A 42,632-nucleotide genomic window follows, 5' to 3' on the forward strand; every position below is an offset into this window, starting at 1 on the left:
GTTGGCTTGTAATTCTTTTTCGTCTAACCGATAGAATTGCATCATGGAAATCATCGCGGCTAATAAAATAATCGGCATCCAAATAAAAGCGAGATTAATAAATGTAATGGTTCGTCCGGACTGTACAGCTGCCTTGGCATTGAATTGTCCCCATGCGAGAAATTGACCGGCTAGAAAACCGCCAATTCCCATTCCTAATTTGGCGCCAATCATTGGTACGGCAGATAAGAATCCGGTTTCATTTAGGCCCAGTACTTTCGTTGAGTAGTCAACGGTATCTGATAGCATCGCGAAGACAATCGTGAACGTGATCCCCATCGCAATCAAGAAAATGACGGAGCCAGCAATTAGTAGGCCCACACTACGCATCTTTTCAGCGATTGGCAGCAGTAGTTGGCCGATAACGCCCAGTACGAGTGAAAACTGCAAAACGTTACGGTTCTTAAAGCGTTGTGATAGGAATGGTACGGACAGGTTCCCGATGACGGAAACAAAGCCAATCCCCAGGAAAATTGGCGCTAATTCAGGCCGACCGTAGACGTATTTGATAAAGAAGATCGCTGAATTTCCCCGTAGCATCCAGAAGGTTTGTAGCAGAATGAATGAGCAGGCTAATAATAGCCATGGTTTGTTGCTAGCCGCACCCTTCAAGCTTTGCCAGATTGAGAGTGATTCGGCTGACTCAGTGGTACCGTCTGGATTTTGTGCACCGTTAGTTTCCTTGAGATTGAGAAAAGCAAAGATGAAGAGTCCCATGATAACGAGGCCTAAGATAATAGCCCAGAGGGTGAAACCTTTCGACTGATTGCCTTTGCCGAGTAATTTAACCATTGGCAAAGTGATGGCAGCCACTGCACTGGTCCCGATGGTTGTCATGACCATCCGAGCACTCGCTAACTTGGTCCGCTCAACGCTATCATCAGTCAAGCTTGGTAAAATCGAAGTAATGGGCGTGTTGGCACCAGAATAAATCAGGCTAAAGAAAGTGTAAGTGATTGAAATGTAGACGAGTCGCATTGTGGTATTGCCGCCAAATGATGGAATCATGAATAGCGACATGGCCAGCAACCCTAACGGAATGCCAAACCACACAAAGTAGGGGCGCGATTGTCCATACTTCGTGTGTGTATGATCAATCAAATAACCATAAATCAATGCATCAAACGCATCAATGAAGCGCACGACGAAGAACAGCATTCCTGCAAAAGCAGCTGAGATGCCCGCGACCGTTGTGTAATAGAACAGTAAGTAAGTGCTGACCATTTGCCAAATAATATTACCGGCCATGTCAGTGGAACCGTATGCAATTCGGCGTTTCCAAGTTTGAAAAATTGACATTATAAATCCCCCCAAACGAATTAAACTTAAACTAACAATGATAATTAACCCCTTTTATCAACATAATTATATTTCCAAATTAGGTGAATTATCAAAGATAGGCGATAGTTTGGCTGGTTAATAATCGAAAGGTGGGTGCATCTTTTGTACAAACACGACTGATGCCTGTTTTGTAGCGCTGGTTGGGAGAAAGCCAAACAAGCAAAAAACACCCCCAGCAACGGCCAATCAAATTAGCTGTTGCTGGGGGTGTTAATGGTTAAAGACGCGTGTCGCGGATGTCACCAATTGTTAACAGAAATAGAATTGAAAATAGCCTTGTCGGTCAGTTCTGTTTTGACCATTAATCAATGGTTGGTTTCAGAGCTAGTGCTTTAGCGGCTTCTTCACTGTCATCAAAGTGATGCTTAGTCCGGCCGATGATTTGATAATCTTCGTGGCCTTTACCAGCGATTAAAACAACGTCGCCGGGTTGTGCTGCTTCAATGGCCTTGGCGATGGCAACGTGGCGGTCTTCGTAGACGGGCACGTCGGCGTTTGGCACGCCGGCAACCATGTCATTTAGAATCATGGTTGGGTCTTCCGTCCGAGGATTGTCAGAAGTAAAGATTGGCTTAGTACTGTGTTCGACAGCAATTTTAGCCATCTTTGGCCGTTTCGTCTTGTCGCGATCACCACCACAGCCGACGACGCAATAAATATCCTTAGTCGCGAAATCTTGAATCGTTTCTAGGGCATTCAATAAGCCGTCCGGAGTGTGTGAGTAGTCAACGATGACACTGACACCCGTGTGGGAAGGAACGGATTGGAAGCGGCCCTTAACGCCGGTAACCTTCTCCAGTGACTTAATGATTTGGTCTTCGGGGATGCCACTAGCGTAAGCTGCGGCGAAGGCCGCCAGCATGTTGTACACGTTGAACTGGCCAATCAGTTGCATCGTCACGTGGGTTACGTGGCCGAAGACGGAGAGGTCAAATTCAGTCCCGTGGCTCTTGATTTCAACATTTTGTGCGTTGATCATGGCATCTGGTTTGAGTCCAAATGTTAGTACGTGCGCTGCCGTGTACTGTTCAAATTCACGGCCAACGGGATCATCGGTGTTCAGAACAGCGACCTTATTAGTTCCGTCGGCGCTGTACTTATTGCCCAGTTGTGCAAAGAGCATGGCCTTGGCTTCCGTGTACTTAGCCATTGTTTTGTGGAAATCCAAATGGTCTTGCGTCAAGTTCGTGAAAACGGCGATGTCGTAATCAATCCCCCAGACCCGTCCGAGTACGAGGGCAATTGAAGAAACTTCCATGGCGACAGTTTCAACACCGGCATCCCGCATGGCCGCTAGAGTCCGTTGCGTTGTGATGGCGTCGGGGGTGGTGTTGGCAGTTGGCAGTTTTTCATCCTTGATTTTGCGATACATGGTCCCAATCAGGCCGGTGGCTTGCTGCTGATCACGATAGATTTGTTCGATCAGGTGGGTGACAGTGGTCTTACCATTGGTACCCGTCACCCCAATCATCCGCATCTTTTGACTAGGCGCACCGTAGAAAACGTCGGCAAGAATTGCCATAGCGCGTTCGGTGTTTTCAACGTAGATGACCGGTACGTTGACGTCTAAAGGTTTTGACGCCACGATGATCTTGGCCCCTTTTCCGATGGCCTGATCAACGAGGTCGTGACCGTCGACGTGATAACCAACGACGGCAATAAACATGGCGCCGGGCTGAACTTCGCGGGTATCCTGCGTCAGCATGGTGACATCAAAGTCCGTGGTCAAGGCGGGCTGAACCTGCTTGAATTTTAAACTATTAATTAATTGACTTGCTTGCATAATATTAGCGTCCTTTTCAATAAAGTTACTGTTTCTAGAATACATGCAAACCGGATAATTGTCACCCCAAATGAGAATTGAAATTATGCTTGTAATCGCTCGGTACATGGTGTGCTGCTGGTTGAACGTGCCATCTCCAGGCCAATCTAGGTCAACAAAAAAGCCCGGCAATTAAGCCGGACTTGCAGGGATGGTTATTCGATTCCTAAGAACTCATCATGTAAGGCGTTCATGGCCGCTTTTAAATCGGCTTCCTTAACGAGCACCCAGATGGTCGTATAACTATCGGTCGATTGTAAAATATCGATATGTTGTGCAGCTAATGCCGAGACGATCCGAGCAGTGACGCCGGGTGTCCCAGTGATACCAGCACCGACAACGGAAACTTTAGCACAGTTCGCAATTGACTGACAATGGACGTGCGCGTCAGTCAGTAGCTGCTTGGCAACGTCCGCGTCACCATCAACCAGGTTGAAGACAACTTGGTGTGGTGTAATGTTAATAAAGTCAACACTCAAACCGTGCTGTGCCATCAATTGGAAAATGGCACTTGAACTTAACGTATCGGTAGGAACAGTAAATTGCGTCAAATCAGTTTGGTGTGCAATCCCTGTCACGGTACGATAATGTTCGATTTGGGTCGTGGTCCGGTCAGTGACTAAAGTCCCTAATTCGTCGGGTTCCTGATAAGTTGACCGAATCCGCATCGGCACGTGAGCTTGTTCTGCAATTTCAACAGCACGCGGATGAATGACCTTAGCACCTTCATGGGCCATGTTAGCGAGTTCTTCGTAGCTGATGGCCTTAATGAAGCGGGCGTGGGTGACGAGTCGTGGATCGGCAGTCATCATGCCGTTGACATCAGTAAAAATATCAACACGTTTTGCTTTTAAAGCGGCACCGAGGATGGCTGCTGATGTATCGGAACCACCACGGCCAATCGTAGTAATGTGGCCGCTCTCAGTAGCACCTTGAAAACCAGTTACGACTACCACGTCGGCGTCAATAAAGGCGTCCGTGATTGGTTTCGGATCAACGCGGAGAATCTTCGCATTTTGAAAATCGTCGTTAGTCACGATGCCAGCATCATGACCAGTCATGGCCGTGACGTTTAGGCCTTGCTTACGCGCTAACTCGGTAAAGACAGCGGTCGAGATGGTTTCCCCAACTGAGACCAACATGTCGAGTTCTCGATTGGTTAAGCGGGAGTGCTCGGCCCCAACTAATCCGAGTAATGAGTCGGTGGCGTAAGGGGCACCTTTCCGGCCAATTGCTGAGACAACGACAATGACTTTATCGCCCTGATCGACGGCGTATTGAACGTGCTTTAAAGCTTGAATACGGGCGGCTTCGTCCTTGACTGACGTGCCGCCGAACTTTTGAACAATAATTTCCATTGATCTAAAACTCCTCGACTTTTTCCGCAACGGCGTTAGCTTCGGGGCTATCCATCAAGTGGTCAGATTCGACATAGAGTCGGTGCCACATCATGAAGGTGAGGACCGTCCAGAGTTTCCGAGAATTATCCCGAACGCCGGCCTTGTGGTCATCTAAGAGTTTCAAGAAGTAGTCCTTATTGAAGTATTGGTCAGTTTGCGAATCGTTAATGATCTGCTTAGCCCAGTCGTACATTTCATCTTTGAGCCAGAACCGAATTGGTACTGGGAAACCAAGCTTTTTACGGTGAAGGACGTGCGCTGGCACGATGTCTTCGACCGCTTTACGAAGAATGTACTTTGTTGTGCCGTGACTAATTCGAAGATCAGCTGGAATTTCGGCTGCTAAGTTATACACTTCACGGTCAACAAACGGGGTCCGCAGTTCCAAACTGTGCGCCATCGTTGTCCGGTCGGCGTTATGCAACAAGTCACCGTTTAACCACGTGTGCATATCGATGAATTGCATCCGACTGATTGGATCATAGTCGACGGATTCATCATAGAGCGGTTGCGTGATGGACTGGAACGGATGGTTCTGATTGTAATTCTTGAAGAAGGCTTGTTTTTCTTGTTCACCAAAGATAAAGGCGTTCCCAACATAGCGATTTTCTAATGGGGTGGTCCCTCGTAGTAAGAATGACCGACCACGCATTCCCTCTGGCATCATGAGTGCGATACGCTTCAAGGCACCATTAATCGGTTTCGTGTAGCGGAACGGTTTCAATGATTCTGGTTCATGATAGATGGTGTAGCCACCGAAGAGTTCGTCAGCGCCTTCACCAGTCAAACAAACCTTAACGTGTTTGACCGCTTCTTTGGCTAAGAAATACTGCGGCACAGCGGCCGGGTCAGCCAACGGATCATCCATGCTCCACACAAAGTGCGGGAAGGCCTTCATGAAGGCTTCAGGCGTAATCGTCATGCTGTAATTCTTAACACCAAGCTTTTCAGCGGTCTCTTGAGCAACGTCAAGTTCACTATACCCTTCACGTTCGAAACCAACGGAGATCGTTTCAAGGTTTGGGTTGAAGTTTTTTGCAATCGCGACGATGATTGATGAGTCGATCCCGCCTGAAAGGAAAGAACCAACTGGTACATCGGAACGCATGTGAATCTTAACGGAGTCAATTAAGGCATCTTTGATTTTTTTGGCATACTCGTCTTCAGAACGTTGGACCGGATGGAATTCACGGTGATAATACCGATCGATCCGTGGCGCAGACCCCAACTTTTTCGTCAAGGAGCAACCAGGGGCGAGCATTTTGATTTCTTTTGTGAGTGTTTCTGGTTCAGGAACAAATTGGAACGTCATGTAATCTTGTAAGGCATTTTTATCGAAGGTTTTATCCTTTAAAATCTTGTAAATGGCCTTGCTTTCAGAAGCATAATAGAAGTCATCACCACTGATAGCGTAATAGAACGGCTTGATCCCGAACTGATCGCGCGCGGCAAATAACGTTTTTTCTTGTTTATCCCAGATGACGAAAGCAAACATTCCCCGTAAGTACTTCGTTGCGTCAGCGTGGTACTTGGCGTACATCGCAAGAATTACTTCAGAATCGGAGCTTGTTTTGAATTCGTAGCCTTCTTGTTTGAGTTGTTCACGTAATTCAACGTAGTTATAAATTTCCCCGTTAAATGTCATCCAGTAACGTTCATTATCATAAGATAGTGGTTGGTGACCACCGGCTAAGTCAATGATACTTAAGCGCCGAAAACCCATGGTAATGTTGTCATCAGCAAAATAACCGTCATCATCGGGTCCCCGATGGACAATCATTTTAGTCATTTCGTGGATGGTCTGATCGTAAGCTGCGTTATCCGCTTTAGTCCGATCAGTTAAGCAACCAGCAAAACCGCACATGTCTGTTCATCTCTCAATCTTTAAAGTTTAGACAGTTCTTATCTACTATATGTGTACAGATGGTTCGTTGTTAATTTACCCGTTTCATTCACGGATGTAAAGCACTCTGAACAATTATAACGGTTTCTTACCAATGTCTGTCATAATTATGCTTGACAATCCGCGACGTACACTTTGACTATTATACTTGCTTTAATTCATAAGATAAAGCGGAGCGCGCAGATGGAACGCTTTCATTGATAAAAATTTCATATTGCGCGAAACGTCCAATCAGTTAGATGCCGGTTCCTTGGCGGAGCGGATTTCTACTGACTATTTGGTTAGTTCGAATTGACCGTTATTGACATGACACATTTAGGTGCTGATTGCTGGCCTTATGGCTGAAAAAGTCACAGAAAAATCCCGCAAACTCATGCACAAATTTGCGGGACGTTTAAGTGGAAATATTAAATTAGATGTGCCCTTGCGCTCTAAGCCCAGCCAACTAGGCGCAATACGGCCATGGCAACGATGCCTGTTATAACGACGGCTAGTAAACTTTTGGTGAGCACTCCTGCAAGAATGGCAGGAATTGAGGCATAAATATTTGGGAGATTAAATTCTGGCCAGTGTCCCGCATGGTAGGTGAGCAGACTTTCAACAAAAATAGCGGTCATAATGGCAATTGGCACAAATGATAAAAAGCTGATTAGCCATTGGGGGACTGACAGATTTTTAATGATGGCAAACGGGACAATGCGTGATAGCCAAGTCACGAGGCCGCAGAGTAAGATGGTCACAAAAATGTAAGTACTCATTTATGGTCCACCACCATTCCAAAACCGCAACCGAGTAGCGTCGCAAAGATCAAAGCCAAGTTGCCCGGAACCCAACGCATGAGAAAATACATGGCGAGGGCCACAAATAGTACGACCCACAACTGGGTCGGCAATGATTTACTGCGATCCGTGATGATCTGCAAGTAAAGTAAACCAATGAACATACCAACAACGGCGAAATCCAAGCCGAACTGGTTAGGGTCAGTAATCAAGTTACCTAAAAGGCACCCCACCACTGTCGCGGCTGCCCAAACCAAGTAAGCCACAATGTTAGCAGCGTGTAACCAACTCGTTTTTAATTGTTGATTGGTCTGATTGAGCTTGTTCATGCTGAGCGCGAAGGTCTCATCAGTTAGTAACGATCCCAGTCCGATATTTTGCAATAACGACTCTTTTTTGAAATATTGAGCGACTGACATGCTCATTAAAATCATGCGTGAATTAATCAAAAAAGTGGATAAGACGATTGCCGAAATCGGACTACCTGCTAGGAGCATACTGACGATAATAAATTGTGCGGAACCAGCATAGACGATTAGTGACATGAGTAGAACGGCCCAAACTGATAGGTGACTCGTGTTGGCGACAATGCCCATTGCTAGGCCAACGCCAATGTATCCAAAGACGGTGGGAATGACATCTTTGATGCCCGCGCGAAAGGTTAAACTAGAATCCATAAATGTACGACCTCCGATTCAATAAGTATGCGTTAACCAACACTAAATGGGATTATCTGACAATTAGTGTGGTTCATGAAACAGGATAACTATGTAGGTTAAGTTTGAGTGCGTGTTATGATGAAAAAGCACGCTTGATATCCGCCAATAGTAAGGTGACGAATGAGGCAAAGGCGGGTTAAGAATTAGTTTACTACTTTCGGTGAAAATAATGAAGAAAATTATCATTGACTTTTAATCGTGACGTTACGAAATTGTTGCTTGCATTTCAAAAGCTGGGGGCGTAACATAATCACATTGATTTTTTGAAAGGACAAATGGTGAGAGAAAATGACTCTGGAACAATTAGCAGCCCATAGCGGGGTCGCTGCTGATAAAATCGTCGCCTATACCAATGCCGGGTTATTACCTTGCAAGGATGTCAACGCGCATTTTAGCGCCGATGATGAATATTGGCTAGATATGGTCAATTGCTTCTTAGAAAATGGCTCATCCGTCGAGGATTTGAAAGATTTAATGCCACTTTGTGAACAGTGTGCAGCTCAATAAATAAGTAAGTTAAGACAATCGCACCGATTCTACTAGAATTGGTGCGATTGTTTTTTTATTACTCATCGTTATTAAACAATCATGATTAAAACGTGCCGATTCTTAAGTTCAAAAGCAGCCAGCTTAGACCCGCTGGGAAAAGTTCAAGTTAGCGTAAATATGCTTAGATTGGTTCGTCCTACATCGACCTCCAGGCATTTCTGCCAATTGCCGGAACGTGGTGGGCACAGATTTGAGCCGAAAAACCACGTCTCAAATACTGGCCTTTCACCACTGGGCATTGTCAAAAACGCCTTCCAGTCGGGATAGTATTCGAATGGCAGACGGTGAGGTACCCAACTTTTGATGAATTGGTCGTTGCTTTTCATAAACGGTAATTTTGTCAATCAACTGTCAGACTAAAAATAATATTGAGATGGCTCACTAATCCTGAATCGGTGTAGTAGGATTTAATCTCTTGACAGAGTGCTTAATGCACCTAGCGCTTTGTTTAAACTTCCAGCATCAAAATAGTCAGCGACTAATTGTACCAAATTAGGTGGTCGTTCATCAGCCATTCGAGCGGTTTCCCGACCGGAGGGGCTGGGTGACAATGCTCAGTAGCCAAATTATTCTTAGTCGGAAGTGGGTTGCTTCCGGCTTAGAATAAGACTCGTATTTGAGATGACGCGGGTTATGCGTTAGCTCAAATCGACGTCGGCTTACGTTCCAGCAATTGTCACCCAGCCCCGGAGGTCGACATAGGACGTGCACCGGCTGACGAACAGGAATCCACCTAATCGGCACGGTTTAATCATAATTAGTCCTGATTGGTGTTTTGGAGCGGACACTATTTTTTAAATGTTCAATCGGAATATAAATTAATTTATATGGGCTAGCAGGATTGAGGGACTAACGGTATACTTATTGAAGCATAAATACCAACCAAAAAGGATAGTGAAGCAGGGATGAAATCGGGGAAGCACCGGGTATCATTATTGATACTGTTATGTTTGATGGTGGTCGGTTTAGCTGGCTGCCATAACAAGGCGTATTCGCAGTCAATCGAGAAGGGGTTAAATGCGGTTGCTGAGAATAAATACCAAAAAGCGCTGACGTATTTTGATAACGCGCTAGCGCAGAAGCCCAAGGATGAAAAGGCACAGGCGTACCGGGATCAAACGCAGGCCTACTTGACGACCACATCGGAGTTGAAGGCCGGAAAAGTTAAAACGGCGCTGACGACGGTTGATAAGGGTGTCAAGATTACGAACGGGGCAACAAGTTTGACGAATAAGCTGAAACAGTTGAAAGTCACCGTAACCAGTGATTATCAGGAATATCAGCAATTGTCAGATGATGTTAAAGCACAGTTAAAGGTGAAGAACGGCAACTATTCAGCGGACGTGCTCAAACGTTGCGCAGCCATCAACTGGGATAAAAAGCCATATTTGAAACCGTTGAAGGCTAAGGTAAAACAGTTATTGACTGCGGCAAAAAAGGCCAAGACGAATATGAAAGTTAGTGCGGCTGAAGCGAAACGAGCAGCGGCGTTACGTCGGAAGATTGCTGCCGCTAAAAACAAGTGGAACATGGCCGCATTAGACGATGTGCCCGATTGGTTCATTTTGGCACTTTTTGCCGACGATAGTGATGTGGATGATGCTGCTGAAGAATTAGATGACGAATATGCCGATCAGGCCGACGATAATGACGATTATTCGGATCGGGATGAGCAAACGACTGATTCGAATGATGACACGAACGACACCGACGCGGATTCGGCTGATGACGATTGGAGTGATCAAGATACGGATTCGAATGACGATACCGACGATGATTCCGATACTAATAGCGATGCTGACAGCGATTCGGATTACTCAGAAGATGATGACGATGAAGATTCGAATCGTGATGACGCCGATGACAGCGAAACCCAATCCGATGACGATTACGATGATGATACTGATAGTGAGTCTGATGACGACGATTATGATACTGATGATCAATATGACGATGATGATGACTACGATGACGCCGAGAGCCTACTCAACCCGGCACCTGTTCAACCGTCAGTGGCCGACCGGCTGTTTGCGTCGGCTAGTTGTTAGTCGTTCAGCGGTAAAATCACCAAAGATCGTCTGACAGTTTTAATAATGCAGTTATGGGCGATATAAAAACAAGCGTCCGCGTTGATTAGATCAACGCGGACGCTTGTTTTCTTACGTGGAGTTTGTTGCCGAACATGTCTGAGTACCAGTTGCTCACGGGCAAGCCTTTATCTTAGCGTTGATTAAGGCTGATGTTTAAAGCGAGCGTAAATCGAGCTCATTGTTGAAAATCCGATGACTATTAAGACCATGATTTGTAATACGCCAGTGGGTTGCTGAATTTGCCTGACGATAATGTAAGTCAGAATAGCCAAGTTGATCAGCCAACCAAATCGTCTTATTTGCTTAATTATAAAATTTTTAGGGTCTGTTTTACTAAGCATATAAAGTAAAAGGGCGATGATGATCCAAAACAATCCTGATGTTGAGTGATAGTACACGTAATCATTCCTTTAGACGTCTGACTTTCTAATGACATCGTAACAATCAACTTGGTACGTGATAATCGTATCATTTGCTCGAAAGCATCAAAATCATGTTTTAGTAAAGATAGTGTACATTTTCAGAAAAGAAACGTGAATTTTTTGTAAACCACCGGCATAATTAACCGGCGCATCGATTTTGAATAAGTGTGGTCTTGACGCTGGGGCGCCGGCGCTAGTTTTGGCAAGACGTTAGTGAAAGGGGGGGACAAGCCATGATGATCTTTAGACAACAAAGACCCCGGCATGCCGGGGTCTTGTCAGCTATTTTTAATTGTTAGTTCAAGTTATTTGCTAGCTTTAACGGTTTTAAGCATGCTCTGAATGGCATTGGCTTGATATTGAGCAGCCGCTGCTTTTTGAACTTTTGCGAGTTGCGCTTTGCTCATTGTCGGGTTCTTGACCATTGCGGCCTTGACCTGATTAGTCACGTAGACTTTAGCACGCGCTTTTAATGTCGCTTGCTGTTGCTTCATCAATTTACTGAATTGTTTAGCTTGGGTTGTGCTAAGTACGACCCAGTTCTTATTGATATAGAAGTAGTTGGTTCGCTTGATCAACTGTTTGTCATTGTTGGCTAAGCCAAACCAGAACTTCATGGCGTTACTCTTATAAGTCCACCGTGTCGTCTTAGTAACTAACTTAGGTGTCGCGGTCGTCGTCTTAACTTGGTTAGCAGTCTTGACGCTGGCTGTCGTATGGCTAACTTTTTTCTGATTAGTGGTCTTTTTATAAATATAGACCCGGTGCTTGTCAGCGGTACCCACACTTTGATAGAGCAATAAATCAAGTTGCTTGCTACTACCAGCAGACTTTAATGATTGCGTGGTGGTCGTCGTTGTTTTGACCATCCCGTAATGTTGACCATCATTCTTGGAGACGAAGACGATCGAGGTCACTAAGAGTGCCGCAAAGATAACGGATAGGCTGATTCGTAATGTGTTTTGGTGAACGTAGATAAATGATAAGAAGAGCGCGATTGCGCTAACAACGAGTAGTACGAGAATCATTAGTCGTTCACCTCCTTAGTGTTCATTACTGGCTTAACGGAATGCTGCTTGCCTTTCATGAAGAACGCGACGACGAGCCCGACAACTGAGAAGCCCACGGCAACCCAGAAAGCCGCGTGGTAACCATTTAAGGTTGCGTTGAAATAGCTGTTCTGATAACCAAGTGGATTGCTCTTAATCAAGCTATGAGCTGGTTTTGTGGCGTCCGTAACGTTTGATAAGACGGAAGTCAAGATGGCAGTCCCAATGGAACTAGCGATTTGACGCGTCGTGTTGTTAACGGCAGTCCCATGACCCATTAGTTCAACGGGAAGGGCGTTCATCCCAGCGGTAGTTGCCGGCATCATGACCATGGCAATCCCAAACATCCGAACGGCATAGAGAACCACGATGTAAACCGTTGCGGTATTACGAGTAATGAAGGCAAATGGAATGGTCCCGATTGTCAGTAAAAACATCCCTAAAATTGCCAAGCGTTTGGCACCAAAACGGTCAAAGGCCCGGCCGGTAATTGGACTCATAACCCCCATCATTAGGGCACCAGCTAATAGTGATAGCCCAGATTCAAAGGCGGAGAAACCATGAATAATTTGCAGGTAAAGTGGAATAACCATTTCGGCCCCTACCATGGCCATGTTAGCAACTGAGCTCAAAATAGCTGCAATTGTGAACTCGGCATGCTTGAAGACCCGTAATTGGAGGAATGGATTTTCCATCGTCAATTGACGCCAAATAAAACCAATGATGAAGATAACACCAATAATTAAAGTTGAGAGAACCACGGTTGACGTCCAGCCATTGTCACCAACGGATGAAAAGCCGTATAGTAAGCTCCCAAAACCAATGGTAGAAAGTACCAAGGATGCAAAGTCTAATTTTGGCTTAGACGTTTCCAAGACGTTGGCCATGAAGAAGAAGCCAGCGATTAGAACGATTGCGACGATTGGAACGATCAAACCAAATAAATCACGCCATGATAAGTTGTCGATAACCCACCCAGATAAGGTTGGACCGATGGCTGGGGCCAAACCGATAACAATTCCGGCAGTCCCCATGGCAGCCCCACGCTTATCAGCAGGGAAGATAGATAGCATAATCGTTTGAAGTAATGGCATGGTGACCCCGACCCCAACGGCTTGGATCAAACGCCCAGCCAATAAGAAGCCAAAGTTTGGTGCTGTCCAACAGATAATAGTACCCACTTCGAAAATGGCCATTGCGGAAAGATATAACCATTTAGTGGAAATCCGTGAACTTAACCACGCACTAACGGGAATCATAATCCCGTTGACTAACATAAACCCGGTTGTTAACCATTGCACGGTCGACGTTGTGATGTCGAAATCTTTCATCAACGTTGGGAAGGCAGTGGTTAAAATCGTTTGATTAAGAACGGTACAAAAAGTACCAACTAATAAAACTGCAATGAGCAAGCCACGGTTATAAGGCTTCCCATGCGTATCAACAGGAGTTGACAAGTAAATCCCTTCTCTCTAAAAAAGTACGTTGTCTAATATAATCGGATTTATCGACTTTGTCAACAAACTTGACATTAATATTAAAAATAATATACTGAGTATTGAAAATGTTAGAAAAGAGGTTGACCCGTGGATAAGCAAGAAGACGGTGTATTTTTTAAGAAATTTAAAGAACAGCTGGGTAAGCATCAATTCACAATCGGAATTAGCGATTTGGCGAAGATGACCGGCGTCTCTCAGACACAGCTACGTTACTGGGAACAGAAAAATTATATTCATAGTCTTAAAGTGAGTGAGAAGAATACCACGCATCGTTATTCGTATGGTATGCTGATGCGTGTTCATTTTATCAAGATGATGTTAGACGAGGGTTTTACACTGGCAGCGGCTGTCGAGCGGGCCGATGGGTATAATAACCAAATGGAAATGATGCGCATCTTTATGATGACGGCTTTTCAAGGAATCGAAGAACGGGATGGTCACCACATGGTCAAGTTGGGATATTTTGACGAAGCGAAGACACAACAGCTTTATTGTTATATTCAAGATGAGACGCCACATTATCGACTTTATCCCGTTAAGTCAGAGCGCTAGCAACCTTCAGCTTGTGTAACCGATTAATTAATGTTAAATTTAAGTTGGTAAATGTCGGTAAGTCACTTGGGCATTTAAGTTTCCCGTTCGTCAACCGATCTTATGGCTGGGTTGACCGTTGTCATGTTGGTCGTGTTTTGAAGTTTAACTTTGCAAAAGGATTTACAACGGAGCGCGAATAAGCGCTGAGAGATGCCTAGCTAGAACTAGGTAGTAATCGTGCATAAAACAACGTGTAATTGAAACTAGTAGTAGTCTTCAATCGCCCGGTGATGATATTTACCAGAGGTCCCAAGTGCTGCGGGAAAGCTTGGGGCTTTTTTGTACTTTCGTACGTTAAAACGTAATCTATCAGTGTGGTTATCAACAAAAAAGAGACCGAGTATCAACTCAATCTCTTTAAATAATCTATAAGTACGCGTGGTGCTTGTCTTTCATTTAGTATTAATTCTACTTCTATATGAAATAATCACGAGTAGCGCGCGTTAATTAAGTAGGAATTGTTAAGATGTCGCAGTTTGAGCAAACTTGGCGGCTAACCATTCATTCCATGGTAGTGCTGGATTACCACTAGTAAAGTATTGTTGATCGAGTCGATCAATCAAGTTGACGTAGGCGGTAAATGAAAAACTAACGGTGTCACTCAAGCGCTGAGCCTTGGTCATGTAGCGGCCGTAAGTAAGGTGTTCATTGATGTCTGTCATATAGCTGGCAACATCATAGTTGGACATCATTTCAAGGTTGTTAGCGTCAAAAAGTGGTAAGTAGAATGCGGCAAAGTCTTCAACTGCCTTGTGCTGCAAAGAACTATCCAATTGCGTAATTGATAATTGAGCATCATCATTCACGATGCGGTTCCTCCTTAGTTGAACAAGCACGTTTCTAAATTAGTAACCAAATTGGTTATTTTGCGCTACAATTAATTATGTCACGATTAGGCAATTATTTCAAAGCTTTGTCGTTATTAGAGACTAGAACTGGTGTCTCAATTGTAGTAAGATGTTAGAATTATATTAGAGAGAATCAGAAGTAACTATTTAGTTGAGGTGAAGAATATTCATGACCCCCATGAAGGAAGATTACTTAAAAATTATTTTCGAGCTTGGTGGTACGAAAAAAAAGGTGTCGAATAAGCAAATTGCCTTAAGTTTAGACATCGCGGCCGGCTCTGTAACGGAGATGGTCGGTAAATTAGTTCAGGAAGGCTTGGCTAAGCATACCCCGTATGCTGGGATTTCGTTAACAAAGAAAGGCATTCGCTACGCTGAAACGTTAGTTCGCAAGCACCGAATCTGGGAAGATTTCTTAGTTGATAAATTGGATTATGATTTGCCAGACGTGCATACGGAAGCGGAAGTGCTGGAGCATGTGACCAGTGAACGACTAGTGGATTCTTTGGAAGCCTTTTTAGGCAATCCGACGCATTGCCCGCATGGTGGCGCGATTCCCGATAAGGATGGTCATTATCAGGAAGACAGTCATGTGAGTTTAGCAGATACGCAGGATGGCACAACGGTTACGATTGAGCGATTTATTGATAATCATGATTTATTAGTTTATTTGCATGATACACCGCTCAAGATTGGACAGCAGGTCACGGTTTTAAAGCACGATCCATTTGAAGGTCCTGTTACCGTTTCCATTCAGAAAACGGGCGAGGAAATCCCAGTTAGCTATAAAGCGGCGCACAATGTCTTTGTAAAGTAAGCATGCGGCACCTATTTCCGAACAAACCTGTTAATTGTTAGTTAGTTATTCTGTTTCATTTATCATCACATAAACATTTCATGGAAATCATGGTGTTTGGCTACCCTTTTTAGAAACAATATGCTACAATTGTTCTTGTAGCTTGGTTAGGTAATTTTGGTCAGATCGTTTCAATAAACTATCCCCATTTGTACCGAATCATGATTTACATTATTTTATACGTGCAAAATGCACTAGGAGGATTTTTTATTATGGAACACGGAACAGTTAAATGGTTCAACGCTGATAAGGGTTTTGGTTTTATCACTCGCGAAAACGGTAGCGATGTATTCGTACATTTCTCAGCTATCCAAGAAGACGGCTTCAAGAGTCTTGATGAAGGCCAAGCTGTAAACTTCGACGTTGAAGAAAGCGATCGTGGCCCACAAGCAGTTAACGTTACAAAAGCATAATTAACAGCTTAAATGGCTTAAACCGGTGATGAGAATTAATTCTCATCACCGGTTTTTTGTCGTTTTGCAGCGGATGCTTAATTATCATAAATAAAGCTTTACTAACAGCCAGACATTGGCTAAAGTAAGAATTATTAGAGAATGTAATTCTGATTATTAAAGGGTGGGATGACAGTGACAACCGATGAGATGATTATTGCGACTTGCTTGAAGGCTGGTAAAATCATGGTCGAGAATGGTTCGGAGATTTCGCGAGTAGATGATACGATGATGCGGATTGCTCAGAATGCGGGGGTTGTTGCTGCCAATACCTACGTGACGATTACGGGTGTCATGATGTCGATTCAAGGACGTAATGCAACGCAGATTGCCGCGGTTAACCAGCGAACGATCGATCTTGAAAAAGTGGCACAGGTCAATCAGTTATCCCGTGAATTTGCGGCTACGACCATTGATTTACCAACTTTATATCAACGGCTTAATCAGTTAGATGCAGCTTCGCGCTCATTTCCGTTGTGGTTGCAGTTGGTCGGTGCAGCCTTAGTCAGTGGCCCCTTGATGATTATGTTTCGTCAGGAAATTGTTAATACGTGGCCAACTGTTATTATTGGAACATTAGGTTACTTGGTCTTTTATCTGCTTAACCGGTATCTTAAAATTAAATTTTTGAGCGAGTTAACGGCGGCACTTCTAATTGGGTTTGGCGCGGAATGGGTGTGTCAGATTGGGTGGGGAACCAATGTCAATGATATTATTATCGGGTCGTTGATGCCACTAGTGCCCGGAGTGCCATTAACAAACGCCGTACGAGATACTCTGGCTGGTAATTTCGTCAGTGGGCCTGCACGTGGCGTGGAAGCGATGCTGAGTGCGGCAGCACTAGGCTTTGGGATCGCCGTTGTCATTACATTATTTTAAGTACGGGCACTAGCCTGGGTATTCGGAGGGATCATGATGGGCACAATTGGACAATTAGTGCTGGCTTACATTGCGGTACTGGGGTTTGGCCTGATTATTAATATTCCGCATCAAGCGTTAAACGTTGCGGGCTGGATTGGTACCCTAACGTGGGGTGGCTATTTGATTGTTCAGGCTTTTGATGGTGGGGTCGTCTTAGGAAGCTTAATTGGCTCGGTCGGTATTGGCGTCCTCAGCAGCTTAGCAGCTCGCTACAAGAAGATGCCCGCTATTATCTTCAATATTCCGAGTTTAGTTTCATTCGTGCCCGGCAGTCAGGCTTATCAGATGGTGCGTAACTTTGCGCTGGGTAATTATCGTGAGGCGGTTTCATTCACGTTGCAAGTGATTATGATTACTGGTGCGATTGCATTGGGATTCTTATTAGCTGAATTACTCAACCGGCTTATCGCATTTTGTATTCGCCAGTGGCGGTTGCACCGATTGGAGTCGTAACCTAACTGTTGGCTGATTAGTTGTGAATCGTGAACAAAGTTTGCGGACGCTAAGACTAAGCACCATAAATAAATTCCGCCAAAAGTGGTGGGTTAGTGCGACTAATTTGCCGTGTGCCAGCGTTCTGAATAGTTACGCGCTTAGATTAGTTATTACGACTCGCATTCAATACAGAAAAAGCGCCAACTGAACTGCTCTACTAAGCAGTTCAGTTGGCGCTTTTTAATTAGTTAGCTGAGACATCGCAACAAGTAGTCACGACTCTTATCATCAAATCAGATGGTTAGTTTTGGTTAGCAAATTTTTCGCCGGTTGTCGCAGCCTTTAAATTAAGGGACTTACGTAAGACGTTCGTGACCCGTTGCTTTTCAGATTGCGAAACAACTTCGAAAGACTGACCATCAGTCATCTTACCAGTACCCTGGGCGTGATCAGAGACGATATTCTTGGTTGCGCTACGGTAATTAGTGACGATACTAGTTAAATTACCAAATGTTAAGTCAGTCCGTGTTTGTTTAGCAAGTGAATTTAAGAAATCTTGTTTAAGCAAGTTGGAAGCACTGGCGCTTTCTCCGATAATGGCGGTAATTAATTGCCGTTGCCGCTGTTGCCGACCATAGTCGCCGAGTGGATCATCATAACGCATCCGGGAGTAAGCCAAGGCTTTGGCACCATTCATATGTTCTTTTTGGCCCTTAGTAAAGGTGTAGCCTTCGTAGGTAAATGTCCGAATTGGAGTAATGTCAACGCCACCGATTTCATCCACAACTTTTTTCATGCCACCCATGTTGATCAGGGCGTAATAGTCGATTGGAACGTTCAACCATTTTTGAACGGTCTTGATGGTCGTTCCGGCACTACCATAAGCGTAGGCAGCGTTTAACTTAGTCGGGAAGTCCTGTTCGAAGCCGGAGACAGCTACTTCAGAATCACGTGGTAAACTCATCAGGGTCGTTGTCTTAGTCTTGGGGTTGATCGTTGCTAAGATGATCGTATCGGTCCGGCCTTTATAGTTCCGCCCGAGGGCCCCGGTATCAGTTCCGAGTAATAGGATCGAGACGGGTTTCTTGCCATTCAATACGGCGCTCGTATTCCGACTCTTTTTAATACCACTACTCTTGAAGACGGTGTCGGCCGCATTCTTGGCGTTAAAATAAGTTCGCGCGGCAAAGGCCCCGGTCCCAACTAATAACACGGCAATAATGATTAAAACGGTATTGCGAACGGGGTGCTTCTTCTTGGGCCCGTTGCCGTTCCCCTGTGAATTGTTTCCTTGTGATTTCTCACGATGCATTTCTGAGCGACTTGGCATGTCTTCCATGAACTCTTCCTCCAATGGTAATAGTTATTCATAGTTTAGCATTTTTTCGGGTCAGCGGGAACTGAATCCACGTAAGATTTAGCTTGATTACCGATGACTGTCAGATAAATCATAACCTTTTTGTTAATAAAACGTGATTAAAATGGGAATTCTTTGTTTTTTTTAAGGTTCCCTGAGAGATATTAATGATTCGTTCAGTCGATTAATAGACTATGGTATAATTTTGTTAATTTTAATATTAAATGGGGGTTCTTGTTTTGATGATCGATAAGTCGCGTAGTCGGCCGATCAAGTTTGTCATTGGGGTAATTTTATTTGCCTACTTAAGCTATTTTATTAGTGACGGCGCGGTTGGTATTGATTTACTAGATGTGGCCTTAACGTCGCTGGTCCAAATTAGTAATAGCGGTATTTGGACGGTATTTTATAAGGTGATTGCTTGGTTGGCGTCACCCGGAATGGACATTTTGTGGATCGTCATCCTGGCGTTTCTAATGTACGGATTTAAATATAAGATTCAAGCGTTCTGGACGCTAGCATATATGGTTGGTGCAATGGCGTTAGGCTTTATTGTCAAGCACATCATCGGCCGAGCGCGACCAATTGGTCATTTAGCGCAGGATACCGGATATAGTTATCCCAGTGGTCACGTTTTAGGAACCTTCGTGTTGGTCAGCGTGATTATCATGTTGATTGTTCCTGAGTTGCCAAGTTATCGAATGGCAATGATCGTCAAGTGGGTGAGTGTCGTATGGTTAGTATTGGTCATTTTCTCACGTATTTACTTGAATGCACATTATCCAACTGATACGATTGGGGCCGTGCTATTGGCATGGTCTTGGAGTCAAATCATGCAATGGTTCTACGTTTTCTGGGCACCAGGATTATTGAAATGGCCGTTGTTTTATCGCTCATATTTATAAAGACAATTAACAAACTTAAACTAATCTATTATTTAGCAGGCAACCGTGTCACTAAATAATGAACTCAAAATAAAAAATCGTTTGCTTTAATCGACACTACTCGGCTGATTGCGAGAAATTGATCGAAGCAAACGATTTTTTGTTTACAGCTATAAAATATTAACTAGCAACGACTGGTAATGAACTAACGATTATCAGCTAGCCATTCAAGTGCTAACGTTAACCAGTGGGCGACGTGCGGCTGATTGGCGTCTGGTTTCCATGCTGTTTGTGCATTCGCAAGGGCTAGTCCGTGTGGGCCATGTTTAAAGACATGTAGTTCATAAGGAATCTTAGCAGTTGCTAACGCAGTCGCGTAGGCAAGCGTATTGGTTGCTGGAACAATTGGGTCGTCAGCCGTTGTCCAGATAAAAGTCGGCTGATTATCTGAATTGACGTGTTGGTCAGCGGCCAGTTCGTTCGGCGTTGGTGTCCAGGTAGCCAAGGTCGCGTCATCCTTGGGAAAACCTAGCAATGGACTGATGACTGGATAGCCGAGTACCACGTTATTCGGCTTTAACATGGCGGGCGTTACGTTTAATTCAGTTGCCACGCGGGTCGCCCAGTAATCGTTATACAGTGCCACAATGTGACCACCCACGCTAAAACCAGCAGGCGTGATCTGTTGCGGATCAATATGCCATTCGGCCGCGTGTTGACGAAGCAAGTTGACTGCTCGTCCTAAATCTAATACGGGTGCTAATCCGAGTGGTTGTTGATCAGTGAGTAGCGTATATTCCAAGTAAAAGGCCTGGTAACCGTGCCCAGCGAAAGCCATGGCGAGACTCTCTGCTTGCGCCACTGGAATATGCGTGTATGAGCCGCCCGGAACGATAATAATGGCGGGTAAGTTCGTTTGGTGTGCGTTCGTATCCGGTTGATGCAAATAACCGGTCAATTGCGCGCACGTCGCTGTTAATTTTTGCTTAATAACTTGCATGCGATCACCTCAATTTGATATGGTTAACATAACTATTATAACGCAAGTCAGGTGGAACAGATATGGGCATGGTTACGGTTACAACTCGGAATGAGCAACTCGAGTTACGGCCATTTACGTTGGCAGATACAGAGGATTATTATGACTTAGTTCGTGATCCGTCAATTGCGGCATCGGCGGGCTTTACGCCAGCGCACAGCTTAGTGGAAGCCGAATTCTTATTGAAACAACAAGCGAAGTTACCACAGATTTTTGCGATTGAACTAACAGCGATCCACCGCGTGATCGGCAGTGTGGGGTTGTATGAGCGCATGACGAATACGGGCGAACCAGCAACTTTAGAGATGGATCTCGGGTATATGTTGAACGCTCGATATTGGGGGCGGGGCATTATGACGGCAGCAGTTGCACGTATTTTACGATACGGGTTTGAAACGCTTCATTTGCGGCGGATCACAGCCAGTTGTCTAGCTAATAATCCGGCGTCTAAGCGAATCTTAGAGCATGCTAATTTTCGACAGTATGATGCTGTTCGCCATCCAGATTACGCCCCGTTTGGCGCTGGTCAGACGGAGTTATTCTTTGATTGTGTGGAATTAAACCTTTAGGAGGTGAGTTAATGCAACTCGCAAAATCGTTTGAACAGGCCGCCTGCGTGTTGGTATTGTTGGCTACACAGCAACCGGAGATTCCGTTGACTGCGGATGTCTTGCACGAGCGAATTGGTGGTTCCGCTTCGTATATTCGTAAGATTATTCGTAAATTAGTAGTGGCAGGACTGGTCACGTCCACCAGTGGAAATAACGGGGGTGTCCACTTGGCACGCTCACCTGAGGACATTTCAATTACAGATGTGGTCGCGGCCATCGAGGGGACGTTGCAGACCTTTCCGAATTATGGTTATTTTGACCGAGTATTTAAGGACGTTGAACCGGTCGCTCATGAAGGGACGAAAGTGGTCAACGGGATTTTTTCGCGAGCGGATCAATTATGGTTAGATTTTTTAGACCAGCAAAAACTGGCGACGTTGATCAAGGAATTATTAGTTGTTACTCAAATCCCAGTGTTGGATTGGACGAATTACTCAGATGATAAAATGGCCCAATTAAATGCGTTGCTTAGTCGGATGCGGGCACATAAGTGAGACGTCGTACAAACTCGATAAAAATTGGGAGCGGTTTCGCTTGGTAAACCAATATTGACGCGCTTTTGCCAATCGGGGATCATTTTCAAAATGATACACTTTATTTCACAAGGCTGAAAATGCTGTTATTAAAGCGTTTTTTATGGTATTCTAACAATGAATTTCACAAGATAGAGGGGAACAACATGCCAGATAAGAAATATTACGGGGCCGATGCGATCGTCGACAGCCTTGTAAACCACGACGTTAAGTACGTATTCGGGATTCCAGGCGCTAAGATCGATCGGGTCTTTGAGCGCTTGGAGCACCCAGTCAACCCGAAAAGTCCGCGGTTGATCGTGACGCGGCATGAACAGAATGCCGCGTTTATCGCTGCCGGAATCGGTCGGATTACTGGGAAACCTGGTGTAGTGATGACAACATCTGGCCCCGGTGCCAGCAATTTAGCCACGGGGCTCGTAACGGCAACTGCTGAAGGTGACCCAGTCTTGGCAATTTCTGGTCAAGTTCAGCGTGCTGACTTGTTACGGTTGACCCACCAAAGTATGAATAACGCGGCACTATTTAAGCCGATTACAAAGTACAGTGCGGAAGTTCAAGAACCGGAAAATATTTCGGAAGTGCTCGCAAACGCCTACCAAGAAGCCACAGCTGCTAAGCAGGGTGCCAGCTTTGTTAGTGTGCCACAAGATGTCACTGATTCGATTGTACGCACACCTGTTATTACACCAATCCAAGCACCTAAGTTAGGGCCTGCTAGCCCGGTCGAAGCCACGTTATTAGCACAAAAAATCAAAGCAGCTAAGTTGCCGGTCTTGCTAGTCGGGATGCGGGCTTCTTCACCAGAAGTGACGAAAGCAATTCGGAACTTGGTGGCTGCTGCTAATCTACCAGTTGTCGAGACTTTCCAAGCGGCCGGCGTGATTTCACGTGATTTGGAAGCCAACCATTTCTTCGGTCGGGTCGGGTTATTCCGTAACCAACCAGGGGATATGTTACTAAAGAAGTCCGACTTAGTGATTGCGGTCGGTTATGACCCGATTGAATATGAACCCCGCAACTGGAATGCGGAAGGCAAATCCCGTATCGTGGTTATCGATGCAATGCGCGCTGAAATTGATCATAATTTCCAACCGGAAACCGAATTGATCGGTGATATTGCCCAGACGTTAGACTTTTTGTTGCCGTACATGAAGGGCTATGATATTAGCGATAGTGCGCGAGCTTACTTGGGTGAATTACAAGAACGGCTTCAGACGCGTGATTTCGTACCTAATATTGATAAGCAGTCCAAGTTAAATCATCCGCTGTCAGTAATTGCAGCCTTACAACAACGGGTCAGTGATGACATGACAGTGACGGTCGATGTCGGCAGTCATTATATCTGGATGGCGCGTCACTTTCGGAGCTATGAACCACGGCACTTGTTGTTCAGTAATGGGATGCAAACGCTAGGGGTGGCCTTACCTTGGGCAATCGCAGCGGCTTTGGTTCGTCCGGATACGCAAATCGTATCTGTCTCTGGTGATGGTGGTTTCCTATTTTCCGCCCAAGAGCTGGAAACGGCTGTTCGACTGAAGCAAAATATCGTTCATTTGATCTGGAATGATGGTACCTACGATATGGTTAAATTCCAAGAAGAAATGAAGTATGGCGAGGATGCAGCGGTCCACTTTGGCCCAGTTGATTTTGTGAAGTATGCTGAAAGCTTTGGTGCGACTGGCTTGCGGGTAAACCAACCTGCTGATTTGGAAAAAGTGCTTGATCAGGCCTTTGCCACGGATGGTCCAGTTGTGGTGGATATTCCAATTGATTATTCTGATAACAAGGCGTTAGGTAAGACAATGTTACCAGACCAGTTTTATTAAAATTAACATTAGTGACCGGTTGTCAAAAGATGGTCGGTCAGATATAATGGTTGAGTATATCGAAAGAAGAGGATGCGGTTAACAATAGTAGCCGGCTGGAAGTGGGTCACCACTTATGAAGGTCAGTGAACGGGGCAACCGCCGAAATCGATGGATCAGTGACCGATTCATCCGTTGGGCCTTGGTTGAATAAATCAAGGACTGTCGCAGCTAGAATAGTTGCGGGGCGCTATCGACGATGAAATCAGCAATTATGTCAATCAATCTGATTAAAGTCTTTTTGCGCACGTTATCGTGAGGCAAAGAGGCTTTTTATTTTGATTGTGCTAACCTGAATCGGTGTGAACACTTTTAGATATAAATCGATTTTTGGAGGTTCTGCAATGGCAGAAAAACAACATCAGGAAGTGCATCGTTCCTTACAGACGCGGCATTTATCCATGATTGCATTAGGTGGTAGTATCGGGACCGGGCTGTTTGTCGCGTCCGGTTCGGCAATTTCAACGGCTGGGCCAGGGGGAGCATTACTGGCCTACGTTGGTATTGGAGTGATGGTTTACTTTTTAATGACTAGTCTGGGCGAAATGGCAACTTATTTGCCCGTTTCAGGTTCGTTTTCCACGTATGCCACGAAGTTTGTTGACCCGGCACTTGGATTTGCGATGGGCTGGAATTACTGGTTCAACTGGGCAATCACGTTAGCGGTCGATATTAGTACGGCGGCGATTGTCATGCAGTTCTGGTTGCCATCCGTGCCGGGGTGGGTTTTTAGTCTGATTGCGCTCGTCTTGATTTTTACGATCAACGCGCTGTCAGTCCGGTCGTTTGGAGAAACTGAGTACTGGCTTTCGCTAATTAAAGTGGTGACCGTGCTCGTATTCTTGGTTATCGGTGTCTTGACGATCGTGGGAATCATGGGCGGTCATGCCACTGGCCTCAGTAACTTTACCTATAAAAAGGCACCATTTGTTGGTGGAATTCCAACGATTTTGAGTGTCTTCGTGGTCGCTGGTTTTTCGTTTCAAGGAACCGAATTAATTGGGATCACGGCCGGGGAGTCAGCAACACCAGAGAAAAGTATTCCGGCGGCTATTAAACAAGTTTTTTGGCGTATTTTGTTATTTTACATTTTAGCCATTTTCGTGATTGCGGCGATTATTCCTTATACGTCGAAAGATCTTCTAGGGTCATCAGCGAGCGATATTGCCATCAGTCCGTTCACGTTAGTCTTTAAACGGGCTGGGTTGGCGGCTGCGGCCAGTGTGATGAACGCAGTGATCTTGACGTCCGTATTGTCAGCTGCTAATTCGGGGATGTACGCCTCGACACGGATGTTATATTCTTTGTCATTACAGGGTTATGCCCCCAAGACATTTGGTCGGGTCAATCGTCGTGGGATTCCAATCATGGCATTATTAGGAACGACGGTGATTGGATTACTCACGTTCTTGTCGAGTCTATTCGGTGAACGAATTTATATCTTCCTCGTTTCGGCCAGTGGGTTAACGGGCTTTATCGCTTGGCTAGGAATCGCTATTTCGCATTTGCGTTTCCGTCGCGCGTTTGTTAAGCAGGGTCATCAATTGAGTGAATTGCGGTACCATGCCAAGTGGTTCCCATTTGGCCCGTGGTTCGCCTTTATCTTGTGTGTCGTGGTCATTATTGGTCAAGACTTACATTCATTTGCAACGCTTGATTGGCAGGCTATTGGGGTGACCTATATGAGCATCCCGTTATTCATCATCTTGTATGTCTATTATAAGATTCGCTATCATACTAAGATGATTCCGCTAGACAAGGTTGATTTGACACGCAAACGACATCATCAAGATTAAGCACGCACTTTGATAGTTTGAGTAAATGCGGTTGACACTGGGTCAATCGCATTTTTTGACGGCGAGAGTTGGACCTGTCAACTCAAGGCGCGGTCGTATTTTTAGGTGTCCTGATTTATGCTGATAACACTGCTCACAACAGATGGTCACGGCGGATCGTTATGAATGGGGGCTTGCACGATTGTAATGATAGCAAGCGGCAAATTGAGGGTGCGCTAATCTGATATCTATGGTAATTTGATAGAATGAGAATATGGAATCATTAAAAATTCGCAAACTTATCCTTAAGAATAGGCTAGTCGGCTATGACTATGCTAAGCTGAAATGAGAAAGGCAGCGAGAGAGATGTTAAAGAGAAATTTGTTAAGAGGTCTAGCATTAGTGTCATTAGCAGGTGTCCTGGCTGGCTGTGGTGCTAGCCAGTCGACGTCTAAAGCGACTAGTAGTTCTACGAGTGCTAAGTCGACGAAGACACAGACCAAGCGGCAACGACTGATTAGTGCCTTACCGAAAGGCGTTAAATCGACCGATAGCGACTTAGTGGTCGTCAATAAGTGGCATAAGCGCGCTGAGATGACATTTAATAAGTCGAGCGTGGATGGTATTGAAGTCCGTAGTTCTATCGTCAAACCATTGGAAGCCTTTCTAGCGGGGGCAAAAAAAGCCGGCTATCCAGCAACAATCGTGTCTGGGTATCGTTCAGTTGCTTATCAAAAAGAGGTTTGGAATCAGTCGATTCAAACCTATGAGAATCAAGGAAAATCAGCCAAGGAAGCCTTAAAGCTGACTAAAGAATATGTCGCAGTTCCTAGTGGTAGTGAGCATGAAACTGGTCTCGCAGCAGATATCATGAACACGCACTGGTACAGCACTCATGGTAATCAATTATTGTCATCATCCGACAAGAACAAGGGTCAGCAGTGGTTGATTAATCACGCGGCGGACTATGGATTTGTGTTGCGCTTTACTAAAGATGGTAAGCAGTCGACCGGGATTGACTATGAATCTTGGCATTTCCGTTACGTTGGTAAGGCGAGTGCGGAATTCATGACTAAGCACAATTTGACTCTCGAACAGTACGTCAGCTTGCTGCAAGCTCGAGAAAAGGCGGCCAAGTAATAAGCTAGCCGTATTATTGATGACCGCCCCCAATTAATACTATATTATGGCGTACGTTAGGAATTAGCTAGCGTGCGCTTTTAAATTGTCTTCGGTTTAGCAATGTGGGTTCGTCTCAACTGAGTATTATTTGGTCACGACACGTTGTCGCTTGATTATGCTGGTCAGAGGCCGCACTCAAAGCTGAAGTGCCACCAGCGCCGGCTTGGGTAACCCAGTGTGTGTTAGTGAGTTGCTTGGATCGCTGACTAGTGCGTCGCAGTTGTGGCTGGTGCGAAGTTTTTTACTGAATTGACTCACCAGATATTGCATTTTAAGACGTGGGTGCGTACAATATGTAGTGTTGCTTTTAGAGATAATCAAAATTTTGACGTGATTAAAAGGAGAGACGCCCCATGCTTGTAATGTCAGGAACAATCGGTGCCGGCAAGACGAGTTTAACGCAGTTAGTGGCTAACCACTTTGGTTCTAAAGCGTTTTACGAGTCAGTTGATGATAATCCCATTTTGCCGTTATTTTATAAGGATCCTAAGAAGTACGCCTTCTTATTACAAATCTATTTTTTAAATAAACGGTTAGACAGTATTAAATCAGCTTTTGCTAACGATCTGGACGTCTTAGACCGGTCGATTTTTGAAGATTCATTATTATTTCATTTGAATGGTGATCTTGGCCGGGCGACGAATACCGAAGTTGACATTTATGATTCATTATTAGATAACATGATGCAGGAATTGCCAGAAGCGTCTCATCAAAAGAGTCCTGATTTACTTATTCATATCAATATTTCTTTTGATACGATGCTCAAACGAATCCAAAAGCGGGGCCGTTCTTACGAACAAATTGATCAAGATCCTGATTTATATAAATATTATCAGACTTTGAATGAACGCTATGACGACTGGTACGCTAATTATGATCATAGCCCGAAGATGCAGATCGACGGGGATCAGCTGGACTTTGTCGCCGATGCGGATGCGCGTAAGGAAGTCATTCGGTTGATCGACGAAAAAGTGGCTAGTTTAGGCTAGTTGCCTTTTTAGAATCAATGTTTTATAGTAGACAGTGAATATTAAACACGGCGCGTTTTTAAGTAGACGTTCAGAGAACCGGTGGGTGGTGTGAATCGGTAGTCGAAACTCCGGCGCGACAATGTGGGCAGGTAATACTGCACGGCACGGCCGTTATCCGTTTAAGGGTGGGATTAATCATGATCCTGAACTTGGGTGGTACCGCGAATCGCAGTCTCTTCGTCCCAATTGGGAGGAGAGACTGTTTTTATTTACGATTAAAAGTGAAAAGGAGACGTCGTTATGTTAGATGTTAAAATGATTCGTCAAAATCCAGATTTTGTAAAAGAACAGCTTGGTCATCGGGGCGTTGCTGCGAGTGACATCGATGATTTATTGGCCGCTGATGAAAAGCGTCGTGAATTGATCGCCAAGAGCGAACAATTGAAGTCGACGCGTAACCAAGTTTCAGGCGAAATTTCACAGAAGAAGCGGAACAAGGAAGACGCTAGTGCCGAAATTGCAGAAATGCAAAAAGTTAGCGCCGATGTGAAGACGTTGGATGAAGAACGGCGGACAGTCGATGCCCAAGTTCAGGATATGGCTGCACATTTACCAAACATGCCCCATCCCGACGTACCAGTTAGCTTGAAAGAAGAAGATGCCGTTGAATTACGTCGAATCGGGACACCACGGCATTTTGACTTTACGCCGAAAGCACATTGGGATATCGGTGAAGATTTAGGCATCTTAGACTTTGAGCGCGGTGCTAAGGTTTCTGGTAGTCGTTTCTTATACTACGTGGGCGATGGTGCTAAACTGGAACGCGCCGTTTACAACTTTTTCTTAGACCAGCACGAAGCTGAAGGGTATACGGAAGTTTTGCCGCCATACATGGTCACTGATGAATCTATGTACGGTACCGGCCAATTTCCTAAGTTCAAGGAAGACGCTTTCCGGATTACGACGCAAGATTTGACGTTGATTCCAACGGCCGAGGTGCCATTAGTCAACTATTATCGTGATGAAGTTATTCCAGCTGAAAAATTACCAGTTTACTTTACGGCCTTATCACCAGCCTTCCGTGAAGAAGCTGGTAGTGCTGGTCGTGATACGAAAGGCTTGATTCGCTTACACCAATTCAATAAGGTTGAAATGGTTAAGTTCACGAAACCAGAAGATTCATGGGATGAATTAGAGAAGTTGACCAACAATGCCGAATCATTGCTAAAGAAACTTGGGTTACCATATCACGTTATTACGTTAACGACTGGTGACATGAGCTTCACAGCTGCCATGACACATGACTTGGAAGTTTGGTTCCCAGAACAAGACAAGTACCGGGAAATCTCGAGTTGTTCAAATTGTACTGATTTCCAAGCTCGGCGGGCGCACATTCAATATCGCGATGACGATGGCAAATTGCAATTCGTTCATACTTTGAACGGGAGTGGCTTAGCTGTCGGTCGGACCGTTGCAGCTATTTTGGAAAACTATCAAAATGAAGATGGGACGGTTACGATTCCAGATGTATTAGTTCCATATATGCACGGTAAGACGAAGATTGAAAAACAAGGTTAATTGAGATGAAGTTAGCGAACTCGCAGTGATGCGAGTTCGCTTTTTTTGCATAATTAATGAGTATTAAAGGGAACTGTCGATTTTAAAATGTGAGTGGAAATAACGGCCGAGTTGACTAAATAATTGCGGGACGGGCAGAATGTCGGGACAACATTTCAGGCGCAAAAGGGCGAAAAAGCTGGGTTTACTGAAATTTATTCACCTTTTTTTGAAAATAGGGTTTGCTATTTTCGGCTACCGTGCTATAATATTTCTTGTCGGAAAAATATAACTTGTTTATCCAGTAAAAAGTATATTTATCCATTTATTTGAAAAAAGTTGTTGACAAGTATTCAACATGATGATAAAGTTAAATAGTTGTCAAGGCATACCAGTAAGAACTGTTTGAACCGGCAACAAGGCATGATTAACATCATGCGGGTGTGGCGGAACTGGCAGACGCGCTAGATTTAGGTTCTAGTGTCTTACGACGTGGGGGTTCGAGTCCCTTCACCCGCACATGCCGACTTAGCTCAGTTGGCAGAGCATCTCACTAGTAATGAGGAGGTCGGAGGTTCGAATCCTCTAGTCGGCATTTACAATTTAATAGCTTTATTATGCGGAAGTAGTTCAGTGGTAGAACATCACCTTGCCATGGTGGGGGTCGCGGGTTCGAATCCCGTCTTCCGCTTTTAATTTGCCGGGGTGGCGGAATTGGCAGACGCACAGGACTTAAAATCCTGCGGTTAGTGATAACCGTACCGGTTCGATCCCGGTCCTCGGCATTTTAAATAAGCACCCATAGCGCAATTGGATAGAGTGTCTGACTACGAATCAGAAGGTTGTAGGTTCGACTCCTACTGGGTGCATTAGTATCGGGAAATAGCTCAGCTTGGTAGAGCACCTGGTTTGGGACCAGGGGGTCGCAGGTTCGAATCCTGTTTTCCCGATCGTTTAACACAGTCTTAGTTAAGTGCTAAGGCTTTTTATTTAATTTTCTCGGGAAGTAGCTCAGCTTGGTAGAGCACTACGTTCGGGACGTAGGGGTCGCAGGTTCAAATCCTGTTTTCCCGATTACGGTTAAACCAACTAATCCAGTCATTTGGCTGGATTTTTTTTATGGCCTTTTTTGTAAGCAGGGGTGTTTCAACGGTCAGGGGACACTTTTGCGACGTTACTCACTAAGTCAGCCATGTGAAGAATACGGTGGTTGTGACTCATAATCCCGACAAGGCAACAGCCACTGTTAGTCATGAGCTCGGAGAAATTAGTCTCGGAACTGCTGTTCATCGTTGTGATACCAGTGCCCATCGCCTGCAATGAGGAGTGACTCAACTTGACATATTTTAAATAGGTAGTTCAATGAATATGGAGACCTAATAATTTAATCATTATGAGGTTCTAAACGGTTGAATCAATTGAAAGCAAACGTTTGGCGTGCTATGCTGTAACAACCGTTAAGCACATGCTAGTCCGCGGTTTGGGTGAAATTCTTTGCTTTTTTCCATTATCCTCGTATAATAATAGTCAATATTAGTCAAAGATAATGAAAAGGGTGAAGCACATGCAAAGTCAAAATATCTCGGATATTATTGAAAAGTATTTAAAAAGTATTTTGGCGGACTCGGAGCATGTTGAAATTCGACGGTCAGAAATTGCCGACCTTTTCAACGTGGTACCCTCACAGATTAATTATGTGATTAAGACCCGGTTTACGATCCAAAATGGTTACTTAGTTGAAAGTAAACGTGGCGGTGGTGGTTATATTCGCATTGAGAAGGTTAATTTGGTCGATGATGCTGATGTGTTGGACGCCCTCATACAGGTGATCGGCGATTCAATCACACAACGAGATGCTTATGCGGTCGTCCAAAGTTTATACGAGGACGACGTCTTAAATCGTCGAGAAGCGCAATTGATTTTAGTGGCGATTGACCACGAGACGTTAGGATTAACGGACCGGGACTTAGAAAACAGTCTGCGGGCCCGGATAATTATCGGAATCTTGAACCACTTGCGTTACGAAAGCTAAAGAAAGCGAGGAATCGCAATGGATAACTTATTTACACCTAGTGCCAAAAGTGTGCTGGTACTGGCACAGGAACAGGCCAAATATTTCAAGCATCAGGCAGTTGGTACGGAGCATTTGCTATTAGCATTGGCCATCGAAAAGAATGGAATTGCTAATAAGGTGCTACAACAATATGCCGTTAGTGAAGATGACATTCGTGAAGAAATCGAACGGTTCACTGGCTATGGGACGTTGAGCAATGTTGGCAAGGATACTTACTTGCCATATTCACCAAAGGCCAAAGAAATTTTGTCCGTTGCCGGTGATGAAGCAAAACGGCTCGGTGCCAACAAGATTGGAACGGAACATTTGTTGTTAGCGATGCTCTCTGATGAAAGTATCCTTTCCTCGCGAATTTTAATGAATTTAAACTTAGATCTAGGTCAGACGCGTAAAGTCGTTCTTCGCAAGCTAGGTGTCAGTGACGCCATGAGTAAGCGCAAGGGTAACGCGGCTAATCGCGGTGGCAAGAAGACTGAAGGAACGCCAACCTTGGATTCTCTGGCGCGCGATTTGACCCAATTAGCTAGTGAACAAGAAATGGACCCGGTAGTAGGTCGTTCCAAGGAAGTCAAACGGGTCATTCAGATCCTGTCACGGCGGACGAAGAATAATCCGGTCTTGATTGGTGAACCTGGGGTTGGGAAGACTGCAATCGCCGAAGGTCTAGCCCAAAAGATTGTGGCCGGTGATGTGCCAACTGATATGGCAGATAAGCGCTTGATGATGCTCGATATGGGGTCACTAGTCGCTGGGACAAAGTATCGTGGTGAATTCGAAGACCGCCTGAAAAAAGTGATTGATGAAATTTACAACGATGGCCATGTGATCTTATTTATCGATGAATTGCATACCTTGATTGGTGCCGGTGGTGCTGAAGGGGCTATTGATGCCTCTAATATTCTGAAACCCGCACTTGCACGAGGGGAACTCCAAACGATTGGGGCAACCACTTTAAATGAGTATCAAAAGTACATTGAATCTGACGCTGCGTTGGAACGGCGTTTTGCAACGGTCATGGTCAATGAACCGACCGAAGACGAAGCCGTTGAAATCTTAGATGGACTACGGCCACGCTATGAAGAACATCATCGGGTTACGATTACGGATGAAGCTGTTGATCAAGCAGTCAAGCTATCCAGCCGGTATATCAGTGATCGTTTCTTGCCTGATAAGGCCATTGACTTGATGGATGAGGCGGCAGCTAAAGTCCGCATCGATCAGATGGATCAACCAACGAAGCTATCCAAGAACCAGGACAAGTTAGCGCAACTGCGTGAGGATAAGGAAACAGCGATCGAAGCACAAGATTTTGAACAGGCCGCTGATATTCGTAAGCAGGAGATGCAACTGAAGCAACGCCTAGATCGAATCGAAGCTGACCAAGACGCCGAAGTGACTGAGGGGGCAACACCACACTATGATTTACAAGTCACAGGTGAGGATATTGCTCAGGTCGTTGCCGAATGGACCGGGGTTCCGTTAACGCAATTGCAAAAATCTGAAAGTGAACGCTTAGTTAACTTGGAAAAGATTTTGCATGAACGGGTTGTTGGACAGCCAGAAGCCGTATCCGCAGTGGCTCGTGCTATTCGCCGTGCGCGCAGCGGGTTGAAAGATCCGAGTCGGCCAATTGGTTCCTTTATGTTCTTAGGACCAACTGGGGTTGGTAAGACGGAGCTAGCAAAAGCCTTGGCAGCAGCGATGTTCGGGTCTGAAGATAATATGATTCGGATCGACATGTCTGAATACATGGAACGCTATTCGACTAGTCGTTTGATTGGCTCGGCACCTGGTTACGTTGGTTATGACGAGGGCGGTCAGCTGACAGAGAAGGTTCGCCAGAAACCATACTCGGTCGTGCTATTTGATGAAGTTGAAAAAGCTCATCCGGACGTCTTTAACATTTTGTTACAAGTTTTGGATGACGGCTACTTGACGGATTCTAAGGGTCGGAAGGTAGACTTCAGAAATACGATTCTGATTATGACGTCGAACCTTGGGGCAACCACACTTCGTGATGAAAAATCAGTTGGTTTTGGTGCAACTGATAAGGCCAATGACTACAATGCGGTTGCTGCGACGATTCGAGCAACGTTAAAACAGACGTTCCGCCCAGAATTCTTAAACCGGATCGACGAAACAATCGTCTTCCATTCATTGAATAAGGAAGAATTACACGAAATCGTTAAGTTGATGTCACAAGAAATTGTTGATCGAGTGGCCCAACAAGGTATCAAGATCAAAATCACTCCGGCTGCCATTGACGTGGTTGCGAAGGCTGGCTTTGACCCTGAGTACGGAGCACGACCAATTCGACGGGCATTACAGACTGAAATCGAAGATCGGTTGAGTGAAGAATTATTGACCGGCGCGATCAAGGTCGATGACCAAGTTACGATTGGTGCTAGCAAGGGTACCATTACAATTAATATTAAAAACCAGCCTAAGGCAGATGGTCGTTCGACCGTTTCCTCAAAGTAGGCGCGATTAAATTAAAGATGACGCTTGAAGTGGTAGTCCACTTCAGGCGTCATCTTTTAGGTTCAATCGGTATTAAGATGCTACCCACTGAAGTGAACTGTAGGATCTGAGGCTGGTGGTTCGGTGCTGATTGGTGTAAATTATAATAGGAAATAAAGTCAAGAAAGAAGATGATAACATGGCGACACGAGCCGAACAGATGGCGAAGACGCACCAGGCGATTTTAGACACAGCCCGGGAACTGTTTTTAAGAAATGGGTATGATGCGACAAGTACGCGCGACATTGCGAATGCGATTGGCATTACGCAGCCCGCGCTTTATCACCATTTTAAAGATAAAGAGGTCATCTTTCTGGCTGTCATTACGACGGTCGGTGCGGAAATCAAGGCTGGCATTGAAGCGATTCAAGTCCGTGCGGATTGGTCTCCGTTGGATCAATTAACAGAAGTCTCGCTATTACTAACGCATAAGCATCCGGCTGATGTCTTCACGTTAATTCATTCCAGTTTCAAAGCATTAACGCATGAACATATTCGCGAGTTGGGCGGCATATTTGTTACTGATTATGTGAAGCCGATTCAAACCGTTTTTGAGCAACCTGACATGCAACTACATGTGGGGGTCACACCACAGATGGCGACGAATTTCTATATCACCAGCTTGAGTCCACTGTTTAATAGTTTTCATCAAATCGGTGATCCTCATGCTGACGAGCGGACCCACGTTCAAACTCTTTTAAAGATGATCTTATACGGGGTTGCGAGTGAACCAGAAAACTAATGGCGGCAGAGAAGTCTACTAGTTGACAACTAACGTTATTCGATGTATATTATAACTTGTCTGTAACCGTGAACTCGAGCGAACGCGCAATCTATTGTCTGTGCGGCTCGTTAATATAAATCCAAAAATAGTCAACTTAAGCGACTATTTTTGGTTTTTTTATGCCTAAAATTCGGTCAAAAACGCATTTGTAACACAAATGTAATATTTGACCGGAGGTGGCGGGTTCCGGAATAATAAGAAGGGGTGAACAACTTGGCCGGACATTTAGTAAAATACGGTAAACACCGTACCCGTAGAAGTTATGCACGTATCAAGGAAGTTCTTGATTTGCCTAACTTGATCGAAATCCAGACCGATTCTTACCAATGGTTCTTGGATGAAGGTCTCCGGGAAATGTTTGAAGATATTATGCCGATCGACGATTTCGCAGGAAAACTTTCACTTGAATTTGTCGACTATCAATTATTAGAACCAAAGTACACCGTCGAAGAAGCTCGTGAACATGATGCCAACTACTCGGCACCATTGCACGTTACCCTACGTTTAACTAACCATGAAACTGGTGAAATTAAGTCGCAAGACGTATTCTTCGGTGATTTTCCATTAATGACTGAACAAGGGACGTTTATTATCAACGGTGCCGAACGGGTCATTGTTTCACAATTGGTTCGTTCACCCGGCGTTTACTTCAATGAAGAATTAGATAAAAATGGGCGTCCTAGCTACGGCACAACGGTTATTCCTAACCGGGGTGCTTGGTTAGAACTTGAAACTGACGCCAAGAATGTCTCATACGTACGGATCGATCGTACGCGGAAGATTCCATTGACGGAATTAGTCCGGGCCTTAGGCTATGGTTCTGACGATGACATTATTGACATGTTGGGCGAAACTGACAGTTTGATGTTGACGTTGGAAAAGGACGTTCATAAGAACACCGACGACTCCCGGGTTGAAGAATCCTTAAAAGATATCTACGAACGGCTACGTCCTGGTGAACCTAAGACGGCTGACAGTTCGCGGAGCCTATTGACTGCTCGGTTCTTCGATCCAAAACGGTATGACTTCGCACCAGTTGGTCGCTACAAGGTTAACAAGAAGTTAAGCATGAAGACGCGCTTAATGGACCAAACGTTAGCTGAGACATTAGCTGATCCTGATACTGGTGAAGTTATTGCGCAAAAGGATACGGTCATTGACAAGAATGTCATGGCTAAACTATCCCCATACTTGGAACGTGACGACTTTAAGACGGTTACTTACACACCATCTGACGAAGCCGTTGTTACGAATCCAATGGTCTTACAAGTTGTTAAGGTTTATTCACAAAACGACCCTGAAAAGGTTGTGAACGTGATTGGTAATGGCAACATTGATTTGAAGTTCAAGCACATTGTGCCTGCTGATATCATTGCTTCCATTAATTACTTCTTCAACTTGCAAGAAGGTCTTGGCTCAACCGATGATATTGATCACTTGGGTAACCGGCGGATTCGTTCCGTGGGTGAATTATTGCAAAACCAATTCCGGATTGGGTTATCCCGGATGGAACGGGTTGTGCGTGAACGGATGTCGATTCAAGATGCTGCGACGGTAACGCCACAACAATTGATTAACATTCGCCCAGTGGTTGCTTCAATTAAGGAATTCTTTGGGTCATCACAATTGTCACAATTCATGGACCAAACCAACCCCTTAGGTGAATTAACGCATAAGCGGCGTTTATCAGCCTTAGGACCTGGTGGTTTGACTCGTGATCGGGCCGGATATGAAGTTCGTGACGTGCACTATACCCACTACGGTCGGATGTGCCCAATCGAAACGCCTGAAGGCCCTAACATTGGTTTGATCAACAGTTTGTCTTCTTATGCGAAGGTCAACCGTTACGGCTTCATCGAAACGCCATACCGGCGTGTCGATTGGACAACGCATAAGGTTACCGATAAAATCGACTACTTAGCAGCCGATGAAGAAGACCAATTTGTGATTGCACAAGCCAACTCTCCATTGAATGATGATGGTTCTTTCGTTGAAGACACTGTTTTAGCTCGTAACAAGGAAGAAAACTTGGAAACGCCAATCGAAAATGTCGATTACATGGACGTTTCGCCTAAACAAGTGGTTGCCGTCGCAACGGCATGTATTCCTTTCTTGGAAAACGATGACTCTAACCGTGCTTTGATGGGTGCCAACATGCAACGACAAGCGGTGCCGTTACTTGATCCTCACGCGCCATTAATTGGGACTGGGATTGAATATAAAGCTGCACATGACTCAGGGATTGCCTTGCTTTGTCGTCATGAAGGAACGGTTGAATACGTTGATGCTCGCGAAGTTCGCGTTCGTCGCGATGATGGTTCATTAGACACTTACAAGTTAATGAAATTCCGTCGTTCTAACGGTGGTAAGAACTATAACCAACGGCCAATCGTTAAAGTTGGCGATCACGTTGATAACGATGAAGTCTTAGCCGATGGTCCAGCAATGGAAGGTGGGGAATTAGCCCTTGGGCAAAACCCATTAGTTGCTTTCATGACTTGGAATGGTTATAACTTCGAAGATGCCATCATTATTAATGAACGTTTAGTCCGTGAAGACGTCTACACGTCAATTCATATTGAAGAATATGAATCAGAAGCACGTGACACCAAGCTTGGACCTGAAGAAATGACTCGTGAAATTCCTAACGTCGGGGAAGATGCATTGAAGAACCTTGACGAAGACGGGATTATCCGGATTGGGGCCGAAGTTAAAGACGGTGACATCTTGGTTGGTAAGGTAACGCCTAAAGGGGTTACGGAATTGTCAGCTGAAGAACGGCTTCTCCATGCGATCTTTGGTGAAAAGGCGCGTGAAGTTCGGGATACGTCACTCCGGGTTCCTCATGGTGGCGGCGGTATCATCCAGGACGTTAAGATCTTCACTCGTGAAAACGGTGATGAATTATCTCCTGGCGTTAACATGATGGTTCGGGTCTACATCGCACAAAAGCGGAAGATCCAAGTTGGTGACAAGATGGCCGGTCGGCATGGTAACAAAGGGACGGTTTCAATCGTGGTTCCTGAAGAAGACATGCCGTACATGCCTGATGGGACACCAATCGATATCATGTTAAGCCCAATGGGTGTGCCTTCTCGTATGAATATCGGGCAAGTGCTCGAATTGCATTTGGGGATGGCTGCTCGGAAGTTAGGAATTCACATGGCAACGCCTGTCTTTGATGGTGCTCAAGATACAGATATTTGGGAAGCCATTCGTGAAGCTGGGGTTGATTCAGATGCCAAGTCGATCGTCTATGATGGTCGGACTGGTGAACCGTTCGATAAGCGGGTCGCTGTTGGGGTCATGCACTACATGAAGCTTAGTCACATGGTTGACGATAAGATCCATGCTCGTTCAATCGGACCTTACTCTTTGGTTACGCAACAACCACTTGGTGGGAAAGCGCAATTTGGGGGCCAACGTTTCGGTGAAATGGAAGTTTGGGCCTTGGAAGCTTATGGTGCAGCTTATACCTTGCAGGAAATCTTGACTTACAAGTCCGATGACGTTGTTGGTCGGGTTAAGACCTATGAAGCAATCGTTAAGGGCGAACCAATTCCAAAGCCTGGCGTACCGGAATCATTCCGCGTGTTGGTTAAGGAATTGCAAGCACTCGGTCTTGACATGAAAGTCTTGGATTCTGAAGACAAAGAAATCGAATTGCGGGACATGGATGATGATGACGATGAAGTTGTCAATGTCGATGCACTCAGCAAGTTTAAACAACAACAAGATGAGAAGGCTGCGGACAAGGCCGCAAAAGCTGACGCCGCTAAGCCTTCTGAAACAACCAACGCTCAGCAAGATAATCAATAAAAAGGGAGGTCGGTCCTTTGATCGATGTCAACAAGTTTGAAAGCATGCAAATCGGTCTGGCATCCCCAGACAAGATTCGCAGCTGGTCATATGGCGAAGTCAAAAAGCCAGAAACCATTAACTACCGGACATTGAAACCTGAAAAAGACGGTCTGTTTGACGAACGGATTTTTGGTCCTACTAAGGATTGGGAATGTGCTTGTGGTAAATACAAACGGATTCGTTATAAGGGTATTGTCTGTGACCGTTGTGGGGTCGAAGTGACTCGTAGTAAAGTCCGTCGTGAACGGATGGGTCATATCGAACTTGCCGCACCAGTTACTCACATCTGGTACTTTAAGGGAATTCCTAGCCGGATGGGCTTAGTCTTAGACATGAGTCCCCGGGCACTTGAAGAAATCATTTACTTCGCTTCATACGTCGTTATCGAATCTGGTAATACGCCACTTGAAAAGAAGCAATTACTTTCTGAACGTGAATACCGTGAGAAGAAGGCTCAATATGGTAACGAATTTGAAGCTGCCATGGGTGCCGAAGCCATCAAACGGTTATTGAATAACGTGGATCTTGAAAAAGAAGCACGTGATTTAAAGGAAACTCTGAAGGATGCTTCTGGTCAGAAGCGGACCCGGGCCGTTCGGCGGCTTGATATCATCGAAGCTTTCGTGACATCTGGTAACGAACCAGCTTGGATGGTAATGGACGCAATTCCGGTTATTCCCCCGGACTTACGGCCAATGGTTCAATTGGAAGGTGGTCGTTTTGCCACCTCTGACTTGAACGACTTGTACCGGCGGGTTATCAACCGTAATAACCGGTTGAAACGCTTGTTGGACTTAAATGCACCTGGGATTATCGTGCAAAACGAAAAGCGGATGTTGCAAGAAGCCGTTGATGCGTTGATCGATAATGGTCGTCGTGGCCGTCCCGTTGCTGGTCCTGGTAACCGGCCATTGAAGTCTCTTTCACACATGTTGAAAGGGAAGCAAGGGCGGTTCCGTCAAAACTTACTTGGTAAGCGGGTTGACTATTCTGGTCGTTCGGTTATCGATGTTGGGCCTTTCTTGAAGATGAACCAAATGGGCTTACCACGTCAAATGGCGTTGGAATTGTTCAAACCGTTTATCATGAAGGAATTGGTTAAACGTGAATTAGCTTCTAACATCAAGAATGCTAAGCGAAAGATCGAACATGCCGATGACGATGTCTGGGGTGTGTTGGAAGACGTTATCAAGGAACATCCTGTTCTCTTGAACCGCGCCCCTACGCTTCACCGTTTAGGGATTCAAGCTTTCGAACCCGTCTTGGTTAGTGGTAAAGCGATGCGGCTCCATCCATTGGCTTGTGAAGCTTACAACGCCGATTTCGATGGGGACCAAATGGCTATTCACGTCCCACTTTCAGATGAAGCCCAAGCTGAAGCACGGCTCTTAATGTTGGCTGCCCACCATATTTTGGCGCCTAAGGACGGGAAACCCGTTGTTACGCCATCTCAAGATATGGTTATCGGTAACTACTACTTGACGACTGAAGAAATCGGTCGTGAAGGCGAAGGTATGATCTTCAAGGACTTGAATGAAGCGCAAAAGGCTTACCAATCAGGTTATGTACATTTGCATAGCCGGGTCGGCATTCAGGTCTCATCAATGCCTGACAAGCCATTCACGGACGATCAGAAGCAAGCAGTCTTAGTCACGACGGTTGGTAAGGCAATCTTCAACAACATTTTGCCTGGCAAGTTCCCTTACTTGAACGAACCAACTAACGATAACTTGATTGCTGGTACACCGGACAAGTATTTCTTGAAGCCTGGTGAAGATATTCATCAATTCTTGGATGCCCAGGAAATCATTCCACCATTCAAGAAGGGCTTCTTGGCCGACATTATCGCTGAAGTTTACAAGCAATATCACGTGACAGCAACGTCACTCTTGCTTGACCGGATGAAGGACTTAGGTTACAACATTTCAACTAAGTCTGGTTTGACGGTTGGGGTTGCCGATATTACTGGTTTGAAAGAAAAACCAGCAATTATCGCCGAAGCCCATAAACAAGTTAATACGATTTCAAAACAGTTCCGTCGTGGTTTAATTACTGATGACGAACGTTATGAACGGGTCATTGGTGTCTGGAACGACGCTAAGGACCAAATCCAACAAAAACTGATTGAAAGTTTCAACGCGGATAACCCAATCTTTATGATGAGTGATTCTGGTGCGCGTGGTAACATTTCAAACTTTACTCAGTTAGCTGGGATGCGTGGTTTGATGGCTGCCCCTAACGGTAAGATCATGGAATTACCAATCCTTTCAAACTTCCGTGAAGGTTTGTCTGTCTTGGAAATGTTCATTTCAACCCACGGTGCTCGTAAAGGGATGACCGATACGGCGCTTAAGACTGCCAACTCAGGTTACTTGACTCGGCGTCTGGTTGATGTGGCTCAAGATGTTATCGTTCGTGAAAAGGATTGTGGGACTGACCGTGGGTTGCGGATTCACGCAATCATGGAAGGTAACGAAGTCATCGAACCGTTGTATGACCGGATCTTAGGTCGTTACACGATGAAGACTGTCTTTGATCCTGAAACGCATGATGAAATTGTTGGTAACAACGTCTTGATCGACGAAGACTTAGCTCATAAAATCGTTGATGCTGGTGTAACGGAAGTTACGATCCGTTCTGCATTTACTTGCAACACTAAGCATGGGGTTTGTGAACATTGCTACGGCCGTAACATGGCTACTGGTGATGAAGTTGAAGTTGGTGAAGCTGTTGGGACAGTTGCCGCACAGTCTATCGGTGAACCCGGTACTCAGCTAACCATGCGGAACTTCCATACCGGTGGTGTTGCCGGGGACGATATTACCCAAGGGTTGCCTCGTGTGCAAGAAATTGTGGAATCACGGAATCCTAAAGGGCGTGCCGAAATCTCAGAAGTTACTGGGACGGTTGAATTAATTGAAGAAAATCCAGCGGAACGGACGAAGGAAGTTACGGTTAAGGGTGAAACTGATACCCGGACTTACACGTTGCCGTTAACAGCACGGATGGCGGTTAGTGAAGGCGACTTTATTCACCGTGGTGCTGCGTTGAACATTGGGTCGATCGATCCTAAGCAATTGATTCAAGTACGTGATGTCTTATCAACTGAAAACTACTTGCTCCGTGAAGTTCAAAAGGTTTATCGGATGCAAGGGGTTGAAATTGGCGATAAGCACGTTGAAATCATGATTCGGCAAATGTTACGGAAGGTTCGGGTCATGGATCCGGGCGATACCGACGTCTTGCCTGGGACGTTAATGGATATTGCAGACTTCAAGGACGAGAACTACAAGACCTTGATTGCTGGTGGTATTCCTGCAACGTCACGGCCAGTCATTCTTGGGATTACTAAAGCCGCTCTTGAAACGAATAGTTTCTTGTCAGCTGCTTCATTCCAGGAAACGACACGGGTCTTAACTGATGCTGCTATTCGTGGTAAGAACGATCCACTGATCGGGCTTAAGGAAAATGTTATCATTGGTAAGATCATTCCTGCTGGGACTGGTATGCCGGTTTACCGTCATATCAAACCAAAGGAAGTTGGCAACGTGGCTGATGGGGTTTACTCAATCAGCGACCTTGAAAAACAAATGCAAGAACAAGATGCTAGCAAGTAATTGCTAAGTAACTAAAAAGGGCGGCCATTGTGGTCGTCCTTTTTGTATGCACGATTGTAGGTAAGCTATCTGGGGCGTTCGGCGATGAAGGTTGATCTTCAGGGGGAGAAGACTAACTGAGCCTTGCTGGAAAAGTTCAAGTTTGTGTAAACTTGCTTAGTTAGTGGGGTCTCTGTCAACCGGTGTTGATGAAGTTATATTTAGAATCCAATTCATTTACGAATTGGGTTCTTTTTTTCGATTTTGATTTTGAACTCAATTTGAATTCGATAAATAAAGTT

Annotated in this window: 31 protein-coding genes, 7 tRNA genes and 1 riboswitch (1 of these 39 only partly in view); of the genes, 27 read left to right on the forward strand and 11 right to left on the reverse strand. The window is 45.1% G+C overall.

The features are described from left to right. The 6 genes from MZO41_RS12260 to MZO41_RS12285 form a co-directional block, all read right to left on the reverse strand. Positions 1-1,338 carry the 5' portion of an MFS transporter gene (locus MZO41_RS12260; protein ID WP_033098986.1) on the reverse strand. It extends 63 nt beyond the left edge of the window, so the window shows 1,338 of its 1,401 coding nt (coding positions 1-1,338); its start codon is at positions 1,336-1,338; the stop codon falls past the left edge of the window. Between the two features lie 343 nt (positions 1,339-1,681). After that, positions 1,682-3,163: a UDP-N-acetylmuramoyl-L-alanyl-D-glutamate--2,6-diaminopimelate ligase gene (locus tag MZO41_RS12265; RefSeq protein ID WP_015825270.1), complete on the reverse strand. Its 1,482-nt coding sequence runs from the start codon at positions 3,161-3,163 to the stop codon at positions 1,682-1,684. Positions 3,164-3,357: 194 nt separating this feature from the next. Further along, on the reverse strand, positions 3,358-4,560 hold the full coding sequence (gene dapG / locus MZO41_RS12270) for an aspartate kinase (protein WP_003641214.1): 1,203 nt from the start codon (positions 4,558-4,560) through the stop codon (positions 3,358-3,360). Between the two features lie 4 nt (positions 4,561-4,564). Then, positions 4,565-6,466, reverse strand: a complete 1,902-nt coding sequence (gene asnB / locus MZO41_RS12275; protein WP_003645730.1) for an asparagine synthase (glutamine-hydrolyzing) — start codon at positions 6,464-6,466, stop codon at positions 4,565-4,567. 470 nt (positions 6,467-6,936) lie between these two features. Beyond that, positions 6,937-7,263, reverse strand: a complete 327-nt coding sequence (locus MZO41_RS12280; RefSeq protein ID WP_003641216.1) for an AzlD domain-containing protein — start codon at positions 7,261-7,263, stop codon at positions 6,937-6,939. Then, positions 7,260-7,961: an AzlC family ABC transporter permease gene (locus MZO41_RS12285; RefSeq protein WP_003641217.1), complete on the reverse strand. Its 702-nt coding sequence runs from the start codon at positions 7,959-7,961 to the stop codon at positions 7,260-7,262. Before MZO41_RS12285 ends, MZO41_RS12280 begins: the two co-directional genes overlap by 4 nt. A gap of 330 nt (positions 7,962-8,291) precedes the next feature. Here MZO41_RS12285 and MZO41_RS12290 point away from each other — a divergent pair, with 330 nt between their 5' ends. Further along, a complete protein-coding gene (locus MZO41_RS12290; RefSeq protein WP_003641218.1) occupies positions 8,292-8,510 on the forward strand; it encodes a helix-turn-helix domain-containing protein in 219 nt (72 codons plus the stop codon). A gap of 947 nt (positions 8,511-9,457) precedes the next feature. Further along, positions 9,458-10,600: a hypothetical protein gene (locus MZO41_RS12295; RefSeq protein ID WP_003645489.1), complete on the forward strand. Its 1,143-nt coding sequence runs from the start codon at positions 9,458-9,460 to the stop codon at positions 10,598-10,600. Positions 10,601-11,369: 769 nt separating this feature from the next. Here the strand turns inward: MZO41_RS12295 and MZO41_RS12300 are convergent. Both MZO41_RS12300 and MZO41_RS12305 read right to left on the reverse strand, forming a co-directional pair. Then, the gene (locus MZO41_RS12300) at positions 11,370-12,092 is read right to left on the reverse strand and encodes a DUF4811 domain-containing protein (protein ID WP_003641222.1); all 723 of its coding nucleotides are present in this window, start codon (positions 12,090-12,092) and stop codon (positions 11,370-11,372) included. Further along, positions 12,092-13,570 (reverse strand): MDR family MFS transporter, encoded by a 1,479-nt coding sequence (locus MZO41_RS12305; RefSeq protein ID WP_003641223.1) that lies wholly within the window; start codon positions 13,568-13,570, stop codon positions 12,092-12,094. The genes MZO41_RS12300 and MZO41_RS12305 overlap by 1 nt, the downstream gene beginning before the upstream one ends. Before the next feature lie 129 nt (positions 13,571-13,699). On the opposite strand from MZO41_RS12305, the gene MZO41_RS12310 reads away from it, so the two are divergent. Beyond that, the gene (locus MZO41_RS12310; protein ID WP_003641224.1) at positions 13,700-14,164 is read left to right on the forward strand and encodes a MerR family transcriptional regulator; all 465 of its coding nucleotides are present in this window, start codon (positions 13,700-13,702) and stop codon (positions 14,162-14,164) included. A gap of 503 nt (positions 14,165-14,667) precedes the next feature. Here the strand turns inward: MZO41_RS12310 and MZO41_RS12315 are convergent. Beyond that, a complete protein-coding gene (locus MZO41_RS12315) occupies positions 14,668-15,012 on the reverse strand; it encodes a hypothetical protein (RefSeq protein ID WP_003644081.1) in 345 nt (114 codons plus the stop codon). Between the two features lie 211 nt (positions 15,013-15,223). Between MZO41_RS12315 and MZO41_RS12320 the strand changes: the two genes are divergently transcribed. From MZO41_RS12320 to MZO41_RS12335, 4 genes are all read left to right on the forward strand, one after another. Further along, complete coding sequence (locus tag MZO41_RS12320; protein ID WP_003641226.1) at positions 15,224-15,871, forward strand: metal-dependent transcriptional regulator; 648 nt, start codon at positions 15,224-15,226, stop codon at positions 15,869-15,871. A gap of 251 nt (positions 15,872-16,122) precedes the next feature. Next, positions 16,123-16,323 (forward strand): cold-shock protein, encoded by a 201-nt coding sequence (locus MZO41_RS12325; protein WP_003641227.1) that lies wholly within the window; start codon positions 16,123-16,125, stop codon positions 16,321-16,323. A 168-nt stretch (positions 16,324-16,491) separates the two neighbouring features. Then, complete coding sequence (locus MZO41_RS12330) at positions 16,492-17,241, forward strand: threonine/serine exporter family protein (protein ID WP_003641228.1); 750 nt, start codon at positions 16,492-16,494, stop codon at positions 17,239-17,241. A gap of 33 nt (positions 17,242-17,274) precedes the next feature. Next, the gene (locus MZO41_RS12335; RefSeq protein ID WP_003641229.1) at positions 17,275-17,736 is read left to right on the forward strand and encodes a threonine/serine exporter family protein; all 462 of its coding nucleotides are present in this window, start codon (positions 17,275-17,277) and stop codon (positions 17,734-17,736) included. A gap of 283 nt (positions 17,737-18,019) precedes the next feature. Here MZO41_RS12335 and MZO41_RS12340 read toward each other — a convergent pair whose 3' ends face one another. Next, positions 18,020-19,057 (reverse strand): LCP family glycopolymer transferase, encoded by a 1,038-nt coding sequence (locus MZO41_RS12340; RefSeq protein WP_058906912.1) that lies wholly within the window; start codon positions 19,055-19,057, stop codon positions 18,020-18,022. A gap of 260 nt (positions 19,058-19,317) precedes the next feature. Between MZO41_RS12340 and MZO41_RS12345 the strand changes: the two genes are divergently transcribed. Next, positions 19,318-19,980: a phosphatase PAP2 family protein gene (locus MZO41_RS12345; protein WP_003641231.1), complete on the forward strand. Its 663-nt coding sequence runs from the start codon at positions 19,318-19,320 to the stop codon at positions 19,978-19,980. A 184-nt stretch (positions 19,981-20,164) separates the two neighbouring features. Here MZO41_RS12345 and MZO41_RS12350 read toward each other — a convergent pair whose 3' ends face one another. Continuing rightward, positions 20,165-20,959, reverse strand: coding sequence for a lp_1002 family arylesterase (locus MZO41_RS12350; RefSeq protein WP_003641232.1), 795 nt, complete (start codon positions 20,957-20,959; stop codon positions 20,165-20,167). Between the two features lie 62 nt (positions 20,960-21,021). Here MZO41_RS12350 and MZO41_RS12355 point away from each other — a divergent pair, with 62 nt between their 5' ends. The 19 genes from MZO41_RS12355 (at position 21,022) to rpoC (ending at position 42,351) form a co-directional block, all read left to right on the forward strand. Beyond that, positions 21,022-21,567 carry a GNAT family N-acetyltransferase gene (locus tag MZO41_RS12355; protein ID WP_003641233.1) on the forward strand — a complete coding sequence of 182 codons (546 nt, stop codon included), beginning with the start codon at positions 21,022-21,024 and terminating at the stop codon, positions 21,565-21,567. A gap of 11 nt (positions 21,568-21,578) precedes the next feature. After that, the gene (locus MZO41_RS12360; RefSeq protein ID WP_003641234.1) at positions 21,579-22,103 is read left to right on the forward strand and encodes an Rrf2 family transcriptional regulator; all 525 of its coding nucleotides are present in this window, start codon (positions 21,579-21,581) and stop codon (positions 22,101-22,103) included. Positions 22,104-22,288: 185 nt separating this feature from the next. Beyond that, positions 22,289-23,971: an acetolactate synthase AlsS gene (gene alsS / locus MZO41_RS12365; RefSeq protein ID WP_003644083.1), complete on the forward strand. Its 1,683-nt coding sequence runs from the start codon at positions 22,289-22,291 to the stop codon at positions 23,969-23,971. Between the two features lie 58 nt (positions 23,972-24,029). Further along, a riboswitch (Lysine riboswitch) is annotated at positions 24,030-24,211 on the forward strand. Between the two features lie 143 nt (positions 24,212-24,354). Next, positions 24,355-25,806: an amino acid permease gene (locus MZO41_RS12370; protein WP_003641236.1), complete on the forward strand. Its 1,452-nt coding sequence runs from the start codon at positions 24,355-24,357 to the stop codon at positions 25,804-25,806. A 345-nt stretch (positions 25,807-26,151) separates the two neighbouring features. After that, positions 26,152-26,925: a M15 family metallopeptidase gene (locus MZO41_RS12375; protein WP_016527004.1), complete on the forward strand. Its 774-nt coding sequence runs from the start codon at positions 26,152-26,154 to the stop codon at positions 26,923-26,925. 395 nt (positions 26,926-27,320) lie between these two features. Continuing rightward, the gene (locus MZO41_RS12380) at positions 27,321-27,956 is read left to right on the forward strand and encodes a deoxynucleoside kinase (RefSeq protein WP_003641239.1); all 636 of its coding nucleotides are present in this window, start codon (positions 27,321-27,323) and stop codon (positions 27,954-27,956) included. 282 nt (positions 27,957-28,238) lie between these two features. Next, a complete protein-coding gene (gene serS, locus MZO41_RS12385) occupies positions 28,239-29,516 on the forward strand; it encodes a serine--tRNA ligase (RefSeq protein WP_003644085.1) in 1,278 nt (425 codons plus the stop codon). A gap of 416 nt (positions 29,517-29,932) precedes the next feature. Further along, positions 29,933-30,014, forward strand: a tRNA-Leu gene (locus tag MZO41_RS12390). A gap of 3 nt (positions 30,015-30,017) precedes the next feature. Further along, positions 30,018-30,090, forward strand: a tRNA-Thr gene (locus MZO41_RS12395). Positions 30,091-30,114: 24 nt separating this feature from the next. After that, a tRNA-Gly gene (locus tag MZO41_RS12400) sits at positions 30,115-30,186 on the forward strand. A gap of 8 nt (positions 30,187-30,194) precedes the next feature. Further along, a tRNA-Leu gene (locus MZO41_RS12405) sits at positions 30,195-30,280 on the forward strand. Between the two features lie 10 nt (positions 30,281-30,290). Next, a tRNA-Arg gene (locus MZO41_RS12410) sits at positions 30,291-30,364 on the forward strand. Positions 30,365-30,371: 7 nt separating this feature from the next. Next, positions 30,372-30,445 (forward strand) — tRNA-Pro (locus MZO41_RS12415). 50 nt (positions 30,446-30,495) lie between these two features. Beyond that, positions 30,496-30,569: transfer RNA gene (locus MZO41_RS12420), tRNA-Pro, on the forward strand. 490 nt (positions 30,570-31,059) lie between these two features. Beyond that, positions 31,060-31,527 (forward strand): CtsR family transcriptional regulator, encoded by a 468-nt coding sequence (locus MZO41_RS12425; RefSeq protein ID WP_003644086.1) that lies wholly within the window; start codon positions 31,060-31,062, stop codon positions 31,525-31,527. 18 nt (positions 31,528-31,545) lie between these two features. Then, positions 31,546-34,050: an ATP-dependent Clp protease ATP-binding subunit gene (locus MZO41_RS12430; protein WP_003641244.1), complete on the forward strand. Its 2,505-nt coding sequence runs from the start codon at positions 31,546-31,548 to the stop codon at positions 34,048-34,050. Between the two features lie 178 nt (positions 34,051-34,228). Then, positions 34,229-34,831 carry a TetR/AcrR family transcriptional regulator gene (locus tag MZO41_RS12435; RefSeq protein WP_013355334.1) on the forward strand — a complete coding sequence of 201 codons (603 nt, stop codon included), beginning with the start codon at positions 34,229-34,231 and terminating at the stop codon, positions 34,829-34,831. A gap of 255 nt (positions 34,832-35,086) precedes the next feature. Then, on the forward strand, positions 35,087-38,692 hold the full coding sequence (rpoB, locus tag MZO41_RS12440; RefSeq protein WP_080396937.1) for a DNA-directed RNA polymerase subunit beta: 3,606 nt from the start codon (positions 35,087-35,089) through the stop codon (positions 38,690-38,692). Between the two features lie 17 nt (positions 38,693-38,709). Then, a complete protein-coding gene (gene rpoC / locus MZO41_RS12445) occupies positions 38,710-42,351 on the forward strand; it encodes a DNA-directed RNA polymerase subunit beta' (protein ID WP_003641247.1) in 3,642 nt (1,213 codons plus the stop codon). Positions 42,352-42,632 lie beyond the last annotated feature (281 nt).

Source organism: Lactiplantibacillus sp. C232 (assembly GCF_023806725.1).
Classification (GTDB): domain Bacteria; phylum Bacillota; class Bacilli; order Lactobacillales; family Lactobacillaceae; genus Lactiplantibacillus; species Lactiplantibacillus plantarum.

Excerpts from the sequence above, each read along its gene's own strand:
- MZO41_RS12265 (WP_015825270.1), bottom strand. The coding sequence starts at position 3,163 with ATGCAAGCAAGTCAATTAATTAATAGTTTAAAATTCAAGCAGGTTCAG.
- dapG (WP_003641214.1), bottom strand. The coding sequence starts at position 4,560 with ATGGAAATTATTGTTCAAAAGTTCGGCGGCACGTCAGTCAAGGACGAA.
- asnB (WP_003645730.1), bottom strand. The coding sequence starts at position 6,466 with ATGTGCGGTTTTGCTGGTTGCTTAACTGATCGGACTAAAGCGGATAAC.
- MZO41_RS12280 (WP_003641216.1), bottom strand. The coding sequence starts at position 7,263 with ATGAGTACTTACATTTTTGTGACCATCTTACTCTGCGGCCTCGTGACT.
- MZO41_RS12285 (WP_003641217.1), bottom strand. The coding sequence starts at position 7,961 with ATGGATTCTAGTTTAACCTTTCGCGCGGGCATCAAAGATGTCATTCCC.
- MZO41_RS12290 (WP_003641218.1), top strand. The coding sequence starts at position 8,292 with ATGACTCTGGAACAATTAGCAGCCCATAGCGGGGTCGCTGCTGATAAA.
- MZO41_RS12295 (WP_003645489.1), top strand. The coding sequence starts at position 9,458 with ATGAAATCGGGGAAGCACCGGGTATCATTATTGATACTGTTATGTTTG.
- MZO41_RS12300 (WP_003641222.1), bottom strand. The coding sequence starts at position 12,092 with ATGATTCTCGTACTACTCGTTGTTAGCGCAATCGCGCTCTTCTTATCA.
- MZO41_RS12320 (WP_003641226.1), top strand. The coding sequence starts at position 15,224 with ATGACCCCCATGAAGGAAGATTACTTAAAAATTATTTTCGAGCTTGGT.
- MZO41_RS12325 (WP_003641227.1), top strand. The coding sequence starts at position 16,123 with ATGGAACACGGAACAGTTAAATGGTTCAACGCTGATAAGGGTTTTGGT.
- MZO41_RS12330 (WP_003641228.1), top strand. The coding sequence starts at position 16,492 with ATGACAGTGACAACCGATGAGATGATTATTGCGACTTGCTTGAAGGCT.
- MZO41_RS12335 (WP_003641229.1), top strand. The coding sequence starts at position 17,275 with ATGATGGGCACAATTGGACAATTAGTGCTGGCTTACATTGCGGTACTG.
- MZO41_RS12340 (WP_058906912.1), bottom strand. The coding sequence starts at position 19,057 with ATGGAAGACATGCCAAGTCGCTCAGAAATGCATCGTGAGAAATCACAA.
- MZO41_RS12345 (WP_003641231.1), top strand. The coding sequence starts at position 19,318 with ATGATCGATAAGTCGCGTAGTCGGCCGATCAAGTTTGTCATTGGGGTA.
- MZO41_RS12350 (WP_003641232.1), bottom strand. The coding sequence starts at position 20,959 with ATGCAAGTTATTAAGCAAAAATTAACAGCGACGTGCGCGCAATTGACC.
- MZO41_RS12355 (WP_003641233.1), top strand. The coding sequence starts at position 21,022 with ATGGGCATGGTTACGGTTACAACTCGGAATGAGCAACTCGAGTTACGG.
- MZO41_RS12360 (WP_003641234.1), top strand. The coding sequence starts at position 21,579 with ATGCAACTCGCAAAATCGTTTGAACAGGCCGCCTGCGTGTTGGTATTG.
- alsS (WP_003644083.1), top strand. The coding sequence starts at position 22,289 with ATGCCAGATAAGAAATATTACGGGGCCGATGCGATCGTCGACAGCCTT.
- MZO41_RS12370 (WP_003641236.1), top strand. The coding sequence starts at position 24,355 with ATGGCAGAAAAACAACATCAGGAAGTGCATCGTTCCTTACAGACGCGG.
- MZO41_RS12375 (WP_016527004.1), top strand. The coding sequence starts at position 26,152 with ATGTTAAAGAGAAATTTGTTAAGAGGTCTAGCATTAGTGTCATTAGCA.
- MZO41_RS12380 (WP_003641239.1), top strand. The coding sequence starts at position 27,321 with ATGCTTGTAATGTCAGGAACAATCGGTGCCGGCAAGACGAGTTTAACG.
- serS (WP_003644085.1), top strand. The coding sequence starts at position 28,239 with ATGTTAGATGTTAAAATGATTCGTCAAAATCCAGATTTTGTAAAAGAA.
- MZO41_RS12425 (WP_003644086.1), top strand. The coding sequence starts at position 31,060 with ATGCAAAGTCAAAATATCTCGGATATTATTGAAAAGTATTTAAAAAGT.
- MZO41_RS12430 (WP_003641244.1), top strand. The coding sequence starts at position 31,546 with ATGGATAACTTATTTACACCTAGTGCCAAAAGTGTGCTGGTACTGGCA.
- MZO41_RS12435 (WP_013355334.1), top strand. The coding sequence starts at position 34,229 with ATGGCGACACGAGCCGAACAGATGGCGAAGACGCACCAGGCGATTTTA.